Raw genomic sequence first — 55,571 nt, 5'->3', positions numbered from 1 at the left:
TCATCCACGGCCGCTCCGACGCGACGCTCAACCCCGGGGGCGTGCGCATCGGCACCGCCGAAATCTACCGCCAGGTCGAGAAGCTGCCCGAGATCCTCGAATCGATCGTGATCGGCCAGGACTGGCCGGCGCAAGATCCCACCGACGTTCGCGTGATCCTCTTTGTGCGCCTCCGGGAAGGACTCACGCTCGACGACGCACTCGCCGCCCGCATCAAGCAGGCGATCCGCGACAACGCAACGCCGCGCCACGTGCCCGCGAGGATCGTTCAGGTCACGGACGTTCCGCGCACGAAGAGCGGCAAGCTCGTCGAGCTCGCGGTGCGCAACGTTGTGCACGGCAAACCGGTGAAGAACATCGAGGCGCTGGCGAATCCCGAGGCCCTCGCGCTGTTCGCGAACCGCAGCGAGCTCGCTTCCTGACGCCGAAGCCGGCCTCCGGCCGGCCTTCTACGCCGGCCGCGATCAGGCCGGCGCCGCGTCGATGTTCATCGCAGAACGTCTGTGGAATGCGTAGCCGTGCTCATGGCCGGCGCCAAGCCGGCTCGCCCATTACCCAGGTTTCGGCGACGGCCCGATCGTCGCCCAGCATCATCAGCACGAAGAGGCGCTCGGCGAGCGTGTGGCAGGCAGCCGTCCGCCGTGCGAGCAGCGGCGTCGCGGCGGCATCGAGGACAACGAAGTCCGCCTCGCGTCCCGGCGCAAAGCTGCCGATGCTGTTCTCCAGGTACAGGCTGCGTGCCCCGCCCAGCGTCGCCAGATAGAAGGCGCGCTCCGCCGACAGCGACTGCCCGTTCAACTGCAACACCTTGTACGCCTCGTTGAGCGTCTGTAGCATCGAAAAGCTCGTTCCCGCGCCGACATCGCTCCCGATCCCGACCCGAACCCCCGCTGCGTGCGCGCGATCCAGATCGAAGAGCCCCGAGCCGAGGAAGAGATTCGACGTAGGGCAGAAACTCATCGCGGCGCCGGCAGCGGCCATCCGCGCGCGATCGGCATCGTCGAGCCACACGCAGTGCGCGAATACGCTCCGAGGCCCCAGGTGGCCGAAGCGGTCATAAACGTCGAGATAACTCCGTGCTTCCGGGTAAAGCTCGGCCACCCACGCCACCTCGCGCCGGTTCTCGGCCACATGTGACTGCAGATAGACCCCGGAGTGCTCCGCGAAGAGCCGCCCGGCAAGTGCCATCTGCTCTGGCGTCGAAGTCGCCGCGAAGCGTGGCGTCACCGCATACAGCAGGCGATCGCGGCCATGCCACTTCTCGATCAGCGCGTGCGACTCGGCGTAGCCCCGCGCGGCCGTGTCGCGCAGGAAGTCCGGGCAATTGCGATCCATCAGCACCTTGCCCGTGATGAGTCGCATCCGCCGTTCCGCCGCCGCCGCGAACAGCGCATCAACCGAGGCCGCATGCACGGTTGGGAAGGCCATCGCCGTCGTCGTGCCATTGCGCAGCAATTCACCACAGAAGAATTCCGCGACGCTTCTAGCGTGGCCGGCGTCAGCGAAGCGGCTCTCTGCCGGGTAGGTGTACTTGCCGAGCCACTCGAGCAACTGCTCACCGTGGCTCGCGATAATGTCCGCCTGCGCGAAATGGATGTGCGTGTCGATGAAGCCCGGCAGGATCAGCTTGTCCCGCCTCTCCTCGATCGGAGTTCCAGCCGGCAGTTTCGCCAGTATTGCCTCCGCCGGCCCCGCTTCCGCGACATGTCCATCGCGAACGATCAGCAGACCGTCCGGAAAATGCTCCAACGCCTCGACGCCGCGGTCGGCCGGATCATCGAGGAAATGCAGGATTTCGCCGCGGATTGCTCGCACGATGGATCAGGGGAGGTGGGGTTCGGCGATCGGTGGGACGCTGCCCGTGTGGAATCCGAAACTACCCTTGCGCCGATCCTCAAAGTAATGGCGCAGCGTCATCGAGATCGTGCGGAAAGCGATGTCGTCCCAGGGAATGTCCTTCTCCTCGAACAAGGCCACCTCCAGCGACTCCTCGCCGGGCCCGAAATCGAGATCGAGCAGGCGCGCGCGATAGACGATATGCACCTGGTTGATGTGAGGCACGTTGATTAGTGTGAACAAGTCGCCCACCTCGACGCGGGCGCAGGCTTCCTCCAACGTCTCGCGCGCGGCCCCCTCTGCCGTGGTCTCGGCGTTTTCCATGAAGCCCGCGGGCAGCGTCCAGAAACCGTGGCGCGGCTCGATGGCGCGACGGCACAGCAGGATGCGCTCCTCCCACTCGGGCACGGCGCCGACCACGATCTTCGGGTTCTGATAATGGATACTGCCGCAATTCGTGCACACATGGCGGGGCAGCGAATCGCCAGGCGGGATGCGCAGCGTGACCGGGGCACCGCAGTTTGAGCAGAACTTCATTTTCGGGACCGAATTCGTCGTGATGTGCTGATTTTAACCTCTGTCGGTGCCATTCACGCGTCAGACCGGGGCCGCTCCGTGACATCCGTCGCCGCGACGCGGTACAGTGCGCAGACTTGAATTTGCGCTGTCCGTGATGCTGCACCGCAGGGAGCGCAGACGTCCGGCAAAGGTATCGCCGTCATGCCTCCTCCGATCGACATGAACCGTTTCGAGCAGATCCGCGCCTCGGGCGATCTGCCTTCGCCGAAGGGCGTCGCGCTCGCCGTGATCCGACTCACGCAGCAGCAGGACGTCTCGATCGCCGAACTCGCCCGCGTCATCAGCGGCGATCCCGCCTTTGTCGGCCGCATCATCAAGGCCGCCAACGGCCTCCTCGCGAGTAGCCGCCGTCCCGTCGCCTCCGTTCACGATGCCCTGATGATCCTCGGCTTGCCGGCCGTTCGGACCATGGTGCTCGGCTTCTCGCTACTATCGAACCACCGGCACGGCAACTGCCGCGGCTTCGACTACAACGCCTTCTGGAATTCCTCGCTCGCGATCGGCCTGGCGATGCAGGTGTTCGCCGAGCGCACCCGCTGCGGCGCGCCCGACGAATTGTTCAGCCTCGGGCTCTTGAGCCGGGTCGGCGAGCTGTCGCTCGCAACCCTCTACCCCTTCGACTACGCCCGCGTCCTCGACACGGCGCGTCAGGCCGACGCACTCCCGCTCGTCGTACTGGAGCAGGAGGAGTTCGCCTTGAGCCACGTCGAGCTCAGCGGCGCGATGCTCGCGGATTGGGGGCTGCCGACCGTCTTCGTCGATGCCGTCGGCTATGCCGAGATTCGCGAAGGCGCCGAGTATCCGGAGGAGGCCCGACTGCGCGTACTCGTCGAATGCATCGCGGCCGCGCGCTGCATTGCTGCGATCTGTCTCGCCGACGAAGCCGCGCGCAGTGCCATGATGCCGCGGCTCCTCGCTGCCGGCGCACGGCTGCGCTTCAATCGCGAGAATCTTCTCTTCGATTGCGACCGCATCATCCGGCTGTGGGTCGAATGGGGGACGCTGCTCCAACTCGAGCAGAAGAGGGCGCCGAGCTTTTCGGAGCTCGCCCACGGCGATCCGGGGGAGCTGCCCGGCGGGGCTGGAGCGAGCGGCCCGGCCCCCGCTGCCCAAGCCCCGGCTGAGGACCCCGAGCCGGTGCGACACATCGACCCGGCTCACCCGCGGATCCTGATTGTTGACGACGAGCCGCGCACGCGCACGGGTCTGCGGGGCGTGCTTGAGCAAGGCGGCTTCGAAGTCTTCGAGGCCGCTGACGGCCGGCACGGCATGGAGCGCGCGCTCGAACTGCAGCCGCAGATGATGATCCTCGACTGGGACATGCCGGGGATGAGCGGCCCCGAACTCACGCGCGCATTACGCCAGACGCGCGTGGGGCAGGCGATCTACATCGTGTTGCTGACGCATCAGGGGGATGACGAGCGCCTCATTGAAGCCTTCGATGCCGGCGCCGACGATTTCGTCACCAAGCCCGTCAGGCCACGCGTACTGTCGGCGCGTCTCCGCGCCGGGCTGCGCGTGGTGCGCCTGCAGCAGGAGCTTGAGCGCGAACGCGAGGAAATCCGCCATTTTGCGGCCCAGCTCGCGGTGACCAACCGCCGCCTGCAGGAGGCGGCGCTGACCGACGCGCTGACGGGATTCCCGAACCGGCGCTACGCGCTCGACCGCGTGCAGCAGGAATGGACGGCCGCGAACCGCTGGGGGCGACCGCTCTCGTGCATGATCATCGACATCGACCGCTTCAAGCAGATCAACGACACCTACGGCCACGACGTCGGCGACGAGGTGTTGCGCCGCGTCGCCGAAGCGTTGCGCGGAGCGCTGCGCGGGCAGGACGTGATCTGCCGTACAGGCGGCGATGAATTTCTCACCATTTGCCCCGAAACCGACCTCGCCCGCGCGCTCAGCTGTGCCGAGCGGCTTCGCGCCGCGCTGGATAGTCTCGCGCTCAAGGCGGGTGAAGATCGGCTGCCGATCAGCGGCAGCATCGGCGTCGCGATGCGCGTGCGAGGCATGGCCGACGTCGATGCGCTGATCAAGGAAGCCGACCGCGGCGCGTACCTCGCGAAGCAGCGCGGACGCAACTGCGTCGCCTCTGTCCAGTCGCTCGAAAAGATGCAGGAACTCGCTCCACGCGATGCCTGAACGCGCGAGACGGCTGAAATCAGCATAAATGACAAATAAATATGTTAGTCCGGTTTACCCGTTTGGCAACAAAACCTTGTCGACCATAAGGAATAGCTCGTTGTGCCGACGCAACAATAGTTTACGGCGCTTTACTTGCATTTCCTAACAAATAACTTTAACTTTGCCACGCTTGTCCCTGAATGGGAGCATTAATGAAACGGCCCGATTTTCAGGCGGAAATCCAGGAACTGAACCTCGCCTATCTCATGTTGGCGCAGCAGATGCTGCGCAGCGACCGCGAAACCGCGATGTTCCGGCTTGGCATCGGCAGCGAGATTGCCGACCTGATCGAAGGGCTGACGTCGGCAAAGCTGGTCAAGATGGCCAACAGCCAGATGTTACTGCCCGCCTTCAGGTTTGATGACACCCTGCTTACCAGCCTTCTGGCCGGCAAGGGCAGGGATGCCACCAGCTCCAGCCTGCATGCAGCAATCATCGCAGCGGGCAAACCCGTGAAGGGGCTGGCCGGATAGCCCGCGCTGCGGGCGCGCCGTGCGTCGCACTGGCGTCAAGGAGATGAAGATGAAGAACAAGAGCATCATCGAAGAAGCGGAAGACATTCAGCGCGCAGCCGAGATGGTGCGTCTGGGTGCGCGCATGCAGATGCTTGAGGCCGAGACCAAACTCAGCCGCGAACGCCTGCTCAAGATCTACAAGGAAATCCGTGGCGTGTCGCCCCCGAAGGGGATGCTGCCGTTTTCCACCGACTGGTTCATGACCTGGCAACCGAACGTCCATGCGTCGCTGTTCATGGCGTTCTTCTCGTTCTTCCAGACGCACACCGCGCTCAAGGGGCTCGAGTCCATCCTCAAGGCCTATCATCTCTACCTCGATCACATCGAGGCTGAGGATACCGAACCCGCGCTGAGCCTGACGCGCGCCTGGACGCTGGTGCGCTTCTTCGACGCCGACCTGCTGCAGCTTGCCCCGTGCAAGACCTGCGGCGGCAAATTCGTCGCGCATGCGTACGACCCGACGCACGAATTCGTCTGCGGCCTGTGCAACATGCCCTCGCGTGCGGGCAAGACGAAGCGCGCGGCAAAGGCTGCGCTCGCAACGGCCGGCTGATATTCCACCGTTTCCGGTTTCAGGGGGCCGCCTGCGGAAGCAGGCGGCCTTTGTTCTTTCTGGCATTCAATTTTGGTGCTCAAGTTTCCCGAGCCGGTGACGTTACAATCTCGGAACTTTGCTCTGCACGTCGTACCGTGCATCGATGAATCGACAGGGGTTACCTGGTGTTTTTGATCATTGGCTATCTGGTCATCCTTGCGGCTTCGGTCGGTACCTATGCCGTCCACGGCAGCCTCGGCGCCCTGTGGGTGCCGATGGAATACCTCGCCATCGTCGGCCTGATGATCGGTGGTTTCGTCGCGGGAAACGGACCCAAGGCGATCAAGGCGACCATGGGCGCCTTGCCCTCGGTGTTCAAGGGTTCTCCCTACACCAAGGCGATGTACATGGATCTGCTCGGCCTGCTCTACGAGATCCTCGCGAAGGTCCGCAAGGAAGGCCTGATGTCGATCGAGAACGATGTCGACAATCCCGACTCCAGTCCGATCTTCTCCAAGTATCCGACCGTGACGGCGAACCACCACGCGGTCGAGTTCCTCACCGACTACTTGCGCATGATGGTCGGCGGCAACCTCAACGCCTTCGAGATCGAAGGCCTGATGGACAAGGAAATCGACACGCATCACCAGGAAGCCCACATCGCGCCTCACGTCATGGCCAAGACCGGCGATGCGCTGCCGGCCTTCGGTATCGTCGTCGCGGTCATGGGCGTCGTGAACGTGATGGGCTCGGTCGGCCAGCCGCCGGCGGTGCTCGGCAAGATGATCGGCGGCGCGCTGGTGGGCACCTTCCTCGGTATCTTGCTTTCGTACGGCTTCGTGCAGCCGATCGCAGGCCAGCTCGAACAACGGGTCGAGGAAAGCGGCAAGGTGTTCGAATGCATCAAGCTCGTGCTGCTCGCGAGCATGAACGGCTATGCGCCGCAGGTCGCCGTCGAATTCGGGCGCAAGGTCCTGTATTCGACCGAACGTCCGACCTTCTCGGAGCTCGAGCAGGACATCAAGAGCCGTAAGGGCTGATGACCCGGCCGAGCCACGTGATGTTCATGTCTGAAATGGAACCTCTGCGGCAATGAGCGACGATACCCAGCAGCCAATCGTCGTCAAACGCGTCAACAAGGTCGCCGCGGCGGCCCACGGGGGCGCTTGGAAGATCGCCTACGCCGACTTCGTCACGGCGATGATGGCGTTTTTCCTGCTGATGTGGCTGCTCGGTTCGACCGCACAGGGCGATCTTGAGGGCATTGCGGACCATTTCCAGAACCCCTTGAAAGTGTCGTTTCAGGGCGGGACCGGCTCGGGCGACAGTTCGAGCATCATCCAGGGTGGCGGCGAGGACCTGACGCGCTCGCTCGGGCAGCGCAAGCGGGGCGACGTCGAAGGCAAGCGGTCGATCAACCTGGATGCCGCCAAGGGACGCGAAATCTTCCGCGATGTCGGCGACAAGGAAGGCATGGACGCGAAACGGGAGCGCGCGCGGCTGGAAGACCTGAAGGGGCGCATTGAGGCGATCGTCGAGGCCGACCCGAAACTGCGCTCCTTCCGCAACCAGATCCTGATCGACATCACCTCCGAAGGTCTGCGCATCCAGATCGTCGACGAAAAGAATCGCCCGATGTTCAACTCCGCGAGCGACGAACTGCTGCCCTACACGCGCGATCTGCTGAGAGCGATCGGGCGCGCGCTCAACGACGTGCCGAACCGCCTCAGCCTGTCCGGACACACCGATGCCGCACGTTACGCGGGAGGCGAGCGCGGTTTCTCGAACTGGGAGCTCTCTGCGAACCGCGCCAACGCATCGCGGCGGGAGCTGATCGCAGGCGGACTCGATCCTGCCCGCGTGGCGCGCGTCGTCGGGCTCGCCGAAACCGTGCCGTTCAAGAAGGAGGATCTTTACGACGCGTCGAACCGGCGCATCAGCATCGTCGTGATGAACCGCAAGACTGAAGAGGCGCTGCGTGCCCAAGGCGGCCTGATCGACGTCGGCGCGAACGCGCCCCTCGACGAAGAGGCCTTGCGCGGCAAGATCGAGAGCCAGACGGCGGCACCCCCGCCTGCAGGCGCGAGGCCGCAGATTCGCCCCCTTCCGGGGGCTGCCGCTCCCGGTCGCACGGGCGACGCGGCCCCTCGGTGAATGAGCGTTCGACATGGTCCTGGATCTGACTGAATTCCGCGAGGTGTTCTTCGACGAAGTCGCCGAACACCTCGCCATCATCCAGCGTTGCTTGCGCGAGATCGCCCGCGGCAATGTCGGGGCGCATGTCATCGCCGAGGCCTATCGTTGTGCACACTCGATCAAGGGCGGTAGCGCGACTTTCGGTTTCGACGAGATGCGCGATCGCGCCGGCTCCTTGGCGGGCGTGCTGGATCTCGCGCGGGAGGGCCGGCTCGTGCTGGATGCCGCAGCACTCGATACGTGCTGCGACGCTCAAGCGACACTGGCCGCACAGCTTGCTGCGCGACGTTGCGGCACGCAGGTCTGCGGCGTGGCGGTGCAAACTCCCGCGCTGGGGGCGTGCGTGGAGCATGATGGCGGCGAGCCGGAAGCGAGCGCAGGGGGGGCGGCAGGGCGCATCGAGACGGCGGTCGTCAATCTGCAGCAGACCGCCGCGCATATGCAGCAGATGATGACGCGACTGGAACAAATGTCGCGCGAGCATGCGGAACTCGCGGATTGCGCGGCGTCGATGGCGTTGCAGTTCGAGCGGCAGATGGCGGAGTTGCTCAAGGATCCGGCGCTCGCCGATCGATCGAGCGTGCCGGCGATGGGGCTGGGACGCGCAGGACATGCGAGACGGGGTGAAGGCGCCCCGTTGCCGAAGGTGAAGGCGGCGGGAACAGGACGGCGCAGCCTCGAGCAGGAATGGGAGGAAATCTGAGCATGGCAGTGGGAGATCCCCCTCGCTTCGGAAAGAACGTCGCGCCGGAAACGCCAGCGCGACCCAAGGCGTCGACGCCACAGCGAACGACCACGGAACTGACCTTCGCCGCGATGGCGGCCTCCGCGGCCGCCGCAGCGCTAGGCGGAGATCGCGTGCGCGAATTTGAGCTCACGGGCGCCGATTTCGAGCGCATCCGCAAGTTGATCTACGAACACGCGGGCATCGTCCTTTCGCCGGCGAAGCAGGACATGGTGTATAGCCGGCTGGCGCGCCGTCTGCGTATCTGCGGCGACCGCACCTTTGCCGAATACCTGGCGCGGCTCGAGCGCGACCGGGCGGAGTGGGAAACCTTCGTCAATTCGCTGACGACCAATCTCACGTCCTTCTTCCGCGAGGCCCATCACTTCGACATCCTGTCGGAGCGCATGCGGCGGATCGCCGAGAAGCGCACGATCCGCATCTGGTGCAGCGCGGCCTCGACCGGCGAGGAGCCGTACTCGCTGGCGATCACCGCCTGCGAGGCGTTCGACACGCTCACGCCCCCGGTGCAGATCCTGGCGAGCGACATCGATACCAGCGTGTTGTCGCAAGGCGAACGCGGCATCTACCGCGATGACCGGATCCTGCGCCTGTCGCCCGAGCGCGTGCGGCGCTACTTCGTACGGGGCGCCGGCGTTCCGGACGGCGAGGTCCGCGTGCGTCCCGAATTGCAGCGGCTGATCAGCTTCCGGCGCATCAATCTGCTCGACGCGAACTGGCCGGTACAAGGGCCGCTGGATGCGATCTTCTGTCGCAATGTGATGATCTACTTCGACAAGGCGACGCAGTACGCGATTCTCAAGCGTTTCGTGCCGCTCTTGCGCAAGGAAGGGGCTCTCTTCGCGGGGCATTCCGAGAGCTTCATGCATGCTTCCGACCTGTTCCGCTCGATGGGCCGGACCGTCTATCAACGCAGCGATGCCGCCGCCGTATAAGAGCCCCGCGCCGGGCGGTGCATCGGGAAGTCGCGTGATCTTCATCGGTGCCTCGACCGGCGGCACCGAGGCGATCAAGCAAGTGCTCACCGAACTGCCCGTGAGCATTCCGCCGGTACTGATCGTGCAGCACATGCCCGAAATGTTTACGGGCGCCTTCGCGCGCCGCCTGGACGGCCTGTGCGCCGTGAAGGTCAAGGAGGCCGAGGACGGTGAGCCGATCCAGGGTGGCACAGTCTATATCGCCCCGGGCCACTCCCATCTCTCGATCGTCCGCACGTCCTCCGGATTGCAGTGTTCCCTATCGCGCGCCGAGCCTGTGAATCGCCATCGCCCTTCGGTGGACGTGTTGTTTTCGTCGGCGGCGCGGACGGTGGGCGCGGCAGGGGTGGGCGTGCTGCTCACCGGGATGGGCAAGGATGGCGCCCGGGGGCTGCTGGAGATGCGCGAGGCGGGGGCCTGGACGATCGCCCAGGACCACGATTCCTGCGTCGTGTACGGCATGCCGCGCGAAGCGGCGCTGCTTGGCGCGGCATGCGAAGTCGTTACGCTCAAGGACGTAGCGCAGCAGATTCTGCGGCACCTCGGCCACGGGGCTACGCGCAATGGCTAGCACCGCGTGAAAACCGTATGCGCGACAGCGCCATAATGCGAAAATGGTCATAAGACGGTATTTAGCGTATCGCGCCTCAAGTATTTCCGGGCGCAGACGTTATCAGGATTGACACCGCGGCGCGCCTGCGCCGCTCGGAACAACATGCAGCCGCGCGCAGCGGAGAGTGAAATGTCGGAACTGCTGAAGAACATCGATGCCCGCACACGCCTCGCCGGCACCAACAAGCTGGAGATCCTGCTGTTCACGCTCGGCACGGATCAGCGCACCGGGCGACGGGAAACCTTCGGGATCAACGTCTTCAAGGTCCGTGAGGTCATGCGCACGCCTGCGATCACCGCGGCGCCCGAGATGCCGTCATCGGTCGAAGGGATGGTGAGCCTGCGTGGCGTGCTGGTTCCGGTTGTCGATCTGGGCCGCTATGTCGGGGTTGGTGCCGACGCCAAGCGCGACATCATGATCGTGACCGAGTACAACGGACACACCCAGGGCTTCCTGGTCGAGGCCGTCGATACCATCCTGCGCCTCGACTGGTCGCAGATGCGTGTGCCGCCCGAAATGCTCACGGCGAACATGGGCGGGCTGGTGACGGCGGTGACCGAACTCGCCGGCAACAAGCTCGTGATGATGCTCGACGTCGAGAAGGTCCTCGCCGAAACGACGCCTCAGGAAGACCAGCATCTCTATCGCAGCATCGTGCCCATCGAAGGCGAGGTGCCGGCGGTCTATTACGCCGACGATTCGTCGATCGCGCGCAAGCAGATCGAGCGTACGCTCGAAGCGCTGGGCGTCCATGGCGTGGCGTCGATCAACGGGCGCGCCGCGTGGGACGAGCTGCAGCGGGTGGCGCTCCACGCGCAGTCGACCGGACGGCAGGTCAGCGATCTCGTCAGCCTCGTGCTGACCGACGTCGAGATGCCCGAGATGGACGGCTACATCCTGACCAAGTCGATCAAGTCCGACCCGCGCTTCGCCGGGATCCCGGTGATCATGCATTCCTCGCTGTCCGGCATGTCCAACCAGCAACTGGGCAAGTCGGTCGGCGTCGACGAATACGTTCCCAAGTTCGAACCTCAGCGCCTGGCCGAGACGCTGCGCCGCCTGATCAAGCGCGACGCGCAGTAATCCGCGAGTCCATAGGAAGCTCTCATGTCGATCTACGATACCGACGAATCCGCCCTGCTCAACGTCGTCGACGGCCGTACCAGCCTTGCCGGGTCGAACCGGATGGAGATCCTGCTGTTCAATCTCGGCACCACGGAAATCTTCGGCATCAACGTCTTCAAGGTGAAGGAGGTCAGCACGACGCCTTTCATCACCCGTGCGCCGAACATGCCGGCGGGCGTCGAAGGCCTCATTTCCCTGCGCGGCAACGTGATCCCCGTCCTGTCGCTGTCGAAGATCCTCGGGCTGGCCCAGCCGGGCGATCCGCTCGGTGCATCGATGATGGTGACCGAGTACAGCAAGCGCACGCTGGGCTTCCTCGTGCAGGGCGTGGATCGCATCATCCGGGTCGATTGGGACAAAGTGCGCGCCCCCGACAACGTGTCAGGCAATGTGCACAACTACATCACCGCCATCACTGAACTGCCGGACGGCAAGCTGGTCTCGATCGTAGACGTCGAGACCGTGCTCGCTTCGACCTTCGGCGACGCCGTGGTCGGCAACATCTCGCCGATCGCCGGTGGGCAGGACTACGAAGTGTTCTTCGTGGACGATTCGGGCGTGGCGCGGCGCAAGATCGCCGAGGTGCTCGACAAGCTCGGCGTCAAGCACAAGCACGCCGTCAACGGTCTCGAAGCCTGGACGCGGCTGCAAGGCATGGCGAGCCATGCGCAGCAACGCGGCCTCCACGTGCGGGACGAACTCGACCTGATCCTGGTCGATGCCGAGATGCCCGAGATGGACGGCTACGTGCTCACCCGCAACATCAAGGCCGATGCCCGTTTCGACGGCATCCCGGTGGTGATGCACTCCTCGCTCTCGTCCGAAGCCAACCGGGCGATGGGAAAGCGGGTCGGAGTTGACGCATACGTGGCAAAATTCGACGCCGACGCGCTGGCGGACACCCTTCGTCCCCTGCTCACACGGGGCCACTGACCCGGGCCAGCCTCGCCGAGAGAATTACGGAGAAATACAACATGGCCGATCCCAAGACAAGATTTCTGGTCGTTGACGACTTTTCGACGATGCGGCGCATCGTGCGCAACCTGCTCAAGGAGCTGGGTTACACCAACGTCGACGAGGCCGAGGACGGTGCGGTGGCGCTGCAGAAGCTCAATAGCGGCCCGTTCGACTTCGTCGTCACCGACTGGAACATGCCGAACATGGATGGTCTGACGCTGCTGCAGACGATCCGCCAGACGCCGCATCTGAAGCACCTGCCGGTGCTGATGGTGACGGCCGAGGCCAAGAAGGAAAACATCATCGCTGCGGCGCAGGCCGGGGCGAACGGCTATATCGTCAAGCCGTTTACGGCCGCCACGATGGCCGAGAAGCTTGAAAAAATCTTTGAAAAGCTGGGCAAGACAGCGGCCGCCTGAGCAGTCGGTGCGGAATGACATTAGGGAGGCCGATGATGGCGAAAAAGCTCAAGCTCGATGAGGTAGGGGATTCGGACGAACTCCAGGCCCTGTTCGACAGCATCGCGAGTGGCACGGCACCGCAGGTGGCCGCGCCCAAGGCGGAACCGAAACCCAAGCAGGATTCCACCGGCGACAACGACGACCTGCAGGCACTGTTCGACTCCGTGGCGGCGCAGTTCGATGCCGCTTCTGTCCAAGAGGTTGCTCCGGCCGTCGCGCCGCAGCCAGCCGATGCTGCTCAGTCCGAGCATAGCTGCGAGGCGGTGTTCACCCGGATCGGACAGATGACGCGACAAGTTCATAACACTCTGTGCTCGCTCAGCTCCGACGACGGTCTGCAGGAGGCGGTGCAAGCGATTCCGGATGCGCGGCAGCGCCTGACCTATATCGCGCAGATGACGGAGCAGGCGGCGAGTCGCGTGCTTAACGCGACCGACATCGCGCAGCCGATCCAGAACAAGCTGGGGGCCGACGCGAAGGGGCTGCAGGCAAAGTGGGACAAGCTCTTCGCGAACCAGTTGTCGATCGACGAATTCAAGGCGCTGTCGCAGGAAACGCACGGTTTTCTGGGCCAGGTCGAGCAGGGCAGTCGGGCGACCAACGAGCAGCTGCTGGAAATCATGATGGCTCAGGATTTCCAGGATCTCACCGGCCAGGTCATCAAGAAGGTCGTCGAACTCGCCCAGAAGCTCGAAACCGAGCTGCTCCAGGTTCTGCTGGAAGTCGCGCCTCCGGGCATGCGCAGCGAAGTGCAGGGTGGTCTGATGAACGGTCCGGTCATCAACTCGCAAGGCCGTGACGACGTCGTTACGACGCAGGAACAGGTCGACGACCTGCTGGGAAGCCTCGGATTCTGACTGCAGCAAGAAGGCAGACGCGGGTCTGCCGGGAACAATAAAGCGAGAACGTGATGAGTGATTTCGCCGGAATGGAAGAGCTCCTTCAGGATTTCCTGATGGAAGCGGGTGACCTGCTGTCGGGAGTCGACAACAAGCTGGTGGATCTCGAGCGCGCGCCGGACGACCGTGGACTGTTGAACGAGATTTTCCGCGGCTTCCATACCATCAAGGGAGGCGCGGGCTTCCTGAACGCGACCGAACTGGTCACCTTGTGCCATTTGACCGAAAACCTCTTCGACAATCTGCGCAACGGCCAACTCGACGTGGCGCCCGAGGTGATGGACGTCATCCTCGAAGCGACGGCATCGGTACGCGAGATGTTCGGTAGCCTTGAGCAGGCGATGCAACCCGTCGCGGCGGACCCCGCTCTGATTGCACGTCTGCGTCAGGCGATCGCCGGCGAACTCGTGGGCGGTCGCGCCCAGCCCGCGGCGCCCCAGGCGCAGCCGGCGGCGTCGCCCGCGGCTTCGGGCGGACCGAACTGGGAACTGCTGCACAGTGCCGTGACCGGCGTGCCGATGAAGACTATCAACGAAGTCAGGACGGCCCCGCCGGTCTCGGCTTCGGCGCCCGCACCGGTCGCATCGGGGCCTGCGGTCTCGCCCGACGAGATCATCAAGGCGGCGACGGGCCGGCGCGCGAGTGACAAGCCGGGCGCCGTGGCCCCGGTCGGCCGCCGCGAGGGCGAAAAGCAGCGCGACAATTCGATCCGCGTCGATACCTCGCGGCTCGATCAGGTGCTCAACCTGTCGGGCGAAATCGGTCTGACGAAGAACCGCCTGAACGCGCTGCGCAGCGACATCCTCAGCGGTCGCAACGACACCGAAACCCTGCACTCGCTCGACCTGGCGGTGAGCCAGCTCGACCTGCTCGTCTCCGACCTGCAGAACGCGGTCATGAAGACCCGGATGCAGCCGATCGGCCGCCTGTTCCAGAAGTATCCGCGGATCGCGCGGGACCTCGCGCGTAGCATGGGCAAGGATGTCGAACTCGTGCTCGCGGGCGAGGAAACCGAGATCGACAAGACGATGATCGAGGATCTCGCCGATCCGATCATCCACCTGATCCGCAACGCGGTCGACCACGGCGTCGAGGACTCGCAGGAGCGGATCGCTGTCGGCAAGCCCGAGAAATCAATCGTCCGCCTGGAAGCGCGCCAGGAAGGCGACCACATCGTGATCCTGGTCGCCGACGACGGGCACGGCATGAACGCCGAACGCCTGCGCGCGAAAGCGGTCGAGAAGGGGCTGCTCAGCGAGGAAGAGGCGAGCGCGCTCGACGAGCGCCAGAGCTACAACCTGATCTTCCTGCCCGGCTTCTCGATGGCGGCGAAGGTGTCGGACGTCTCAGGCCGCGGCGTCGGTATGGACGTCGTGCGCACGAACATCCAGAAGCTCAACGGCAGCATCGAGATCCAGTCGCAGCTGGGCAAGGGCACGACCTTCGTCATCAGCCTGCCGCTGACGCTGGCGATCCTGCCGGTGCTGCTGGTGCGCCTGGGCGATCAGCCGTTTGCGGTGCCGTTGTCGATGGTGCGCGAGATCCTGCCGATCGAGGCGGGCGAAGTGCAGGAAGTGGGCGGCCGCGCGACGATGGTGGTGCGCGGCGAAGTGCTGCCGATCCTGCCGCTGGCGAGCCTTCTCGGCTGGCCGCTGGAGCATTCGCCGTGCTATGGCGTGCTGATGCAGACGGCGGAAATGTCCTTCATCCTCGGCATCGACAGCTTTGCCGGCCGCGAAGATGCGGTGATCAAATCGCTCGACGACTTCCGTCCGAAGGGCGTGGCCGGTGTTACGACGCTGTCCAACGGCCAGATCGTGCTGATCATCGACATGAAGGAACTGCTCGGCAGCGCCGGCGACCAGCGTTGGGTGAGCCGCTTCTCGCTGATGTCCCGGAAGACCGCCCAGGTCGCCTGATTTCAGCAGCTCCGGCGAGATCGAATATACGGTCCGCCGGAGGCTCCGCTTGCCTCGACCTTGTTCCGCTCCTACCATGAAATGAAGGGCGTATGAGGCACGCTCGGCGGGGGTGTGGTCATGGGCGAGTTCGATTTCGACCGCTGGTGCGCGTTGGCGAAAGCCGATCCCGAGGCATTCTTCGCCGCGCGCGATCGCGAAATCTGCGCGCTGATCGAGAGTCATCCCCCGGCCGTCCGCGAGCGTCTGCGTGCCTTGCAGTGTTGCATCGATTGCGAACGCGCGCGCGCGGGAACGCCCGAACGAGCGATGAAGTGCCTCGCGGCGATGATGCACGAGCGGCTGGTCGAGCTTGAGCGCCAGAATCGGGAGTTGCGCGAGCTATCGCGCAAGCTGCTCGTGGCGGCCGGCATCCATTGAAGGAGCCGGCCTGCGATCAGGGCGTCAGGCGGTCAGCTGCAGCAGTTGCGCGAAGGCGTCCTCGAACTGCGCCAGCCCTTCGCGTTGAAGCCTTTCCCCGGTTGCATCGAGATCGATGCCGAGCGCGGCCAGCGCGGCGAACTGCTCGCGCGCGGCAGGGACGTCCTGCGTGAGGGCGTCGCCGACGACCTTGCCGTGATCCCGCAGCGCGGCGAGCGTGGCATCCGGTAGCGTGTTGACGGTCTCCTTGCCCACCAGCGGTTCGACGTAGAGCAGGTCGTTATAGGCCGGATTCTTGGTGCCGGTGCTTGCCCATAGCATGAACTGCGAGCGGGCGCCGGCGCTGCGCAGCGCGCTAAAAGCGGGACCATGGAAGCGTTCGAGGTAGCGCTGGTAGGCGAGTTTCGCCATCGCGACCGCGCTGCGGCCGCGCAATGCGAGGGCGTCGCCGCCCAACTCGTCGAGCTGCTTGTCGATGAGGGTGTCGACGCGGCTCAGGAAGAGGCTCGCCACCGACATCACGCTGCTGACCTTGCCGCCCGACGCCTGCAGGCGCTCGACGCCGCGGACGTAGGCGTCGGCGACACCATCCACGTGGGCGAGCGAGAACATCAGCGTGACGTTGACGCTGACGCCGTTCGCGATCAGTTCCTCGATGGCTTTCAGGCCCTCGGCCGTGGCGGGCACCTTGATCAACAGGTTGTCGCGGGCGACCGCCTGCTTCAGACGCAGGCCGGCGGCGATGGTGCCGGCTGCGTCGTGCGCGAGCGCGGGAGAGACTTCGAGGCTGACGTAGCCGGCGTTGCCGCCGCTGCGCTCGAAAGTCGGGCGCAGCAGGTCGCAGGCGCGCTGCACGTCGGGGATCACGAGCTGTTCGTAGCGCGCTTCGGCGCTCAGGGGCTGCTGCTTCAGTGCGGCGAGATCGTCCTCGTAATAGCGCCCGCCGGCGATTGCCTTGTGGAAGATGGCCGGGTTGGTGGTCACGCCATCGACGCCGTCTTCGGCAATGAAGCGGGCGAGGTGGCCGTCGTTGAGCAGCGTGCGGGAGAGGTTATCGAGCCAGACTTGCTGGCCTTGGTCGCGGACCTGGAGCAGCGGATTCATTTGTGGCGGCTTGGCTGTTGTGTGAACGATCTATTGTGCAATGAATCCGCCGACGCCGATAGCGTGTCGGGGCCGCCGCGGGCCAATGTCATGCGCATCGGCCCCGGGCCGGCAAGCAAATTCCGACCGGAGAGCTATGGGCTGCGCTGCTAATCGTCGAATGGAAGGTTGGTCGGCGCGTGGGACCAGCCGAGCGCGGCGAGGACGCGCATGAAATCCTCAGCAGGTGGGGTGGCGAACGTCAATCGCTGGCCCGAATGCGGGTGCTTGAGCCGCATCGAGGTGCAGGCGAGCAGCAGCCGCGAGACGCCGAAGAGTTCCGTGAAGAGCCGGTTGTGACGACCCTTTCCGAAGGTCGCGTCGCCGATGATGGGGTGCGAGATGTGCTTGAGGTGGCGGCGGATCTGGTGACGGCGGCCGGTCTCGGGAGCGAGTTCGACGAGCGCGTAGCGACTCGTCGGATAGCGGTCTACTTGATAAGGCAGTTCGGTTGTCGCGAGGCGGCGGAAGCGCGTGACCGCGTCTTGGGGGGGCGTGTCGGGCGTTGTCGTGCGGCGTTCGGCGTCGTCGAAGCGGCGTGTGAGCGGGTGGTCGATGACGCCTTCTTCGGGCGGGTGGCCACGGACGATCGCGAGATAACGCTTTTGCACTGCCTGGCGTTCGAAGGCGCCGGAGACGAGCGCGGCGGTTTCGCGGTCGAGGGCGAAGAGCAGCACGCCCGAGGTGCCCTTATCGAGGCGATGGACCGGGTGCACGTGCTGCCCGATCTGGTCGCGCAGGATCTGGACGGCGAAGCGCTCCTCATGCACGTCGAGCACCGAGCGGTGGACGAGCAGGCCTGAGGGCTTGTCGACGGCGATCAGCCAGTCGTCGCGGTAGAGGATGGGGAGGGTTTCGGGCGCGGAGGCCGAAGCCTCCGCGTCTTCTGCTGCAGCGTGACTCAGAGTGCGGCTCCGCTCGCGTCGAAGAGGCCTTCGAAGAGGATAGAGCTCAGGTAGCGTTCGCCGGAGTCGGGCAGGATGACGACGATGGTCTTACCGGCATTTTCCGGACGCTGCGCGACGCGGACCGCAGCGGCGGCTGCGGCGCCGGAGGAGATGCCCGACAGGATGCCCTCCTCGCGGGCGAGCCGGCGCGCATACAGGATCGCATCCTCGTTCGTCACCGTCTCGACCGCGTCGATCAGCGACAGGTCGAGCACTTGTGGCACGAAGCCTGCGCCGATGCCCTGGATCTTGTGCGGCGCGGGCTTGAGCGGTTCGCCGGCGCGCGTCTGCGTCAGCACGGGACTCGCGGTCGGCTCGACAGCGATCGAGGTGATGGCCTTCCCTTGCTTCTGCTTGATGTAGCGGGTGACGCCCGTAATCGTGCCGCCGGTGCCGACGCCGGAGACGAAGATGTCGATCTTGCCGTCGGTGTCGTTCCAGATCTCGGGGCCGGTCGTTGCTTCGTGGATCGCGGGGTTTGCCGGGTTGGTGAACTGCTGCAGCAGCACGTACTTGTTCGGGTCCGACGCGGCGATTTCCTCGGCCTTGGCGATCGCGCCGTTCATGCCCTTTGCGCCTTCGGTCAGCACGAGCTTCGCGCCGTAGGCGACGAGGAGCTTGCGGCGCTCGACGCTCATCGTGTCGGGCATCGTCAGCGTGATCGGGATGCCGCGCGCGGCGGCGACGAAGGCCAGCGCGATGCCGGTGTTGCCGCTGGTCGGCTCGACGATTTCCTTGCCCGGTCCGAGCACGCCGCGCTTTTCGGCATCCCAGATCATCGCGGCGCCGATCCGGCACTTCACGGAGTAAGCCGGGTTGCGGCCCTCGATCTTGGCGTAGACGGTCGCGCCGGCGCCTTCGGTGATACGGTTCAGTTTGACCAGCGGCGTCTTGCCGATCGATTCTGCGTTATCGGAATACCAGTTCGACATGTAAGAGGCTCCTTGGACCGGGATTAGGAGAATATCAGGCGGCGCGACAATTGGCTTCGCAGCGTGGGGTTATTCGTCTCCTTGGCCATTGGTCGTAGGCGCCACGCTGCTGCGCACGGCCGCTTCGGTGAGTGTGGGTGAGCACATCTCGATGAAGCGATAGGCGAAACCGCGCAGGTAATGGCCGCGACGGACGGCGATGCTCGTCGTGTTGACGGGGAAGAGGTGGCGGCTGTCGAGCAGGCGCAGTTCGCCTTCACGCTCGGGCTGAAAGGCCATCGAAGCGACAATGCCGACGCCGAGCCCCAGTTCGACGTAGGTCTTGATGACGTCGGCGTCCATGGCGGACATCGCGACTTCAGGTGAGAGGCCGGCCGCCGCAAAGCTCTTGTCGATGTTGGAACGGCCGGTAAAGCCTTCGTGATACGTAATGAGCGGGTATTCGGCGACCGCCTCGAGGGTCAGTGGCCGGACATTCTCCAAGGGATGACCGGCCGGAACGATGATCGAGTGGTGCCACTTGTAGTACGGGAAGGATGCGAGCTCTGCGACCGCAGCGACGGCCTCGGTGGCGATACCGATGTCGGCCTGCCCGTCGAGCAGCATCGACACGATCTCTTCCGGACTGCCCTGATGCAGCTTGAGGTAGACCTTCGGGAAAGCCTTCTTGAACGCGGTGACGACCTTGGGCAGCGCGTAGCGGGCCTGCGTGTGCGTCGTGACGACAGTGAGCCGGCCTTCGTCGCGGTTGCTGTACTGCTCGGCGAGCCGCTTGATGTTGCCGGCGTCGAGCAGCATGCGCTCGACCATCACGACGAGCTCCTTGCCCGGGTCGGTGAGGCCCAGCAGGCGCTTGCCCTTGCGGACGAAGAGTTCGACGCCGAGTTCGTCCTCGAGGTCCTTGATGTGCTTGGAGACGCCCGACTGCGACGTGAAGAGGGCGTTGGCGACTTCGGTCAAATTGAAGTTGCGCTTGACCGTTTCGCGGATGATGCGCAGCTGTTGGAAGTTCATGCCGGTGCTCCAGTGGTGCCGTTGCGCTCGAAGACCTTGAGGTGGGAGGGTATCAGGCGCACGGCCTGTCCTTCGGTGAGTTTGAGGTCCGCGACCCGCTGCTGGGCGAGTTCGACTTCGAAATGTTCGCCGGAGGCGCCGTTCTGTCCTTCGAGTTCGATACGCGCGGTGACGCCGAAGGCGAGGATGCGCGTGATGCGGGCGGCGATGCCGGCGCCGGCGTGTTCCTCGGGCACGACGTCGAGTTCGTGCGGACGGGCGAAGGCGAGGACTTCGGCGCCGTGGCCGACGTCGGCGACCGCGTGGGGCAGCACGTCGTCGCCGACGAGGACGGAGCTGCCGTCGACGCGGCCGTGGAAGAGGTTCACCGATCCGAGGAAGCCATAGACGAAGGGGGTCGCCGGCTGGCGGTAGACTTCTCCGGGTGTGCCGACCTGCTCGATGTGGCCGCGATCCATCAGCACCACGCGGTCGGCAACTTCGAGCGCTTCTTCCTGGTCGTGCGTGACGAAGATCGAGGTGATGTGCAGTTCATCGTGGAGCTTACGCAGCCAGCGGCGCAGTTCCTTGCGCACCTTGGCGTCGAGCGCACCGAAGGGCTCGTCGAGCAGCAGGACGCGCGGTTCGACGGCGAGCGCGCGGGCAAGCGCGATGCGTTGGCGCTGGCCGCCCGAGAGCTGTGCCGGGAAGCGGTCGGCGAGCCAGTCGAGCTGCACGAGCTGGAGCAGCTCATGCACCTTGGCGGCGATCTGCTTCTCGGACGGGCGCTGGCCGCGCGGCTTCATGCGCATGCCGAAGGCGACGTTGTCGAAGACCGTCATGTGGCGGAAGAGTGCGTAATGCTGGAAGACGAAGCCGACCTGGCGCTCGCGCACGTGGGTGGTCGAGGCGTCTTTGCCGTCGAGCAGCACCTGGCCCGCGTCGGCCGTCTCCAGCCCGGCGATGATGCGCAGCAGGGTCGTCTTACCGCAGCCCGAGGGGCCGAGCAGGGCGACGAGCTCACCGGTGGGGAAGTCGAGCGACACGTTGTCGAGCGCGACGAAATTGCCGAATTGCTTGCGGATGTCCCTGACCTGGATGCTCATGATGCGTTATCCCGTGGAGCTTCGATTGCGATGCCGTCCGATCCGGCGTGTGACGCCCGATGTTCGACCCAAGTCTTGATCGCGAGGGTCGCGAGCGCAAGCAGGGCCAGCAGCGAGGCCACGGCGAAGGCGGCGGCGAACTGGTATTCGTTGTAGAGAATCTCGACGTGCAGCGGCAGCGTGTTGGTCTGGCCGCGGATGTGGCCGGACACGACCGACACTGCGCCGAACTCGCCCATCGCGCGGGCGTTGCATAGGATGACGCCGTAGAGCAGACCCCATTTGATGTTCGGTAGCGTGACGTGCCGGAAGGTCTGCCAGCCGTTGGCGCCGAGGACTATTGCGGCTTCTTCTTCCTCGCGCCCCTGCGCCTGCATCAGCGGGATCAGTTCGCGGGCGACGAAGGGGAAGGTCACGAACACGGTCGCGAGCACGATGCCCGGCACAGCGAAGAGGATCTTGAGATCGTGCTCCGCGAGCCACGGCCCGAACCAGCCCTGCGCGCCGAAGAGCAGCACGTAGATCAGGCCCGCGATGACCGGCGACACGGAGAAAGGCAGGTCGATCAGCGTGATCAGGAAGTGCTTGCCGCGGAACTCGAACTTCGCGATGGCCCAGGCGGCGCAGACGCCGAAGACGAGATTGAGCGGCACGGAGACGATGGCTGCGATCAAGGTCAGCTTCATCGCGGAGAGGGCGTCCTGGTGCGCGAGTGCCGACAGGTAGGTGCCCCAGCCCTTGCGCAGGGCCTCGACGAACACCGCGACCAGTGGCAACAGCAGGAAGATCGCGAAAAAGGTCAGCGAGAGGCCGAGGATCGCCCATTTGACGAGGGGCGCCTCGCGCGTCGCGGCTTTCGATTCGAAGCGGGCAGCGGCGTCGACGGGCCCGCCCCAGCTCAGGGTGGTTGCGCCGGCCATCAGCGGGTCCTCCCGGTTCGGTTGGCCGTCCACGCTTGCAGGCTGTTGATGGCGAGCAGCAGCGAGAACGAGAGCAGCAGCATCACGACGGCGATCGCCGTGGCGCCGGTGTAGTCGTATTGTTCGAGCTTGGTGATGATCATCAGCGGCGTGATCTCGGACACCATCGGGATGTTGCCGGCGATGAAGATCACAGAGCCGTATTCGCCGACGGCGCGGGCGAAGGCGAGCGCGAAGCCGGTCATCAGCGCCGGCAGGATCACGGGCAGGATCACGTGACGGAAGGTCTGCCAGCGCTCGGCGCCGAGACTCGCGGCGGCTTCCTCGATCTCGGTGTCGAGGTCTTCGAGGATGGGCTGCACGGTGCGCACGACGAAGGGCAGGCCGATGAAGACCAGCGCGACGAGCACCCCAAGCGGCTTGAAGGCGACCTTGATCCCGAGCGGCTCGAGGTATTGCCCGAGCCAGCCGTTCTTGGCGTAGAGCGCGGTGAGGGCGATGCCCGCGACGGCCGTGGGCAGTGCGAAGGGCAAATCGACCAGCGCGTCGATGAGCCGTTTGCCCGGAAAGCTGTAGCGTACGAGCGACCAGGCGAGCATCAGGCCGAATACGGCGTTGATCGCGGCGGCAGCGAGCGACATGCCGAAGGACAACTTGTAGCTTGCGACCACGCGGGGCGCACTGATGACCGTCCAGAATTCGGCAAGGCTCAGGCTCGCGGTCTTCAGGAATACGGCGCCGAGCGGCAGGAGCACGATCAGCGAGAGATACGCGACCGTGTAGCCGAGCGTCAGACGGAAGCCCGGCAGTACGCGGAAGGTTTGTGTGGCGCTCATGTCGCGCTCCATATGCTTTTCTTGAATCCAGTCTAAGCGCGCGACCTTGTGCTCCGTAAATAATAAAAAACGGGCTGGTTATTCGAATTCTTGCTAAAGGCGGACGACGACGAATCCCGGCTCAACGGAATGTTCTGCAGGATTTCTTGATTCGTTTCGCGCGCGGCGCGTCCTAGAGTTGCTCACATCCGCGTTGCAGGAGGATCGGCGCCGGCGGCGATCGTTCGACCGTCTGCTCGAGTCTGTAGCGGCTCCCACAGTGGTCGTGAACCGGGTGGAGTCTGCGGGCCTTGGCGTGTGGTCGGCGGGGACGCTGGTGCAGGGCGCCTACGGCTAGCCGTCCGCCCGGCCGCTGAAGGCTTCTTTCGGCCCTATTCCGCGGCGCAGCTGATCGTCCATTTGCTGCACGGCCATCGGGGGGGCGAACAGATAACCTTGGTAGCCCTGGCAGCCGTGAGCAGCGAGAAAGTCGAACTGGGCGGTGCTTTCGACGCCTTCGGCGATGACTTGCAGGCCCAGGCTTTCGGCGAGCGACAGGATTGCGCGGACGATCGCGCGGTCATCGGCATCGTCGGCGATGTCGCGCACGAAGCTCCGGTCGATCTTGATCTGATCCAGCGGTAAGCGCTTGAGGTAGGCGAGCGACGAATACCCGGTCCCGAAGTCGTCGATCGAGAAGCCGACGCCGTCCTGCTTGAGCACCTGCATTGTGCGGGCGACGTGTTCGACGTCTTCGAGGACGAGGCTTTCGATCAGCTCCAGCTGGAGACGGCGCGGATCGGCACCGCTATTGCGCAAAGCGAGCCGGACATCCTGGACGAAATCGGGGTGGCGGAACTGACGTGCGCTGATGTTGATGGCCAGCTGCAGATCGCGGGTCGTCGAGTCTTGCGCCCATGCGGCGAGCTGCCGGCAGGCGGTTTCGAGGACCCACCGTCCGATCGGCACGATCAGGCCGCTGTCCTCGGCAACCGGGATGAAATCGGCCGGCCCCACAATCGCTTGCCCGGGCGCTTGCCAGCGCAGCAGCGCTTCGACGCCCGTGACCCGGCCGCGCACGTCCACTTGCGGCTGGTAGTGAAGCGTGAATTCACCCTCCGCCAAGGCCCGCCGCAGCCCCGCCTCCAACCTGATGCGAGCGTCGACTGCTGCCTGCATCTCCGGATTGTAGAAGCGGACGGCGTTGCGGCCTGCGCCTTTGGCCTGGTAGAGCGCGAGGTCGGCCTGCTTGAGCACGGCCTCGGCGCCCTCCTTGGCATGACGGAAGAGCGTGACGCCAATGCTGGGCGTCACGTGGTGGATTTCCCCTTTCAGGATGACGGGCCGCGAGATCGCGGTACGAAGTTTTCCTGCGACGGTTTCCACGACGTTGGCCGCGATAACTTGTTCCTCGTTGAGTCCTTCGAGGAGGACTACGAATTCGTCGCCGCCGAGGCGTGCGGCCGAGTCGGCTTCCCGGATCGATTCGCGCAGGCGCTGTGCGACGTGGATCAGCAATTCGTCGCCGACATCGTGTCCGCGCGTGTCGTTGAGCGTCTTGAAATGGTCGAGGTCGATCAGCAGCACGGCACCGAACTGGCCGGAGCGCGCACTCGCCGCAAACGCCTTGTGGAGACGGTCGAGCAGCAGGCGCCGGTTCGGCAGGGCTGTGAGCGGGTCGTAGAAGGCGAGCTCGAGGATCTTGCGTGTGGCTTCTCGCGGTTCGCTGATGTCGGCGTAGGTGCCGAGATAATGGGTGATCCTGCCGGCGGTGTCGCGGATGCCGGAGATGATCAGCCATTCCGAGAAAACGCCCCCGTCCTTGCGCCGGTTCCAGATCTCGCCCTCCCAGCGGCCTTCGTGGGTGAGCGCTTCCCACATGTTGCGGTAGAAGGCCGCATCCTGGTGACCGGAGTGGAGCAGCGTCGCGCGCTTGCCGATCGCGTCCTCGGCGGTGTAGCCGGTAGCGTCGGTGAAGGCCTGGTTGACCTGCAGGATCGTGCCGCAGGCGTCGGTCACGATCATGCCGTCGCGCGTCTGGAAGACGATCGCCGCGATGCGTATCTGCTCCTCGGCGCGCTTGTGGTCGGTGATGTCTTCGACCATGACGATGACGCCGCCCGTGTCGCCGTCGGACGCCTGCCAGGGGCGCATTTCCCAGCGCATCCAGCGCGCCCTGCCGTCGTGCAGCGTGACGGGTTCTTCCTGGGAGAGCTCGGTTTTTTCGGCGAGGGTGCGCTGCAGCACCTCTTGCCAGCGGTCTAAAGCGGGGAGCGGGACCTCGCGGCAGTGTCTGCCCGTGATGTCATGCAGCGCCAGTTGATGCTGCTGCAGCCAGCGCGGGCTCGCGAAGACGTAGCGCAGTTCGCGATCGAGCATCACGATGCCGACCGGGGCGTGGGCGGTGAAGAGGCGCAGCTTGTTGTTGGCTTCGGTCAATTCCTGCGCATTGAGTTCGAGCGCGTTCTCGAGCAGCCCGCGTTCACGATCGGCGTCGTAGTAGGCGGCGTTGACGGTTTGCAGGAAGACTCCCCAGTCGCCTCGCGGGCTGATCTCGCTGCCGAAGATGCGGCGCAGTTGATGCCGGAGCAGGCGGTGAGGGGGCTGGTCTGACGGCAAAGGCCCATGCTGCATCCGGCTACTCGCTCAGGCTTGGGCGGAGTACCAGCCGGCGGCCGACGCGGCTCACGACGAGGCACAAGCCCGGTGTCGCGGGAGGAACTTCCCCGCCGTCGTTCGAGATCCGGCCGAACTGATGGATTTCCATGATGCGAGCTCCGGGTGATATGTTCCTGGTATCCGCTGTGCGAGCCGGGCGCGTGCGATTGGCACGCTCGCTGTTGAGAATATCGATCCCGACTAGCGCCGGGAAATACCGAGAGCCGTGTAATTGAGCCTACCGTCTGGACGCTCGCGGTCCGGGCTTGCCGGAGCGAGACGCGCCCGTTCGAGGGCTTCCGCGAGATGGGGCGTCGGCGCGAACATGGAGGCGTCCGCACCAGTTGCGGCGTGAGCGCCGCCCCAGCCCAGGAACATCACCAGCGCGAACAGGATCAGTCCGATCAGCGCCCACCACAGTTGGCGCGTCAGATAGCGCTCCTTTTCCTCGTCGTCACGTCGGTCGGATGCCGGGGGCACGATGGAATCCTCGAGAAGACGATCGGTGCGCGGAAAGGCCTTCATCGGGTGTCCCTCAGCGCAGCCAGAACAGCGCACGTCGGCGTAGCCGGTCGAGCACGCTCATCGCCGCCCAGGTCACCGCCCCGTATAAAGGATGCCGTCCACCGTGCGGGGGTAATCGCCGAAGTCCGCATAGTATTGGACGAAGCGAGCGGGCCCTGCGTTCGCACGGAAGAGCTCGGTCGCCTACGGTGCCAGCACCGGCGCCTCCCAGTCGACGCCTCCAATGCGCCGCACGTCCGGCAGTTGTCCCTCCGGCCCGCTGCCATGAAAGCCCGGCACGATCAATGTGGTGTGGCGCATCGCATTCTCCCGACGTGGCGCAACAGGCCTTACTTCGCGAAGATCTGGTCGAACACGCCGCCGTCGTCGAAGTGCGCCTTCTGCGTCTTCGCCCAACCCCCGAACAGGCTGTCGATCGTGAAGGTCTTTACCTTGGGGAAACGCGCCACGTCCCTCGGATCCGCCAGTTCCGGCTTGGCCGGACGGTAGTAGTGCTGCGCCGCGATCTTCTGGCCGGCGGGCGAATACAGATATTCGACATAGGCCTTCGCGATCTCCGCCGTCCCGCGTTTCGCCGCGACGCCATCGACCACCGTTACCGGCGGCTCGGCCAGAATCGACACCGACGGCACCACGATCTCGAAGTTCTCCGGCCCGAGCTCGTTCACCGACAGGATCGCCTCGTTCTCCCACGCGAGGAGCACGTCGCCGATGCCGCGCTGCACGAAAGTATTCGTTGCGCCGCGCGCCCCCGAGTCGAGCACCGGCACGTGCTTGAAGAGCTCCGCCACGAATTCCTTGGCCTTCGCTTCGTTGCCGCCCGGCTTCAGCAGCGCGTAGCCCCACGCCGCCAGGTAATTCCAGCGCGCGCCGCCCGACGTCTTCGGGTTCGGCGTGATCACCTCGACGCCAGGCTTCACTAGGTCGCCCCAGTCCTTGATGCCTTTCGGATTGCCCTTGCGCACCAGGAAGACGATCGTCGACGTGTAGGGCGCGCTGTTGTTCGACAGCCGCTTCTGCCAGTTTGCGGGGACCTTGCCGGTCTTCTCGGCAATGACGTCGATGTCGTAGGCCAGCGCGAGCGTCACGACGTCGGCCTCCAGGCCGTCAATCACCGCACGCGCCTGCTTGCCCGAGCCGCCGTGCGATTGCTTGATCGTCACGTCCTGGCCGGTCTTGGCCTTCCAGTACTTCGCGAATTCGGGGTTGTAGGCCTGGTAGAGCTCGCGCGTCGGATCATACGAGACGTTGAGCAAGGTCTTTTCGGCGTGAGCGACGCCGGCAAGGCCTGCGGTCAGGGCCACCGCGAGCAGGGCGCGGCGAAGGGGACTCAATTTCATTTCGATTTTCTCCGTTCAAACCATGTCGATGGAGAAAATCTACCGCTGCTCGCTTATAACCTGAACGAAGAAAAACAGAAAAGCATATTCAGAAAATACAAAACCTCCGGCCTTTCGACGCGGAGGCTCTTGCTGCCGGATTTATCCGGTCCGGCATGACGTCACATGCGACTCAGCCGGCGAAATTCTTCGCGGCGAAATCCCAGTTCGCGAGGCTGTTCAGGAAGGTCGCGACGAAGTCCGGACGGCGATTGCGATAGTCGATGTAGTAGGCGTGTTCCCAGACATCGATACAGAGCAGCGCCTTGTCGCCGGTCGTCAGGGGGGTGCCTGCGGCGCCCATGTTGACGATATCGACGCTACCGTCGGCCTTCTTCACCAGCCAGGTCCAGCCCGAGCCGAAGTTGCCGACCGCGGAAGCCGTGAAGGCCTTCTTGAAGTCCTCGAACGAACCCCACTTTGCCTTGATCGCATCGCCCAGCGCACCCGTCGGCTCGCCGCCGCCGTTCGGCTTCATGCTGTTCCAGAAGAAGGTGTGGTTCCAGACCTGGGCCGAGTTGTTATACACACCGCCGGCCGGCGCCTTCTTGACGATCGCTTCGAGGTCGAGGTTTTCGTACTCGGTCCCCTTGATCAGGTTGTTCAGGTTCGTGACGTAAGCCTGGTGGTGCTTGCCGTAGTGGAACTCCATCGTCTCGGCCGAGATGTGCGGCGCGAGCGCGTCCTTGGAATAGGGCAGGGGGGGCAGCGTGTGTTCCATTTTTTATCTCTCCTTCCGTTTGAGGTAGGTTTGTTGGGGGTCAAAGCTTGACCATTCTAGTCGGGCTTTAACTCCCGGTGCAATCTCGAAACGAAACCGAAGCGACTGGACCGTCGCGATGCCGCCCCCGCCGAACCGGGCGGCAGCCAGCGCGATCATGCTTCCGTGCTATTCACAATAGCATGTAGCCGGCCGGACGCGAGCTCGACCGAAACCTGTGCGCCAGCCACGGTATCGTCTGCTGAACGCAGAATTCGTCCCTCGGCGTCGCGCGTGATGCTGTAACCCCGCGTCAGCACCGCCTGCGGGGCGAGATGCTGCAGATGGGCGGCGAGCGTAGCGAGTCGATCCGTCCGCAACCGAAGATGCATTTCGCGTGCCTGAGCCAAGCGCGACGCCACCCGCGCGCACCGTTCCATGTCACGCCGAAGGTCGGGTCGCCGGGCCGTCAGCCGCAGGCGCAGGATCTCCTGGCGTGCGCGCAGTCGCTCGAGCCGGCGATGCATCGCCGCACTCAGTCGTGCAGCCAGCCGTTCATGCCGTTCGCGCGCCTGCTGCAGCCGTTCGCGCGGATGGAGCAGGCGCAGTGCGGCGCGGTCCAGACGCTGCGCATGGGAGTGGAGCTGGCGCTGCATCGCCCCGGCAAGGATGCGCTCCAGTTCCGCGAGCCGGGCTTCGGCCGCATGAAACCCCGCACTGGCAAGCTCCGCCGCGCCCGTCGGCGTGGCCGCCCGCACGTCGGCGACGAAGTCCGCAATCGTGAAATCCGTTTCGTGTCCCACGCCGCTGATCACCGGCACCGCACAAGCGCGAATGGCGCGCGCCAGACCTTCGTCGTTGAAGGCACACAGGTCCTCGATGCTTCCGCCGCCACGCACGAGCAGTATGAGGTCGATGCCGTCGCAAGCGGCCCGTCTGGATGCCGCGATGAGCGCGTCCGCAAGTCGGGCTCCGGCGCCATCACCCTGAACGGGAGCTGGGTACAGCACGATCTCGAGCTGGGGTGCACGTCGGTAAAGCGCCGCAAGGACGTCGCGCCAGGCCGCGGCCGCAGGCGAGGTCACGACGCCGATACGGCGGGGATAGCGGGGCACTTCCCGCTTAACCGCGACATCGAACAGCCCCTCTGTCGCAAGCTTTTCCTTCAGACGCAGGAATGCCTCGAACAGGTTTCCCTGGCCCGCCTGCCGCAGGCCCTCGACGCTGAGCTGGAAGTCCCCGCGCACCTCGTATAGGGACACCAGTACGCGTGCCTCGACACGCATGCCGTTTTCCGGACGGAAGGGCAGCAACTGGGCGCGGTTACGCCACATCGTGCAGCGAACCTGCGCGTTTTCGTCCTTCAAGGTGAAGTAAAGATGGCCAGACGGAGCGCGTGTGAGGTTGGAAATTTCACCGCTCACCCATAACAGCGGAAAACGCCGCTCGAGAGTTTCTCGGGCGAGGCGGTTCAATGCGGAAACGCTGAGCGGGCGCTGAAATTCGCGCTCTTCGAAATCCCCGCCGCTAGTGATCGAAGCGTCGTTTTGCATGGTCGCAATTGTAACGGAATCCACAAGCAAGTCGGCTTGTCAATCGGCTCTGATGAAAACCGCTTGTTCACAATGGTATTTCGTAAGCCACTGTTTTTATACAACTAATTTGTTGCCTAATTTTTCATCGAAGCGTCTGAATGCCCGTGGCGCCAGAGAGTTAGGCATTTTTTGACGCGCAATCCACAAACTTATCCACAGCTTTTGTGGATTCTTGCTGCAGGTGATGACATTTGCGTGCCCTATTGCCCTGCCGGGCACGGGGCGCTAAAGTTCCGCTTTTCCCTCTGCGGAGTCTTGTCGCGTGTTTGCGCTCATCCAGGCTGTTGGCTGGCCGATCTGGCCGCTGCTGCTGGCGTCTGTCATCGCCGTTGCCCTCATCATCGAACGTTCGGTGACTCTGCGCAGGTCCAAGATAGTTCCCACTGGCCTGCTCGACAAGGTACTCACGGATCTGCGCCAAAAGGGCGTCACGCCTGACATGGCTGGCCGCGTCGAGGCACATTCCCCGCTCGGCCGCGTTCTCGCCGCCGGTCTCCGCAACGTCAGCAGCTCCCGTGAAGTCATGAAGGAGGCGATCGAAGAGACCGGTCGCGCCGTTGTTCATGAACTGGAGCGCTTCCTCACCACGCTCGGCACGATCGCGTCGATCAGCCCGCTGATGGGGCTGTTCGGCACCATCGTCGGCATGATCGACATCTTCGCCGCACAGGGCGCGACGGCCGGCTCCAGCCCGCAGCTCCTGGCCCAGGGTATTTCGACGGCGCTCAACAGCACCGGTCTCGGACTGATCATCGCGATCCCGTCGACGATCTTCTGGCGACACTTCCGCGCCCTGATCGACAGCTTCGTCATCGATATGGAACAGCAGGCGATCAAGCTGGTGGAAGTCGTCCACGGCGAACGCCGCAGCTGATCGGGGGCAACGTGAATTTCCAGCGCGACCGGCGCAACGAGGCGCCCGAGATCAACCTGATCCCGCTGATCGACGTCATGCTGGTCCTCATCATCTTCCTGGTGCTGACGACCTCGTATTCCAAGGTTGCCGGGCTTGAAATCAACCTTCCGACGGCCGAATCGGCGGGCGCGCAAGAGGCGCCGAACGAAGTGATCGTTGCGGTCAGCGCCGCAGGCGACGTCATCGTCAATCGTGTTCCGGTCGGGTCGCGCGACATCAACCTGATCGCCACCGCACTCGGCAAGGCCACATCGCCCGGTGCCAAGGATCCCGTCGTCGTCATCAATGCGGACGCCAAGTCGCCGCACCAGAGCGTGATCGACGTGATGCAAGCCGCCCAGCGGGCCGGACTGCCGCATATCACCTTCGCCACCCAGGCGCCGCAGTGAGCGCCGCGTCGCGCACGCGGCGGCGCTAGTTCTCCGGCATGTCCCGCAGGGCCCCCGCGTTCTGGCAGTCGCGCAGTTTCACCTCGGCCGCACTGCTGCCGCTTGCCTCGCTTTTCGGACTGATCGCGGCCGCGCGCCGCACCTTGTTCCGACTGCGCGCCCTGGCTTCGGTGCGCCTGCCGGTTCCCGTCATCGTAGTCGGCAACATCGCAGTCGGCGGTAGCGGCAAGACGCCGGTCGTAGACTGGCTCGTGCGGCGCCTCCGCGAATCCGGCTATACGCCTGGTATCGTCAGTCGCGGTTACGGCGGGCGGGTGGAGGGCGTCGCCCTTGTTCCTCCCGATGGCGACCCTGCCCTCTATGGCGACGAACCGGTTCTCCTCGCCCGCATCACCGGCTGTCCGCTTGCCGTGGGTCGGGATCGTCCCGCCGCGGCGCAAGCATTGCTGCGCGCGCATCCTGGCTGTAACGTGATCGTTGCCGACGATGGCTTGCAGCATTACCGCCTGGCTCGCGACATCGAGATTGCCGTGGTCGACGAAGCGACGCTCGGCAATTGCCGGCTGCTGCCTGCCGGACCCTTGCGGGAGCCCGTATCGCGCCTGCGCTCGGTCGACCTCGTGATCGCCCACGGGCCGCTTTCCCCGTCGCTCGCGACCGAGATCGGAGAGCGCCCGATATTCCAGATGCGTCTCGAAGGACGCGAGCTCCTCGTGTTGGGGAGGCCTGGGGAACGGCGTGACTCGCGCGAATTCGCCGGCAAGCGCGTCCACGCGATCGCCGGAATCGGACGTCCCGAGCGCTTCTTTTCGCAGCTCGCTGGAATGGGCCTCGACGTCGTGCCGCACCCCTTTCCGGATCATCACGTCTTCGTTCCGTCCGATCTCGATTTCGCGCCGGACGAGGCAAAGATCCTGACGAGCAAGGATGCGGTAAAATGCGCCTCCTTTGCGCCCGCCGACACTTGGGAGTTCCCCGTAACGGCGACCATCGCCGCGGGCGCTGCCGAAATCATCCTGGAGAAACTGTCGCATGGACGCCAGACTGCTTGAAATCCTCGTGTGCCCGCTCTGCAAGGGGCCTCTCGATTTCGTCAAGGACAAGCAAGAACTGGTCTGCAAGGCCGATCGCCTCGGATTCGCGATTCGCGACGGCATCCCCGTGATGCTGGCGGAAGAAGCGCGCCAGCTCTCCGCCGAGGAAGTGGACGCGCTGCGTCGCTGATCATGACGGATTTCAACGTCGTCATCCCCGCGCGCTACGCCTCGACGCGTTTGCCGGGCAAGCCCCTCGCCGACATCGGCGGCAAGCCGATGGTCGTGCGAGTGCTCGATCAGGCGCGCAAGGCCGGCGCGGCCTCTGTGTGGGTGGCGAGCGATGACGGGCGGGTGCTCGACGCCGTGCGTGCGGCGGGTGCCGATGCGCTGATGACCCGTGCAGACCATCCGAGCGGCACCGACCGTCTCGCGGAAGTCGTCGAGGCGCTTGAGTGGTCTGACGATGCCATCGTCGTAAACGTGCAGGGCGACGAGCCGCAGATCGATCCGGACTTGATCCGGGCGGTTGCCGAGGCGCTGGCGGCGGACCCCGATGCCGCGATCGCCACCGCCGCCCATCCGATTGCCGATGCCGGCGAGTTCTTCAACGCGAACGTCGTGAAGGTCGTATGCGACGCGCGCGCTCATGCGCTGTATTTTTCGCGGGCACCCATCCCCTGGCCGAGAGACGCATTTGCAGCGGATCGCAGCGCGGTGCCGGAAGGCTTGCCCGTGCAGCGGCATATCGGAATCTACGCTTACCGGGTTGCGTTCCTGCGTCGCTACGCCGAACTGGCGCCCTCGCCGCTGGAGGGCTGGGAGGCGCTCGAACAATTGCGGGCGCTGTGGCACGGCTATCGCATCCGCGTGTTGTCGGTGGCCGAAGCGCCCGCCGCGGGTATTGACACGCCGGAAGACCTCGCGCGCGTCAGGGCCGTGTTTGACCGTCAGGAACGAGTCGAGTAAGTTTTAGCCTTTGATTTCACATAACGATGCGGCTTAGCGGCCGCATAACGGGAGGGTGCAAAATGAGACTGATTCTGTTGGGGCCGCCGGGCGCCGGTAAGGGCACGCAAGCCAACTTCATCAAGGAAAAATTCGGCATTCCGCAGATTTCGACCGGTGACATGCTGCGCGCAGCCGTCAAGGCCGGCACGCCGCTGGGGATCGAAGCCAAGAAGGTCATGGATGCCGGCGGCCTTGTGTCCGACGACATCATCATCGGCTTGGTGAAGGATCGCCTGCAGCAGGATGACTGCAAGTCCGGCTATATGTTCGACGGATTCCCGCGCACGATCCCGCAGGCCGACGCGATGAAGGAAGCCGGCGTGCCGATCGATTTCGTGCTCGAAATCGACGTGCCCGACAGCGAGATCGTCGAACGCATGAGTGGCCGACGTGTTCACGTCGCATCGGGTCGCACCTATCACGTCAAATACAACCCGCCGAAGGTTGCGGGCAAGGACGACGTGACGGGCGAAGAGCTGATCCAGCGCGATGACGACCGCGAAGAAACCGTGAAGAAGCGCCTCGAGGTTTACCACGCGCAGACCAAGCCGCTGGTCGAGTACTACTCGAAGTGGGCCGCCTCCGGTGCCGCTGCGGCTCCGAGGGTCCGCAAGATTGCGGGGCTGGGCAAGGTCGACGAAATCACCGCCCGCGCCTTCGACGCGCTGAAGTAAGCACGCGTCGTCGCGATCACGCGGCGAGCGACGGGACGCCCCGTTTGCTCGCCGCGTTTGTTTTTTGCCAGGAAGAACCCAATGAGCAAGGCGAACCTGCTCTACGCGCAATCGGGCGGAGTGACCGCGGTGATCAACGCGAGTGCCGTGGCCGTGATTGAAGCCGCCCGCGCGCGTCCGGATGTCATCGGAACCGTCCTTGCCGCTCGCCACGGCATTCTCGGGGTGCTGGCCGAGGATCTGGTCGACGCGGCCGGTCTCGCCCCCGATGCCCTACAGGCGCTTTCCCGCACGCCCGGCGGCGCCTTCGGCTCCTGCCGCTTCGATCTCGATCCGCCCCAGGACAACCCGGCGCAATACGACCGGCTCTTCGCGGTCCTCGCCGCCCACGACATCCGCTACTTTCTCTACAACGGCGGTAACGGTTCGATGGATACCGTCGCCAAGATTTCCCGGGCGGCGCAGGCGCGAGGCTATCCGCTCGTCTGCGTCGGCATTCCGAAGACCGTCGACAATGATCTCGAAGGCAGCGACTGCTCACCGGGCTTCGGCTCGGCCGCGAAGTATGCGGCCACCGCGATGCTCGAGGCTGGGCTCGACCTGGCTGCAATGTCCAGCCGGGTAGGGCGCGCTTTCGTGCTCGAGGTCATGGGACGCAACGCGGGATGGATTGCCGCAGCGACGGCGCTCGCTGCCCGCAACCCGGACGAGCCGCCGCACATCATCCTGATGCCGGAAGTGCCCTTCGACGAAACCGTCTTCCTCGACGCAGTGAGGGTGACGGTCGAGCGTCTGGGCTACTGTGCGATCACGGTGTCGGAAGGTGTTCGGCGTAGCGACGGTTCGCTATTGATGGAGCAGGACCACGACAGCAAGGGTCACATCCAACTCGGCGGGGCAGGTCAGTGCGTCGCCCGGCTCATCCAGGCACGCCTCGGCTACAAGCATCACTGGGCGATCCCCGACTACCTGCAGCGTGCGGCCGGACATCTCGTATCCGCGACCGACCACGCTCACGCCATGGCAGTGGGTGCCGCAGCGGTCGATTTCGCGCTGCAAGGCCAGGACTGCGCAATGCCCGCGATACGGCGCCTGAGCGACGCGCCCTACGCGTGGGACGTCGTGCCCGTCCAGGTCGGCGCGATCGCGAACTTGGAGCGATGCGTGCCGCCGGCATTCATTCGCGCTGACGGCCTGCACGTCACCGATGCGGCCCTGACGTATCTGAGGCCGCTGATCGAGGGCGAAATATCTCCGGTCTTTCGTGCCGGGCTGCCGGACTACGCGCGCTTCGAGCTGCCCGGTGTGAAGCGCGCGCTGCCCCCGTATCGCCCTTGAGTCTGCATCAGTCGGCGAGGGCCGGATTCAGCGAGTAGACCCCGGTGAGATGCGCCTCGGCCAGTACGTGCCCGGCAATCGCATTTCGCACCTGAGTACCAGTGAATGGCGCCTCCAGTGCGCAGTGCTCGATATCCAGCGCGTACAGCGTGAAGACGTAATGATGGAGTAGTTCGTCGTTCCAGGGCGGGCAGGGACCGTCGTAGCCGTAATAGTTGCCGCGCATTGACTCGTCGCCGGCGAACCAACCCGTGTAATCGTTAATCCCCTGGCGACTGCGGAGCGGGCCGTCTGGGCCGGGTTTGCCTCCTGGCACGACTTCCTGAGAAAAACTGCCTGCGCCGATTTCCCGCAGGTCCGCAGGCAGATTGACGGCTACCCAATGGAAGAAGTCCACGCGCGGCAGGCTCGCCGGCACGCTGCGGCCTTCCTGGTTGACGTCGTCGCCTTGGCTCGGCACATCTGGATCGTGGCAGATGAGTGCGAAGGAGCGCGTCGCATCCGGTGCGCCGGACCAGGCAAGATGAGGATTGCGATTGCTGCCGAGGCAGGCATGTCCCTCGGATGCCGGAATGCAGAACGCGAATTCGCCAGGAATGCGCGCACCATCGGCGAAGCTTTGACTGGTCAATTTCATGCCGCTCGACTCCTCTAGTGTCCGTCCGTGAAGGTGTTCGAATCGGCTTCAATTGTAGTGCGGCGGCGCCGCTCGCGCCGCCGTTATTCAGGCTGCACGGCGGCGGAAGTCCTTGAGCCGGAACCCTGTTGCATAAAGCGTGGCGAAGTAGGCTCCGATGCCTGCAACGACGATCGCCGACAGTCGCAATACGCGCGCCGCCGACCCCTGTTCGAGCCACGACGCCTCGTTACCCATCCCGAACCAGAGCACGCCCGCGAGCACGGCCAGTGCAGCGAACAGACGCGCGCCGAACGCGCCCCATCCGGCCATCGGATGATATACGCCGCGTCGTCGCAGTCCCCGGAACAGCAGACTTGCATTCAGCATCGACGCCAGGCCGATCGACAGGGCGAGTCCCGCATGCTTCAACGGTCCGACAAACGCGATGTTCATCGTCTGCGTAGCTGCGAGGGTGATGAGGGCGATCTTGACGGGTGTGCGGATGTCTTGCCGAGCGTAAAAGCCCGGCGCGAGGATCTTCACCATGATTAAGCCCGTCAGCCCGACGCTATAGGCGACGAGCGCGAGCCGCGTCTGCAGCACGTCGTCGGCGCCGAAGGCTCCGTGCTGGAACAGGGTGGAGATAAGCGGCACTGCAAGGATTGCCAGTGCCAGTGCAGCCGGCAGTGTCAGCATCAAGGTCAGGCGCATGCCCCAATCGAGCAGCGACGAAAACGCCTCGGGTTGCTCCTCCGCATGGAGCTTCGACAGGCTCGGCAGCAGGATCGTCCCCAGGGCCGCGCCCAGCAGTCCGGATGGGAATTCCATCAGTCGGTCGGCGTAGTACAGCCAGGACACGCTTCCCGTCGGCAGGAAGGATGCAAAGATCGTATTGATGATCAGTGAGATCTGGCTCACCGATACGCCCAGGATGGCCGGCAGCATCAACTTGCCGACGCGGCGTAGGCCTGGATCGTCCAGCTTCAGCTCGAAGCGCGGCATCATGCCGATGCGCGCGAGCGGCCACAGCTGGAGCGAGAGCTGCAGCGCTCCGCCGATGATCACCGCCCAGGCGAGTGCCATTACCGGCGGGTCGAAGTAGGGCACCGCGAACAGCGCCATGCCGATGAACGACAGGTTGAGCAGCACCGGCGTCACAGCCGGGATCGCGAATCGGCTCCAGGTGTTGAGCACGCCCCCGGCGAGTGCGACGAGCGACATGAACAGGATGTACGGGAACATGATGCGCGTGAGTTCGACGGTCAGCGCGAACTTGTTTGGCTCGTCCGCGTAGCCCGGCGCGGTCACCTGGATGATCAGCGGCGTTGCCACGATCCCTGCGACAGACACGAGCGCCACGACCAGCGACAGGGCGGTCGCGACGCGATTGAGGAGATGATGCGTCTCGTCGGGACCTCGACGGTTCTTATATTCCGCAAGGATGGGAACGAAGGCCTGTGAAAAGGCGCCTTCGGCGAACATCCGCCGCAGGAGGTTCGGTAGGCGGAAAGCGACGAAGAATGCGTCAGTGGCCAGTCCTGCCCCGAAGGCGCGGGCAATCACGAAATCGCGCACGAAGCCGAGGATGCGCGACAGCATGGTCATGCCGCTGACGGTTACGAGCGCGCGCAACAGGTTCATCTTGGCGTTCCGGGCAAAGGACGCAATGATAGCCGTTGCTGCCCACTTGCGCATGACGATGCAAAGCGGTACACTCGCGCGCTCTCTAGAACCAATCAACGGAAGAACACATATGGCCAATTCGGCACAAGCCCGCAAGCGCGCCCGTCAGGCGGTCGTGGCTCGCGCTCACAACGGCAGCCTTCGTTCCCGTCTGCGTACCGCGATCAAGGCTGTGCGAAAGGCTATCTCGGGTGGCGACAAGGTCGCAGCTCAGTCCGTTTTTCGTACCTCGATGAGCACCATCGATAGCGTTGCAGACAAGAAGATCATCCACAAGAACAAGGCTGCTCGCCATAAGAGCCGCCTGTCGGCTGCGGTCAAGGCGATGGCTGCCTGATCTGCCGGCTTCCGGTGGTAAGTTAAAACGGCGACCTAGGTCGCCGTTTTGTTTTTTCGATGTCGGAAAACTTATTGTCCGGTGATTGCGGCCCGTGGTAGGGCCGCCAGTCGCGACGATCAGACGTCGTCGATCGGCTCCATCTTCAGGTTGTTGTCGTTCGCGAAATTGATCAGGAATTTGTATGCGAGCGGTTCGATGTCGTAGAGGCGCGCATCGACGACAACCGTCTTCTCCCCCTTCAATGTGCAGCCCGGGCGCACATACGGCGAATACATCATCCGGTGATCCGAGCCGAATGCGGACATGATGCCGCACAGTCTGTCGGCCCAGTCGCTGGGACGAAAGGTCTTTCCTTCTCGCGTGACCCCGATGATGACGAAGCTTTCGATCAATTGGCTCATATGTCGCGAACTGCAAGCTGCGGGGGATGTTTCCGGGGTACGGCGCCTTTCGGTGGGTGTGTCTTAATTCTTCTTATGAGGGCGTCGCACAAAGCGGGCTGAATTCTAGCAGAAAAGCCCTACCGGATTTCAGCATGCGGTCGACTATTCCGGAATGCGGGTGTGCGTGGGGTCGAGCGTTTGTTGCGGGCGCCGATTGCGTGATGCCGTTTGCCGTCTCCCGGAGGGCCCTGCCTGTTTCATGCAAGTGGGGCTGCAGCCTATACAATCCGGGCGCTTTCGCTTAACATCGTTCCCTCAATCCTCCACGGCGGCGCCTGCCGCCGTGTGCATTTTGGCTTCATCCTGATCGGGGTCTCCCATGTCGCATCTCATGAATACCTACGCCAGACTGCCGGTGGCCTTCACGCACGGCGAGGGCGTCTGGCTCTTCGATGAGACGGGCAAGCGCTATCTCGATGCCCTTTCGGGCATTGCCGTGTCGACGCTCGGGCACAATCATCCGCGCCTGGTGCGCGCGATCGCCCAGCAGGCCGCCAGCGTGCTCCATACATCGAATCTCTATCGCATCCCTCTGCAGGAAGAGCTCTCCGACCGCATTGCCGCCTTGTCGGGGATGGATGAAGTGTTCTTCTGCAACTCGGGTTGCGAAGCGAATGAGGCTGCGATCAAGCTTGCGCGCTTTTACGGCCACAAGATCGGCGTCGAACAGCCTGCCGTCATCGTGATGGAAAACGCCTTCCACGGACGCACGCTCGCGACCCTGTCGGCGACCGGTAACCGCAAGACGCAGGCCGGCTTCGAGCCCCTCGTCTCCGGTTTCCTGCGCGTGCCATACAAGGACATCGGCGCCATCCGCGCCATCGGGGAGCACAACCACAACGTCGTCGCGGTGATGCTCGAAATGGTTCAGGGCGAAGGCGGCATCAACATTGCCGACGACCAGTTCCAGCGCGAACTTCGTGCGACCTGCGACGAGCGCGGCTGGCTGATGATCTGCGACGAGGTGCAGTGCGGTATCGGTCGCACCGGGCAATGGTTCGGCTTCCAGCAGGCCGGCGTCAAACCCGACATCATGACGCTTGCCAAGGGACTGGGTTCCGGCGTGCCGATCGGCGCTTGCGTGACTACCGGCCGTGCCGCCGGCCTCTTCGGTCCGGGTAATCACGGCTCGACCTTCGGCGGCAATCCGCTTGCGTGTGCTGCGGGCCTCGCAACCCTCTCGGCGATTGAAGAGGAAGGCCTGATGGCCAACGCCGTCCGCATCGGCGATGCGATTTGCAATGGCATGCGCGAAGCACTCGCAGGCGTTTCCGGCGTGGTCGATATCCGCGGCCGGGGCCTGATGATCGGCATCGAGCTCGACCGTCCCTGCGGCGAACTCGTGCGTCAGGCGCTCGACGCCGGCCTGCTGATCAACGTCACTGCGGAGCGTGTGATCCGGCTGCTGCCCGCACTGACCTTCGGCGAGCAGGACGCGGCTGCGCTCGTCTCGCTGCTGGCTCCGCTGGTGCGCAAGCACCTGGGCCAATAAGGAGCGCCCGATGAATGCCCCCAGGCATTACCTGCAATTCAAGGATTTCACGCGCGACGAATACCAGCACATCTTCGAGCGCACGCGCTGGATCAAGGATAAGTACAAGCGCTACGAGCCCTACCATCCGCTGTTCGACCGCACGCTGGTGATGATCTTCGAGAAAGCCAGCACCCGGACGCGCCTGTCTTTCGAGGCGGGGATCCAGCAGCTCGGCGGCTCGGCGATCTACCTCAATACGCGGGATTCCCAACTCGGCCGTGGCGAGCCTGTCGAGGACGCTGCCCAAGTAATCTCGCGCATGAGCGACGTCGTGATGATCCGCACCTTCGAGCAGGACATCATCGAGCGCTTCGCGGCGCACTCGCGTGTGCCGGTGATCAACGGCCTTACCAACGAATATCACCCCTGCCAGATCCTGGCCGACATCTACACCTTCATCGAGCACCGCGGCTCGATTCAGGGCAAGACCGTCGCTTGGGTCGGCGACTCCAACAACATGTGCAACACCTGGCTGCAGGCGGCCGAGTTGCTCGACTTCAACGTGCACGTCTCCACGCCTCCGGGCTACGAGATCGAGCCGGAAGTTGCGGGCCTGTATGGCACCGATCACTTCCAGCAGTTCGCCGATCCGATCGAGGCTTGTCGGGATGCCGATCTCGTGACCACCGACGTGTGGACGTCGATGGGCTTCGAGGCGGAAAACGAAGCGCGGATGAAGGCTTTCGCGGACTGGTGCGTCGATGCCGAAATGATGGCCGCGGCACGTCCCGAAGCCCTCTTCATGCATTGCCTACCCGCGCACCGCGGCGAGGAGGTTACCGCCGAAGTCATCGACGGACCGCAGTCGGTCGTCTGGGACGAAGCGGAGAACCGGCTGCACGCGCAGAAGGCTTTGATGGAATACCTGGTGCTCGGCAAGGTCGAAGACTGATCGAGCCAGCATTGCGAACCCGGCCGCGCATTCCCGGTGGCCACAAGCTGAAATCGGAAGAACGGAAATCCAAATGAGCGATGTCAATAAAGTAGTGCTCGCCTACTCCGGCGGCCTCGATACCTCGGTCATCCTGAAGTGGCTGCAGGACACTTACCAGTGCGAAGTGGTCACCTTCACGGCCGACCTCGGCCAGGGCGAAGAGCTCGAACCGGCCCGCCAAAAGGCGCTGAAGTTCGGCATCAAGCCTGAAAACATCTTCATCGACGACCTGCGCGAAGAGTTCGTCCGCGATTTCGTCTTCCCGATGTTCCGCTGCAATACCGTCTACGAAGGCGAGTACCTGCTCGGCACCTCGATCGCCCGTCCGCTGATCGCCAAGCGCCAGATCGAGATCGCGCGCGCCACCGGCGCCGATGCCGTGTCTCACGGTGCGACCGGCAAGGGCAACGATCAGGTTCGCTTCGAACTCGGCTACTACGCACTGATGCCGGGTGTGAAGGTCATCGCCCCGTGGCGCGAGTGGGACCTGCTGTCGCGCGAGAAGCTCCTCGCCTACGCCGAGAAACACGGCATTCCCATCGAAATGAAGCACAAGCAGGGCGGCTCGCCGTACTCGATGGACGCCAACCTGCTGCACATCTCCTTCGAAGGCCGTCACCTCGAAAACCCGGCTGCGGAGGCCGAAGAGTCGATGTGGCGCTGGACGGTGTCCCCCGAAGCTGCGCCTGACGCGGCCGAATACGTCGACCTCGAGTTCGAGAAGGGCGATCTCGTCGCCATCAACGGCAAGCGCATGAAGGCGCACGAGTTGCTCGGCGAGCTGAACAAGCTCGGCGGCAAGCACGGTATCGGCCGTCTCGACCTTGTCGAGAACCGCTATGTCGGCATGAAGAGCCGTGGCTGCTACGAAACGCCGGGAGGCACGATCCTGCTGCGCGCCCACCGCGCGATCGAATCGATCACCCTCGACCGCGAAGTCGCCCACCTCAAGGACGACCTCCTCGCCCGCTACGCGAGCCTGATCTACAACGGTTACTGGTGGAGCCCCGAGCGCCAGGCGATGCAGGCCCTGATCGACCACACGCAGCAGACCGTCAATGGCTGGGTGCGCCTCAAGCTCTACAAGGGCAACGTCATCGTCACCGGCCGCGATTCGAAGACCGATTCGCTGTTCGACCCGACGATCGCGACCTTCGAAGACGACCAGGGCGCGTACAACCAGAAGGACGCCCACGGCTTCATCCGTCTCAACGCGTTGCGCATGCGCATCGCAGCGAATGCACGTAACAAGCGCAGCTAAGAGGTTGCTGGATGGAAGGTGACCCGATCATTTTCGGGCTGACAGTAGCGGAATTCGAGGATTGGTCGCTCAAGATCCTCATTTCCGCACTGATCGTGTACATGCTGTTCATCATCGGCAACTTGGCGAAACAGTCCAAGGCGGGGCGCTACGGCACGATCTGGCTGTTCGTCGCGCTCGGGCTCGGATTCGTGGGCTTCATCGCCAAGAGCTTCATCCAGAAATTCATGGGTATCGAATAAGGAAGAGCCTTCTCATGAGCGTTACTGAACAGTTCGACGGCGTGGCCGTCGCCACCAAGGCCAATGTCTACTTCGACGGCAAGTGCGTCAGTCACACCATCACCTTGGCGGACGGCACCCGCAAGTCCGTCGGCGTGATCCTGCCGGCGTCACTGACCTTCAACACCGGCGCGCCCGAAATCATGGAAGGCGTCGCCGGCTCGTGCCGTATCCGGTTGAAGGGCGAGACCGAATGGAAGACCTGGGGGGCAGGCCAGTCCTTCAACGTTCCTGGTAATTCCAGCTTCGACATCGAAGTCACCGGCGAGCCCTATCACTACGTCTGCCACTTCGGCTGACCGGAGCCAGCGATGCCATCGTTCGACATAATGTCCGAAGTCGACCTGCCGTCGCTGCGCAACGCCGTTGACGTCGCCAACCGCAAGATCACGGGCCGTTACGACTTCAAAGGGAGCGATGCGCGGGTTGAGCAGACTGAAAAGCTGCTCACCTTGCACGGCGACAGCGAGTTCCAGTTGGAGCAGGTGACTGCGATCCTGCTGCCCGAGATGACCGCGAAGAAGATCGACGTCCGTTGTCTCGAATACGGCGATGTTCAAAAGGTCGGCGGCAACAAGGTCAAGCAGGAACTGAAGGTACGTGTAGGCGTCGAACAGGAACTCGCCAAGAAGATCGTTCGCATCCTCAAGGACAGCAAACTCAAGGTCCAGGCCGCGATCCAGGGCGATGCCGTCCGCGTCTCCGGCGCCAAGCGTGATGTGCTGCAAGACGCCATCGCGCTGGTCAAGAAGAGTATCGACGACTTCCCGCTCCAATACGGCAACTTCCGCGACTAGCGGGATTAAGGAGGCAGCATGGACATCACCGCTATCGCATCCGCTGCCTCCGCAAATGCTTCGACACAGCTGCAGAGCCAGGCATCCCTACTGGTCCTGAAGAAGGCCATGGAGATGCAGCAAACCCAGGCTGCATTGCTGCTGCAGGCGCTCCCGCAGCCTGCAAGACCCACTCCTGGCGCAGTCGTCGGCGGCACGATCGATACATTCGCCTGACGATGGTCTGATTCCAATCGGCCGGTGCGCAAGGCAACTCGCTGTCACCATTGATCCTGTTGCAAGACATCAGCCGACATCGCGGGAACCTCGACGGCGTAATTTCCGTTGCCAGCCGAATGCCGCTCGTCCGCGCTGCGTCGCCTTTCGACTGAAACACGTTCACGACTATTACCGATCCGCGTAGGGTTTGGGCTGTACTCATGATCCGCGCTTGCCTACCAGATAGGGAACGGGTTGCACGATGAGTACGCTTCTGCCACACCGATGAGCGTTTTTGCGCCAAATGATGTTCGAAGCTCCTACGACTACCGGAAGAACCCATGAGTAACCTGCGCGCAAGAGGCGGCTTTACGCTCGTCGAGCTCATTGTGACGATGGCTATTCTGGGAATCATCCTTGCCATGGCAGTGCCGAACCTGCAAACGTTCATCGACAAGAATCGTGTGGTCGGAGCCGCCGAAGCGGTTTATGGCCAACTGCAACTGGCACGTACCGAGGCGATCAAGCAATCGGCGAACATGGTCGCTGTCTTTACGCCGACAGCCCCGTGGTGCTCCGGCTTCAGTCGTGATACCGGTACGGTCTGCGACTGCACTCAGGCAGTGGGCGGTGCGAATGCCTGCACGATTCTCGGCGACGGTCAAACTGCGGTACTTCAGGTGGTAAATGCATCTTCCTTTTCCGGTGTAACGATGCTGACCGGAGGTCCGGCAAGCATCGCCTTCAATGGCGTTCGAGGTACCGCCGGAGTGGGCGGCACCGTCATTCTGCAGTCCGCGTTGGGCAAGCAGATGGGGGTGACGATTAACGTGCTCGGAGGTGTACATGTCTGTTCGCCGACCGGTTCGGGCTCAGTGGGGGGGTATCCGGCATGCTGAACGCCAATCGCCAGGGCGGCTTGTCGCTCGTCGAGTTGATGGTCGGACTGACAGTAGGGCTGATCGTGATCGCTGGAGCAACGGCGATATACGTCACCAATGTTCGCGGCCAGACCAACGCCTTGCGTGCGGCCAAATTGAACCAGGAATTACGCGCGACCATCAATCTGATGGTGGCGGACATACGACGCGCGGGCTATTGGCGAGGTTCGATTACGGGAGCAGGGACCACAGCGGCGCTTCCCCATCCTTATAGCGGAACCCAAACGAGTCTCTCTGTGCTGACGAATGGCACATGCATCATGTATGCGTATGACGCTGATGCGGACGGGGTGAATGGTGTCGAGGCGGGTGAGGTCTTTGCTTATCGTTTGAACGGAAACGCCGTCGAAATGATAGATCCCGGAAATGCCCTTGCGGTGACTTCAGATTGCAGCGGGACCGGGTGGCCAGCGCTGACGAGTTCAACTACGGTAGTCATCGATGCTTTGACTTTTTCGACGACCGGTTCGCAATGTTTCGATGCAACGAAAGACCTTTCATGGAAATTGACTGCGGCAGGTGCGACCGCAAATCCGTGTAGTGCCGCTGCGGCAGATGTAACAATGAATGCAGGTGCATACGTGGCACCCGCAACGGGAGACATTGTTTCTGAAGTCCGCCAGGTCACGATATCGATCCGGGGACATCATCAAAACGATTCCTCGGTCGCCAGTACGATCACTGAAACCGTACACATTCCGAATGACCGCCTGTATGTCGTTCCGTGAGCAAGAGGTGACGTTATGCGTATAGAAAACCGAAGCCTGGAGCGACAAGGCGGCGCAGCCACTCTGCTGGTGACGATGGTGTTGCTGGTCGCGGCGACTCTCATGGTGTTGTACACATCACGTGCTCTTGTTGGCGAGCAGCGAATGTCTGCCAACGAAATGCGTGCCAATCAAGCTTTCGAGGCGGCCCAAGGGGGCCTCGAGCTGAGCATCGAACGAGTCAATGCAAACAAGACCTTCAATGCAGCAAGCGTGAATGGAGTTTGGAGTTCCTCCAATTCGAGTTACACGGTGGCGTATTGCAGTACCGGAACCTTCCCGGCCGCACAGCAATGTGCCGACCGGAGTTCAGGAGGTATTACTCCGGCTTGTACAGCGCCGGGTGCAGGCGACGCGACAGCTTGGGTGGTTGCATGTGGATGGAGTGATGACAATTCCGCACGTAAGCGCATCGTCAGTTTTGTCGCCCAATCGCAGCCGGTACCGGGAACAATCGCCAACCCGCTAACATCGCACGGCGCGGTCACATTCAGCGGTAACTCGACCGTTGTAAATTATTTCAACAATTTGACTGTTTGGACTGGGAATACTCTCGCCAATACAGGCAACACAGGGAAGACGGTGATCCGGCGCCCCACGAGTACGGCTGGTGCGCTAACATCAAACCAGGTTGACACGGAGGTGGGAAACGGCAATCAGGTCTGTAATACCAATCAGGCCCCCGATTTGATCTGTACAACGAGTACTGGCGTCTTTGGGCCGGACGTGATCCAGAGTGACAGCTCTCTGGCTGGATTGACGGCGGATCAATTCTTCGAGAATTTTCTCGGCTTGCCGCCAACGCTCTATAAGGCGACTGAAGCGAAGGAGGTCGTGGCGGGAGCAAATGCAGGCACGATCACTGACGGTGGTAAAGTCTATTGGGTTGACGGCAATGCGACAATCAGCCAAGACATCGGATCTTTGGAGCATCCCGTCGTGATTGTCGTCGATGGGGATCTGACGCTGTCCGGGAACTCCACGATTTTCGGCATCGTTTTCGTCAAAGGTAATCTCGCAACGTCGGGCGGCCCGAAGATTCGTGGGGCTTTGCTTGCGACAGGTGATGTGAACTCGGCTGGTGCACTCAATGTCATTTACGATCCCGAGGCTATTCGCAATACGAAAACACTCGGGACGTATGCCTCCGCACCGGGTGCTTGGCGGGATTTCTGAGCCTCAAAGGCTCGTCTAGCGGGTAAAGCAGCCATGATCGGCACAAGACTTCGAAATCAAATCGGCATGGTGCTAATCGAGGCCATGGTGGCATTGGTGGTGTTGGCCGCCGGGGTTCTCGGTATCGCAAAGCTCAGCGCCTACTTGATGGATATAAATGGCCAGGCAAAGGCCCGAACCCAGGCGGTACAATTGGCCGAAACAAAGTTGGCCGAGTTGCGATCGTTGATGGTGAAGGAGCAGTTTACTGCAATTACTGCGCTTGCCCAGAACAGTGCGGAAACGCTTTATGGTTACTCCGGTAACAACGTCCAGTCCACACAATTCCGTCGGTGGTGGACCGTCGCCAATAGTGGGACGGAAGGCCGCGCGGTCGAAGTCTTTGTGTCTTGGACCGATCGGACCAATGCGGCCCAGCAGGTAGTGGTGCGAAGTGTCGTCAGTTGGGACGATCCCGCTTCAGCCGTTGCCGTCGTGAAGGGAACGTCCGGAGCCGGCAGCTACGTCAGCAGCCCGACAGGACGGGCCAAACTTGGGGGTGATGGGCCAATAACAATTCCACCTGGCTCGACACCTGGCAGCGATGGACTCTACAAGCTGCAAGGTGATGACGGACACTGGCGCCTTGCTGATGCGAGTGGAAACGTCTTGCTGACGGCGACAACGGCCGGTGAAGAATTGAGCCAGATCGAGGGTAATGTATATATCGACCAGGCGAACTTGAGATCATTGGGAAATGCTACGGTATATGTCGTCATTTCAGACGCTTCATTCTGCTCGATGACGCCTGCGAAGAATCAGGCTCTCGCCAATTTTGACTCCGGAACGGTTTACAAATATTTCAGCTACATCTGCTATGTCGGTGCGAACTGGTATGGCAATATCGGCGTGGTTCGAACCGATAACGCGAATACGAATGACCGCGTCTGTGTCGGGGATCCGACAGTTACTGCCATCTCTTATAGTACCAAGACGGACAACCGCCATCCCGCGTTGAGCACGATCAGGATGTACCGCGGGTATTCCGGAACGTCGCCGACTTATCAATCCACGGGCATCGGTGTTCAAGCGGGGGCTTATACGGGGGCACGATATAACGGCCACGACTTCTTGCTGACTCGTATCTCTGGTCAGCCTGCCGATGCTGATTGCAGCGCAAAGCTGCAACTTTATGACAACGCCGCGCCGTATCAGCCTTTTGGAACATGTGCCACAGGAGGTGGATGTCCAAATGAATCATACGATGCGACCGTTCATACGCCGGCGACGGAGACGGCATATTTGTATGGCGGAAACACCGTAGTCCTGGGAAATCCTGGCAAGTTCTTCTGCTTTACCGCAAGCTGCCCTGAAAGTGTGAGCCTTGAGCCTCCGACCCCGATCACCATCAATATTACGGGTACGGTTGCCCAGAGGCCGACAAACGGTCAGACTCCGACCATACTATCGATGGTGACGAACAGCGGTACTTGCACTCCGCCGACATTTTCGGGTAATGGGGCAACGAGCAATAATTACAGCTGTGCGTTTACTGGAGTTGGTTTCACCGGTGGAACCTGGACCGGTTCGATTACCGTTACCGTTGACTCCGGGCAGTATATTTGCAGTACCGATGTGACCGGCACGGCGAGCCCGCTTCCCGCCGCTCCGACGAGTCCGGTCCAGAATAGCTATACATTCGAATTTACAAATCAGTCGGTTAATGCCGGAAATAGCACGCTGAATTTCAAGATCGGCAAGACTGCTGCCGATTGTTCTACCTAGGATGCGTGTTGGTCTACTGGGGTATTCATGAAGAACTTTTACACGCGAGCTGGGCTCGGGCCACGTAATTCGTCAAGACGATCTGGTTTTACACTGATTGAATTGATCATCGTTGTGGTAATAGTCGCAATTCTTGCCGCAATCGCCGTGCCGGCGTACCAGCAATACGTACGGAAGGCCAGGCGTTCAGATGCGAAGGAGGCGTTGTTGCGGGTCCAGATCGAGCAGGAAAAGTGGCGGACCAATCACACCCTCTATACCCAGAATCTCACTGACCTGGGTCTGACCACTGCAACATCACAAGGGTATTACACGATAGGTATCACCGCAGGGTCTGCAACTGCGACGGCATTTACGGCGACGGCGACCGGAACAGGGACGCAAGCAAGCGATACGGGCTGTACGACAATGACGTTGCTGGTTTCAGGCGGAGCTGAGACCAAGAGCCCCACAAGCTGTTGGTGAAATGGGTTGACGATTGGTCGAAGCGGTTCCGTACGTTCGCGTGATTCGGCTGCTTGCGGAGATGCCTGATGAGTCACGAAGGTGATCAGGCGATTGCTTCGATCCCAGATTTCCGTAATCTCGGCGTCGTTTTTCGTGCTGTAGTAATTTCCGAACTGGCGAGTCTGAGCGCTTTGGCAGCTTATTCGCCCGAAGGACTGTTGGCGTCACTGCAAATGCCCCCATCGGGGCCGTTGTTTGAAATCTCGCTGCTGCTGGTATTGATGACTCTGTTCGTGTCGGCGCCGGCGATTTCGAGACTTAGGTATCGTCCGGCTACGTTGCTGGTTTTGCTTATTGCGGCGACGGTTTCAGGAGCGGTGGAGGTCGTTCTGGGTTGGTGGCTGGAAGACCGGTCACTCGCCCGGGTAATCAGGAGCGCACTTCTCGCGGCGCTTCTTACCGGGATGATTCTGGTTTATTTCGACTGGCGCCAGAGAATTCTTTCTCCGGCGCTGGCAGAGGCCCGGTTGTTGGCATTGCAGGCCAGGATCAGACCTCATTTTCTTTTCAATAGTATCAATACCGCTGCGTCGTTAATTCGCGAAGATCCTCGCTTGGCTGAACGAGTGCTACTGGATCTATGCGATCTGTTTCGTGCGGCGCTTTCTGAAAGACGCCTACTTGTTCCTTTCAGGGACGAGATCTCGCTCGCCCGTGCCTACATAGAAGTCGAACAACTTCGTCTGGGTGAACGGCTGCAGGTGCGATGGGACTGCGAGGATGTTTCCGAAGACGCGTTCGTCCCCTTTCTGCTCTTGCAGCCGCTGTTGGAAAATGCCATCCACCATGGAATTGAGCGTTGCTCCGAGCAAGGAGTCGTGACAGTGAGGGTTCATGAACGGGCTGGCTTCCTTATCATGGAGATACGGAACACTCTTCCTCCATTGGACGCGGGGGTTCCACGCGGTAATCGGATTGCCGTCGACAACATTCGAGAACGTCTCGCGTTGCTTTTCGATGCCGAAGCGCAATTTCTGACGGAGGCCGAGCAGGGGGTGTTTGTGGTCAGGATCGGATTTCCGACGGCGCGCTCACGAAATGCGTACGCTGCATCTGTGTAGTTCGGTCAGCAGACAGGAAAACCAGGAATATGGGCTGAGCCGGTAGGGGAGCACGAGCGTACTCGCCCAATCGGCGCGACAATTACGTGTATCTCCTTCCCCGAGGAACCGGCGATGTTGACGGTGACGTTGCTGCCGTGGGCTGTAGCGCGTAAGGGTTCGAATTTGGTGAATGCACGGTCCGCATGGGCCGTGACTCCCGGATATTCCAGATGGTCGATGATCTTTCGGATGCGCACGTCGCCGATCGGAAGGGAGCATGACTCAGACGCGTCCAGGTCCGCGACGTTGGGATCGCATGAGCTTGAGTCGCGCAGTCCAACTGCCCAGTTCACGGAGCCGTTCATAGAATAGCTCACCACCATTGGCCGCATCTGCGACACGCTTTCGGAGCGTGCCGTCTGCAGAATCGTCTCAATAGCCTCCGCCGCGCCAGTCACCCGTCTGGCGTCCATCAGATTTTGCATTGTCGGTTGTGCCACGGCGATCAGTACGCCGAGGATCGACACGACGATGAGAGTCTCTGTCAGAGTGAAGCCTTTCGACTGGCGGAGAGTCATGTCTTTCGCTGGCGATATTTTGATTATGAAAATGACATTCTATGGTTGTGTTAGAGAAATGACAAAGAAATCATTGCCCCTCTGTGTGGACGGTGTGCCCGTGTGACGGTAATCTGTGGGGGCCTTAGGGTTGGGGGGCTTGCCGGGAAGCATGACGATGCATAGCTGTAAAGAGAGGATCGGGGACTCGTTGCGGTCTTGGCACAGTTTCCTTCTGTGGCTAATCCTCACTCTGCCGGCCGCGGGCCTGCATGCGGCCGAGGTTGAACTCGCCGGGGTGCTGGGAAACAGGGCGGTGTTAGTGGTAGACGGGGGAACACCACAGACCCTTTCCGTTGGTGAGCGGACTCGGGACGGGGTGCGGTTGATTGACGTTTCAGGAACCTACGCTGTCATCGAGGTCGATGGAAAGCGTCAAAAGGTGACCCTGGGCGGAGCGCCGCTTCGTGCTGGAGGGGAGTCGTCGTCCGGTGACGGCACAGCGAGCCTCTATGCCGACATTAAGGGCCATCATTTCGCTCGGGGCAGCATCAACGGCGCTCCTGTAAGGTTCTTGGTTGATACCGGAGCCAGCATGGTGTCGATCGGCATGGCCGACGCGAGACGGGCCGGTATCGACTACGGGCGCGGTGAAGCCGTAGTCACGGAGACGGCCAGCGGGCCAGCAAAGGTCTGGCGGGTAAAGCTCGACACCGTTCGTCTGGGTGGCATCACGCTGCATGGAGTGGATGGACTTGTTCATCAAAACGATCTTCCGTTCGTGCTCTTAGGCATGAGTTTTCTCAGTCGCATGGACATGCAGCGCGAAGGCGAACGCCTTGTGCTCCGTAAACGGTTTTGAGGAGGTCGCGTGGCTGAGCGGGCCGATGGTGCAAGACGAGATGCGAGTTGGCTTCGGCGGCGTTTTCTAGATGACCCGGAAATCGATCCGGTGCAGGAGGATGGCGTCGAGCAGACAGGGCTGCGCGCCGCTGCTGTTCTCGTGCCGCTTGTGGCACGATCCGACGACGTCATGGTTCTTCTGACTCGTCGCACCGACCATCTTCGTCACCATCCCGGTCAGATCAGTTTCCCCGGCGGGCGCGTCGAAAAGACGGACGTCTCCGCGGTGATGACCGCGCTGCGCGAAACCGAAGAGGAAATCGGACTCTCTCAGGACAAGGTCGAATTGCTCGGTGAGTTGCCGGAGTACGTCACGGGCACTGGTTTCCGCATCACGCCCGTGGTCGGTCTTGTCCACCCACCGTTTGAACTGAGGCTGGATGCGTTCGAGGTGGCCGAGGCGTTCGAAGTCCCGCTTTCGTACTTCCTGGATCCGGCAAACCATCAACGACATAGCCGGGAGTATCAGGGGCGGATGCGGCAGTACTACGCCATGCCTTATGCCGGCCATTTCATTTGGGGGGCGACGGCCGGCATGTTGGTGTCGCTTTACCGTTATCTCAATCACACGTAAACGAGGAAGGCGCGAGGCATGAGTGGATTGGGTTGCCGCGCGAAGCCGCCGACCGGGTTGCCGCGCGAAGCCGCCGACCGGTAGTTGACGTTGACGTAAACTGCCGCTAATTTCCGTCCCGTACGGCCGCACATGGACGGTATCGACGGAGAGTTCTGAATGAAGATCGAAAACAGCGTATTTGTGGTGACGGGTGGCGGATCCGGGCTGGGTGCTGCAACGGCGCGAATGCTCGTGAGCGGTGGCGCGAAGGTCGTTTTGGCGGACGTCAACCGGGAGGCGGGCGAAGCGCTTGCCGCGGAACTCGGCTCGGCGGCGGCGTTCGCTGCCACCGACGTTACGAACGAAGAAAGCGCAAAGGCGGCAATTGACCGCGCGGTGTCTGGTTTCGGGGGGCTGAACGGCCTCGTCAACTGCGCCGGGATTGCTCCCGCCGAGAAGGTGGTTGGCCGCGAAGCTCCCCATCGACTCGAGTCGTTTGCGCGGACCGTAGGCGTTAACCTGATCGGCAGCTTCAACATGCTGCGCCTCGCGGCCGACGTAATGACGAAGGCGGCGCCGAACGAGGAGGGTGAGCGCGGCGTGATCGTCAATACGGCGTCGGTCGCTGCTTACGATGGGCAGATCGGCCAGGCGGCCTACGCGGCGTCGAAGGCTGGTATCGTCGGCCTGACCTTGCCTGTTGCGCGAGAGATGGCGCGCTTCGGCGTTCGTGTGATGACGATCGCGCCGGGAATCATGGAGACCCCGATGCTGATGGGCATGCCCCAAGAGGTTCAGGATTCGCTCGGGAAGACCGTGCCTTTCCCGTCCCGTATGGGCCGTCCGGCCGAATACGCCGCGTTGGTGCGCCATATCGTCGAAAATGCCTATCTCAACGGCGAGACGATCCGACTGGATGGCGCTATCCGCATGACTGCAAAGTAGGCTGAAGGCTTCTTCATTTGTGCCTTTCGGACGGGGTGCGATCGCGAGGGTCGTGCCCCGTTTCCGTTTCGTCCTGACCATGCTGCGCCGCAGTAGGCGGGGTCGGGGAAGTGTGTTAAAAGTGCGCTTTCGCCGGTGCTGCTGCCTGAATGACTTCTTCTCCCGCCGTCACCAATCCCGCTCCCGATTCCGGTGAGGAGTGTTATCACTGTGGCCTGCCGGTTCCCCCACAGTCGGATCATCACGTTTCGATCGACGGCGCCGAGCGCCGCATGTGCTGTGCGGGGTGCGAAGGTGTTGCCCGCGCGATTGTCGGAAATGGTCTCGTCGACTATTACCGTCATCGGGATGCGATGGCCGAGCCCCAGAAGGAAGCTCTGCCGGAGGCTCTGCAGGAACTCGGTCTGTTCGATCATCCGGATTTCCAGAAGGGCTTCGTCCAGCCGATCGGCGAGAACGAGCGCGAGGCGTCCCTGATCCTCGAAGGGATCACGTGCGCCGCGTGCGTCTGGCTCAACGAGCAGCATGTGGCTCGCCAGCCGGGGGTGTCGCTGGTCGAAATCAACTATGCGACACGTCGTGCTCGTGTCCGCTGGGACGAGCGGCAGATCAAGCTGTCGGGCATTCTTGCGGCCATCCAGGCGATCGGATATCGGGCCTATCCGTACGACGCCGAGCGGTCAGAGCAAATCGCGCACCGGGAGCGTCGTTCGATGCTGTGGCGGCTATTTGTCGCCGGTTTCGGGATGATGCAGGTGATGATGTACGCGGTGCCCGCCTATCTTGCTCGCGAGGGCGAGATGACTCCCGGCATCGAAGCGTTGATGCGTTGGTCGAGCCTGCTGCTGACCTTGCCTGTCGTGCTGTATTCCGCTGCGCCGTTCTTCCAACGGGCCTTGCGCGACATCCGTCTGCGTCATCTCGGGATGGACGTGCCGGTTGCCTTGGGGGTCGGGAGTGCTTTTGGCGCAAGCGCCTGGGCGACATTGACCGGCTCGGGCGAAGTGTATTTCGATTCGGTCACCATGTTCGTGTTCTTCCTGCTGTGCGGCCGATATCTGGAAATGGTCGCGAGGCAGAAGGCCGTGCGCGGCGTCGAGGAATTGGGGAAGGTACTGCCCGCTTTCGTCGAACGCCTGCATGCATGGCCGCAGTTGGAAAGCGAGCGTGTTCCGGCGTCGCAGGTGGTACCTGGGGACGTGCTCAGGGTACGGCCCGGGGAGGTCGTGCCGGCAGATGGCGTTGTGATCGATGGGCGCAGTGAGGCGAACGAGGCGCTGCTGACCGGCGAAAGCCTTCCTGTCGCAAAGGTGCCCGGAAGTCCCGTCACGGGCGGGAGCATCAACGTGTCGAGCCCGCTGGCGATTCGCGTCGAGCAGGTCGGGGATTCGACGCGGCTTGCCGCGATTCGACGCCTGATGGAGCGCGCGGCCGGTGAAAAGCCGCGGATGGCGCAGCAGTCCGACCGCTTTGCGGGGACCTTCATCGTTGTTCTGCTCGTGCTCGCTGGCGCCACAGGGATCGCCTGGCACTTCATCGATCCGGGGCGTGCTCTCTGGGTCTTCGTTTCGGTACTGGTCGTGGCCTGTCCATGCGCGCTTTCACTTGCGACGCCGACGGCCTTGACCGTCGCTACGGATGTGATGGCTCGCAGAGGGGTATTGGTTACGCGGGGGCACGCCATCGAAACACTGGCGCGTGCCAACCACTTCGTCTTCGACAAGACCGGCACGCTCACCCAGGGGAAGATGCTCCTGCAAGAGATTCGGCCGCTTGCCGGAACGCCGAACGACGAATTGCTGGCGCTTGCTGCTGCGCTCGAGCAAGGTTCCGAGCATCCGGTAGCCGCGGGTCTGATGCGGGCCGCGCAGGGACTGCCTCTGCCCGAGGTGGAATCGATTGTCGCTGAGACCGGTTTCGGCATCGAGGGGCGTCTAAACGGGAAGCGACGTTGGATCGGGCGGCCGGATCTCGTCGCCGAAAAACTCGGGCAGACCGTTCCGTCCGAGTTGGCGGAGCTTGAGCAGCGCGGCGGCTCAATCGTTTCGCTTGCGAACGAGGATGGGTGGCTCGCGCTTTTCCGCCTCGACGATCAGCCCCGTGACGAGGCAGCCAGTCTTATCGCCAAGCTCGCCGAGGACAAGATTCCGGCAACGCTGCTCAGCGGGGACACGCCGTCGGTAGCGGCCACGGTAGCGCGGCAACTCGGCCTTGCCGACGCAGTCGGCGGCATGAGTCCTCAGGACAAGCGCGATCATATCGCCGCCCTGCAACAGCGCCCCGAGTTGGTGGTTGCGATGGTCGGCGACGGCGTTAACGATGCGCCGGTATTGGCCCAGGCGCACGTTTCAATTGCGATGGGAGGCGGGACGGAGTTGGCGCGCAACCAGGGTGACATCGTGCTCCTCAACGAGAGTCTGGCTGCGCTCGGCGACGGTATCGGTCTCGCGCGCCGTACCCTGCGCATCATTCACCAGAATTTGTGGTGGTCCTTTGCCTACAACTTCACGTCGGTCCCATTGGCGATGGCTGGTCTGATCACCCCGTGGATGGCGGGGATCGGAATGGCGGGCAGCTCGCTGCTCGTGGTTCTCAACGCGTTGCGGCTGCAGCGCGTGCCTTCCCGGAGCTGATTACGCCATGGAAAGCCTGTACATACTCGTTCCCCTGTCGGTGCTGCTGGTGTTCGTGATCGGGGTGATCTTCTGGTGGGCTCTGCGTTCGGGACAATATGACGATCTGGAGGGGCCTGCGTACAGGGTCTTGATGGATGATCGCGACATGCCCGAGCCTCCGCATGAAAAGGAAGATGGGTCAAAAGAGTGTCCAGAACGCAAACAACTGTGACGTGTCACTGATCGGGAGTCTTCATTCTCTGCTCAAGCAACTCCTTTGATTTTCGTCAAAGTGCCCGATATCGGGGAGCGGCATACTTCGAACAAGTTTTCACGGTTGGCGTCCGAAGGTTGTCGGACGATGACCTTCGAGTAGGAATTTTTGTCTCTCTGTTGGGGTTGGGGGTGCGCTAGATGCGCACCCTTTTTTTTTATATGTGCTTTTCGAGTATGATCCAGTAATTATTTATCCATATTTTTTGAGTGGGTATTTTCACCCACTGTCGCAGTGCAATACAATAGCGGTCGATGTCACGAGGTGTGACCGGCAGGCTGGCGGACACGTAGCTGCGCCTCGTGCAAGAGTTTCTTCATCTCAAGGGGAGTTTCATGCAATCGCAGGCGACTTATAACTACAAAGTCGTGCGCCAGTTCTCCATCATGACTGT

60 protein-coding genes (1 of these 60 running past the window's edge) are annotated in these 55,571 nt (G+C 62.9%); 41 read left to right on the top strand and 19 right to left on the bottom strand.

The features are described from left to right. Positions 1-422, top strand: the final stretch of a protein-coding gene (locus VJ673_RS08540) for an acetoacetate--CoA ligase (protein WP_324125648.1). It extends 1,567 nt beyond the left edge of the window; only the last 422 of its 1,989 coding nucleotides appear in the window; the start codon falls outside the window, past its left edge; its stop codon occupies positions 420-422. A gap of 100 nt (positions 423-522) precedes the next feature. Here VJ673_RS08540 and guaD read toward each other — a convergent pair whose 3' ends face one another. Further along, complete coding sequence (gene guaD / locus VJ673_RS08535) at positions 523-1,815, bottom strand: guanine deaminase (RefSeq protein WP_324125647.1); 1,293 nt, start codon at positions 1,813-1,815, stop codon at positions 523-525. 6 nt (positions 1,816-1,821) lie between these two features. Beyond that, positions 1,822-2,373 carry an NUDIX hydrolase gene (locus VJ673_RS08530; protein ID WP_324125646.1) on the bottom strand — a complete coding sequence of 184 codons (552 nt, stop codon included), beginning with the start codon at positions 2,371-2,373 and terminating at the stop codon, positions 1,822-1,824. 183 nt (positions 2,374-2,556) lie between these two features. Here VJ673_RS08530 and VJ673_RS08525 point away from each other — a divergent pair, with 183 nt between their 5' ends. From VJ673_RS08525 to VJ673_RS08460, 14 genes are all read left to right on the top strand, one after another. Further along, positions 2,557-4,560, top strand: a complete 2,004-nt coding sequence (locus VJ673_RS08525; protein WP_324125645.1) for a sensor domain-containing diguanylate cyclase — start codon at positions 2,557-2,559, stop codon at positions 4,558-4,560. Between the two features lie 194 nt (positions 4,561-4,754). After that, complete coding sequence (gene flhD, locus VJ673_RS08520) at positions 4,755-5,075, top strand: flagellar transcriptional regulator FlhD (protein WP_324125644.1); 321 nt, start codon at positions 4,755-4,757, stop codon at positions 5,073-5,075. A gap of 49 nt (positions 5,076-5,124) precedes the next feature. Beyond that, a complete protein-coding gene (flhC, locus tag VJ673_RS08515) occupies positions 5,125-5,670 on the top strand; it encodes a flagellar transcriptional regulator FlhC (RefSeq protein ID WP_324125643.1) in 546 nt (181 codons plus the stop codon). Between the two features lie 167 nt (positions 5,671-5,837). After that, complete coding sequence (gene motA / locus VJ673_RS08510; protein ID WP_324125642.1) at positions 5,838-6,692, top strand: flagellar motor stator protein MotA; 855 nt, start codon at positions 5,838-5,840, stop codon at positions 6,690-6,692. 52 nt (positions 6,693-6,744) lie between these two features. Next, complete coding sequence (gene motB, locus VJ673_RS08505) at positions 6,745-7,806, top strand: flagellar motor protein MotB (protein ID WP_324125641.1); 1,062 nt, start codon at positions 6,745-6,747, stop codon at positions 7,804-7,806. Between the two features lie 13 nt (positions 7,807-7,819). Then, on the top strand, positions 7,820-8,551 hold the full coding sequence (locus VJ673_RS08500; protein WP_324125640.1) for an Hpt domain-containing protein: 732 nt from the start codon (positions 7,820-7,822) through the stop codon (positions 8,549-8,551). A gap of 2 nt (positions 8,552-8,553) precedes the next feature. Continuing rightward, positions 8,554-9,528, top strand: a complete 975-nt coding sequence (locus tag VJ673_RS08495) for a CheR family methyltransferase (protein WP_414635640.1) — start codon at positions 8,554-8,556, stop codon at positions 9,526-9,528. Positions 9,529-9,562: 34 nt separating this feature from the next. Then, positions 9,563-10,141, top strand: a complete 579-nt coding sequence (locus tag VJ673_RS08490; protein ID WP_324125639.1) for a CheB methylesterase domain-containing protein — start codon at positions 9,563-9,565, stop codon at positions 10,139-10,141. A 171-nt stretch (positions 10,142-10,312) separates the two neighbouring features. After that, entirely contained in the window at positions 10,313-11,266 is a 954-nt protein-coding gene (locus tag VJ673_RS08485) for a chemotaxis protein (protein WP_324125638.1), read from the top strand. A 24-nt stretch (positions 11,267-11,290) separates the two neighbouring features. Then, positions 11,291-12,241, top strand: a complete 951-nt coding sequence (locus VJ673_RS08480) for a chemotaxis protein (protein WP_324125637.1) — start codon at positions 11,291-11,293, stop codon at positions 12,239-12,241. Positions 12,242-12,282: 41 nt separating this feature from the next. Continuing rightward, positions 12,283-12,684 carry a chemotaxis response regulator CheY gene (gene cheY, locus VJ673_RS08475; protein ID WP_324125636.1) on the top strand — a complete coding sequence of 134 codons (402 nt, stop codon included), beginning with the start codon at positions 12,283-12,285 and terminating at the stop codon, positions 12,682-12,684. Positions 12,685-12,719: 35 nt separating this feature from the next. Further along, complete coding sequence (cheZ, locus tag VJ673_RS08470; protein ID WP_324125652.1) at positions 12,720-13,583, top strand: protein phosphatase CheZ; 864 nt, start codon at positions 12,720-12,722, stop codon at positions 13,581-13,583. Positions 13,584-13,636: 53 nt separating this feature from the next. Continuing rightward, positions 13,637-15,544 carry a chemotaxis protein CheA gene (locus VJ673_RS08465; protein ID WP_324125635.1) on the top strand — a complete coding sequence of 636 codons (1,908 nt, stop codon included), beginning with the start codon at positions 13,637-13,639 and terminating at the stop codon, positions 15,542-15,544. 120 nt (positions 15,545-15,664) lie between these two features. After that, on the top strand, positions 15,665-15,964 hold the full coding sequence (locus VJ673_RS08460; protein ID WP_324125634.1) for a DUF3135 domain-containing protein: 300 nt from the start codon (positions 15,665-15,667) through the stop codon (positions 15,962-15,964). 24 nt (positions 15,965-15,988) lie between these two features. On the opposite strand, the gene tal is transcribed toward VJ673_RS08460, so the two are convergent. The 13 genes from tal to xseA form a co-directional block, all read right to left on the bottom strand. Next, positions 15,989-17,068, bottom strand: a complete 1,080-nt coding sequence (tal, locus tag VJ673_RS08455; protein ID WP_324125633.1) for a transaldolase — start codon at positions 17,066-17,068, stop codon at positions 15,989-15,991. 149 nt (positions 17,069-17,217) lie between these two features. Further along, positions 17,218-17,931: a pseudouridine synthase gene (locus tag VJ673_RS08450; protein WP_324125651.1), complete on the bottom strand. Its 714-nt coding sequence runs from the start codon at positions 17,929-17,931 to the stop codon at positions 17,218-17,220. 77 nt (positions 17,932-18,008) lie between these two features. Continuing rightward, positions 18,009-18,986, bottom strand: a complete 978-nt coding sequence (gene cysK, locus VJ673_RS08445; RefSeq protein ID WP_324125632.1) for a cysteine synthase A — start codon at positions 18,984-18,986, stop codon at positions 18,009-18,011. A 69-nt stretch (positions 18,987-19,055) separates the two neighbouring features. Next, positions 19,056-20,000 carry a CysB family HTH-type transcriptional regulator gene (locus VJ673_RS08440; protein WP_324125630.1) on the bottom strand — a complete coding sequence of 315 codons (945 nt, stop codon included), beginning with the start codon at positions 19,998-20,000 and terminating at the stop codon, positions 19,056-19,058. After that, positions 19,997-21,085, bottom strand: coding sequence for a sulfate/molybdate ABC transporter ATP-binding protein (locus tag VJ673_RS08435; RefSeq protein ID WP_324125629.1), 1,089 nt, complete (start codon positions 21,083-21,085; stop codon positions 19,997-19,999). Before VJ673_RS08435 ends, VJ673_RS08440 begins: the two co-directional genes overlap by 4 nt. Continuing rightward, complete coding sequence (gene cysW, locus VJ673_RS08430) at positions 21,082-22,005, bottom strand: sulfate ABC transporter permease subunit CysW (protein ID WP_324125628.1); 924 nt, start codon at positions 22,003-22,005, stop codon at positions 21,082-21,084. The genes VJ673_RS08435 and cysW overlap by 4 nt, the downstream gene beginning before the upstream one ends. Then, the gene (cysT, locus tag VJ673_RS08425; protein WP_324125627.1) at positions 22,005-22,841 is read right to left on the bottom strand and encodes a sulfate ABC transporter permease subunit CysT; all 837 of its coding nucleotides are present in this window, start codon (positions 22,839-22,841) and stop codon (positions 22,005-22,007) included. Before cysT ends, cysW begins: the two co-directional genes overlap by 1 nt. A gap of 333 nt (positions 22,842-23,174) precedes the next feature. Continuing rightward, complete coding sequence (locus VJ673_RS08420) at positions 23,175-25,454, bottom strand: putative bifunctional diguanylate cyclase/phosphodiesterase (RefSeq protein WP_324125626.1); 2,280 nt, start codon at positions 25,452-25,454, stop codon at positions 23,175-23,177. 4 nt (positions 25,455-25,458) lie between these two features. After that, complete coding sequence (locus tag VJ673_RS08415) at positions 25,459-25,587, bottom strand: hypothetical protein (RefSeq protein ID WP_324125625.1); 129 nt, start codon at positions 25,585-25,587, stop codon at positions 25,459-25,461. A gap of 92 nt (positions 25,588-25,679) precedes the next feature. Continuing rightward, the gene (locus tag VJ673_RS08410) at positions 25,680-26,003 is read right to left on the bottom strand and encodes a hypothetical protein (RefSeq protein WP_324125624.1); all 324 of its coding nucleotides are present in this window, start codon (positions 26,001-26,003) and stop codon (positions 25,680-25,682) included. A 329-nt stretch (positions 26,004-26,332) separates the two neighbouring features. Next, complete coding sequence (locus tag VJ673_RS08405; protein WP_324125623.1) at positions 26,333-27,343, bottom strand: sulfate ABC transporter substrate-binding protein; 1,011 nt, start codon at positions 27,341-27,343, stop codon at positions 26,333-26,335. A gap of 172 nt (positions 27,344-27,515) precedes the next feature. Continuing rightward, positions 27,516-28,103, bottom strand: a complete 588-nt coding sequence (locus VJ673_RS08400) for a superoxide dismutase (RefSeq protein WP_324125622.1) — start codon at positions 28,101-28,103, stop codon at positions 27,516-27,518. A gap of 155 nt (positions 28,104-28,258) precedes the next feature. Beyond that, complete coding sequence (xseA, locus tag VJ673_RS08395; RefSeq protein WP_324125620.1) at positions 28,259-29,635, bottom strand: exodeoxyribonuclease VII large subunit; 1,377 nt, start codon at positions 29,633-29,635, stop codon at positions 28,259-28,261. Positions 29,636-29,939: 304 nt separating this feature from the next. Here xseA and VJ673_RS08390 point away from each other — a divergent pair, with 304 nt between their 5' ends. The 7 genes from VJ673_RS08390 to VJ673_RS08360 all read left to right on the top strand — a co-directional run bounded on the left by VJ673_RS08390 (position 29,940) and on the right by VJ673_RS08360 (position 35,039). After that, the gene (locus VJ673_RS08390) at positions 29,940-30,551 is read left to right on the top strand and encodes a MotA/TolQ/ExbB proton channel family protein (protein WP_324125619.1); all 612 of its coding nucleotides are present in this window, start codon (positions 29,940-29,942) and stop codon (positions 30,549-30,551) included. A gap of 11 nt (positions 30,552-30,562) precedes the next feature. Beyond that, positions 30,563-30,982: an ExbD/TolR family protein gene (locus VJ673_RS08385; protein WP_324125618.1), complete on the top strand. Its 420-nt coding sequence runs from the start codon at positions 30,563-30,565 to the stop codon at positions 30,980-30,982. Positions 30,983-31,020: 38 nt separating this feature from the next. Further along, positions 31,021-32,034, top strand: coding sequence for a tetraacyldisaccharide 4'-kinase (gene lpxK / locus VJ673_RS08380; RefSeq protein ID WP_324125616.1), 1,014 nt, complete (start codon positions 31,021-31,023; stop codon positions 32,032-32,034). Continuing rightward, a complete protein-coding gene (locus VJ673_RS08375) occupies positions 32,015-32,206 on the top strand; it encodes a Trm112 family protein (RefSeq protein ID WP_015436839.1) in 192 nt (63 codons plus the stop codon). Before lpxK ends, VJ673_RS08375 begins: the two co-directional genes overlap by 20 nt. 2 nt (positions 32,207-32,208) lie before the next feature. Next, entirely contained in the window at positions 32,209-32,985 is a 777-nt protein-coding gene (gene kdsB, locus VJ673_RS08370; RefSeq protein WP_324125615.1) for a 3-deoxy-manno-octulosonate cytidylyltransferase, read from the top strand. Positions 32,986-33,047: 62 nt separating this feature from the next. Further along, on the top strand, positions 33,048-33,701 hold the full coding sequence (gene adk, locus VJ673_RS08365) for an adenylate kinase (protein ID WP_324125614.1): 654 nt from the start codon (positions 33,048-33,050) through the stop codon (positions 33,699-33,701). An 81-nt stretch (positions 33,702-33,782) separates the two neighbouring features. After that, entirely contained in the window at positions 33,783-35,039 is a 1,257-nt protein-coding gene (locus tag VJ673_RS08360; RefSeq protein ID WP_324125613.1) for a 6-phosphofructokinase, read from the top strand. A gap of 7 nt (positions 35,040-35,046) precedes the next feature. Here the strand turns inward: VJ673_RS08360 and VJ673_RS08355 are convergent, their stop codons facing one another. Both VJ673_RS08355 and murJ read right to left on the bottom strand, forming a co-directional pair. After that, positions 35,047-35,676, bottom strand: a complete 630-nt coding sequence (locus VJ673_RS08355) for a YbhB/YbcL family Raf kinase inhibitor-like protein (protein ID WP_324125612.1) — start codon at positions 35,674-35,676, stop codon at positions 35,047-35,049. Positions 35,677-35,763: 87 nt separating this feature from the next. Next, positions 35,764-37,299 carry a murein biosynthesis integral membrane protein MurJ gene (gene murJ / locus VJ673_RS08350; protein WP_324125611.1) on the bottom strand — a complete coding sequence of 512 codons (1,536 nt, stop codon included), beginning with the start codon at positions 37,297-37,299 and terminating at the stop codon, positions 35,764-35,766. A gap of 112 nt (positions 37,300-37,411) precedes the next feature. On the opposite strand from murJ, the gene rpsT reads away from it, so the two are divergent. After that, entirely contained in the window at positions 37,412-37,678 is a 267-nt protein-coding gene (rpsT, locus tag VJ673_RS08345) for a 30S ribosomal protein S20 (RefSeq protein ID WP_324125610.1), read from the top strand. Positions 37,679-37,797: 119 nt separating this feature from the next. Here the strand turns inward: rpsT and VJ673_RS08340 are convergent, their stop codons facing one another. After that, entirely contained in the window at positions 37,798-38,082 is a 285-nt protein-coding gene (locus VJ673_RS08340) for a DUF3579 domain-containing protein (protein ID WP_324125609.1), read from the bottom strand. A 361-nt stretch (positions 38,083-38,443) separates the two neighbouring features. Here VJ673_RS08340 and VJ673_RS08335 point away from each other — a divergent pair, with 361 nt between their 5' ends. The 13 genes from VJ673_RS08335 (at position 38,444) to VJ673_RS08275 (ending at position 49,345) form a co-directional block, all read left to right on the top strand. Continuing rightward, entirely contained in the window at positions 38,444-39,616 is a 1,173-nt protein-coding gene (locus VJ673_RS08335; RefSeq protein WP_324125608.1) for an aspartate aminotransferase family protein, read from the top strand. A gap of 10 nt (positions 39,617-39,626) precedes the next feature. After that, complete coding sequence (gene argF, locus VJ673_RS08330; RefSeq protein ID WP_324125607.1) at positions 39,627-40,550, top strand: ornithine carbamoyltransferase; 924 nt, start codon at positions 39,627-39,629, stop codon at positions 40,548-40,550. A 73-nt stretch (positions 40,551-40,623) separates the two neighbouring features. Then, positions 40,624-41,853 carry an argininosuccinate synthase gene (locus VJ673_RS08325; protein ID WP_324125606.1) on the top strand — a complete coding sequence of 410 codons (1,230 nt, stop codon included), beginning with the start codon at positions 40,624-40,626 and terminating at the stop codon, positions 41,851-41,853. Between the two features lie 11 nt (positions 41,854-41,864). After that, positions 41,865-42,095, top strand: coding sequence for a DUF2788 domain-containing protein (locus VJ673_RS08320; protein ID WP_324125605.1), 231 nt, complete (start codon positions 41,865-41,867; stop codon positions 42,093-42,095). 14 nt (positions 42,096-42,109) lie between these two features. After that, positions 42,110-42,433: a pyrimidine/purine nucleoside phosphorylase gene (ppnP, locus tag VJ673_RS08315; protein ID WP_324125604.1), complete on the top strand. Its 324-nt coding sequence runs from the start codon at positions 42,110-42,112 to the stop codon at positions 42,431-42,433. A 12-nt stretch (positions 42,434-42,445) separates the two neighbouring features. Then, a complete protein-coding gene (locus tag VJ673_RS08310; protein ID WP_324125603.1) occupies positions 42,446-42,931 on the top strand; it encodes a YajQ family cyclic di-GMP-binding protein in 486 nt (161 codons plus the stop codon). An 18-nt stretch (positions 42,932-42,949) separates the two neighbouring features. Further along, positions 42,950-43,147: a YjfB family protein gene (locus VJ673_RS08305; RefSeq protein WP_324125602.1), complete on the top strand. Its 198-nt coding sequence runs from the start codon at positions 42,950-42,952 to the stop codon at positions 43,145-43,147. A gap of 323 nt (positions 43,148-43,470) precedes the next feature. After that, on the top strand, positions 43,471-44,028 hold the full coding sequence (locus VJ673_RS08300) for a GspH/FimT family pseudopilin (protein WP_324125601.1): 558 nt from the start codon (positions 43,471-43,473) through the stop codon (positions 44,026-44,028). Further along, on the top strand, positions 44,022-44,798 hold the full coding sequence (locus VJ673_RS08295; RefSeq protein WP_324125600.1) for a prepilin-type N-terminal cleavage/methylation domain-containing protein: 777 nt from the start codon (positions 44,022-44,024) through the stop codon (positions 44,796-44,798). Before VJ673_RS08300 ends, VJ673_RS08295 begins: the two co-directional genes overlap by 7 nt. Positions 44,799-44,813: 15 nt before the next feature. Beyond that, positions 44,814-46,013, top strand: a complete 1,200-nt coding sequence (locus tag VJ673_RS08290; protein ID WP_324125599.1) for a PilX N-terminal domain-containing pilus assembly protein — start codon at positions 44,814-44,816, stop codon at positions 46,011-46,013. Positions 46,014-46,046: 33 nt separating this feature from the next. Continuing rightward, a complete protein-coding gene (locus VJ673_RS08285; protein ID WP_324125598.1) occupies positions 46,047-47,777 on the top strand; it encodes a type IV pilus modification PilV family protein in 1,731 nt (576 codons plus the stop codon). A 27-nt stretch (positions 47,778-47,804) separates the two neighbouring features. Then, positions 47,805-48,242, top strand: coding sequence for a type IV pilin protein (locus tag VJ673_RS08280; protein WP_324125597.1), 438 nt, complete (start codon positions 47,805-47,807; stop codon positions 48,240-48,242). Positions 48,243-48,310: 68 nt separating this feature from the next. Next, positions 48,311-49,345 carry a sensor histidine kinase gene (locus VJ673_RS08275; protein ID WP_324125596.1) on the top strand — a complete coding sequence of 345 codons (1,035 nt, stop codon included), beginning with the start codon at positions 48,311-48,313 and terminating at the stop codon, positions 49,343-49,345. Between the two features lie 5 nt (positions 49,346-49,350). On the opposite strand, the gene VJ673_RS08270 is transcribed toward VJ673_RS08275, so the two are convergent. Beyond that, on the bottom strand, positions 49,351-49,905 hold the full coding sequence (locus VJ673_RS08270) for a GspH/FimT family pseudopilin (RefSeq protein ID WP_324125595.1): 555 nt from the start codon (positions 49,903-49,905) through the stop codon (positions 49,351-49,353). A gap of 151 nt (positions 49,906-50,056) precedes the next feature. Between VJ673_RS08270 and VJ673_RS08265 the strand changes: the two genes are divergently transcribed. From VJ673_RS08265 to ccoS, 5 genes are all read left to right on the top strand, one after another. Next, on the top strand, positions 50,057-50,746 hold the full coding sequence (locus VJ673_RS08265) for a retropepsin-like aspartic protease family protein (RefSeq protein ID WP_324125594.1): 690 nt from the start codon (positions 50,057-50,059) through the stop codon (positions 50,744-50,746). A 9-nt stretch (positions 50,747-50,755) separates the two neighbouring features. Continuing rightward, positions 50,756-51,361, top strand: coding sequence for a CoA pyrophosphatase (locus tag VJ673_RS08260; protein ID WP_324125593.1), 606 nt, complete (start codon positions 50,756-50,758; stop codon positions 51,359-51,361). 159 nt (positions 51,362-51,520) lie between these two features. Beyond that, complete coding sequence (locus VJ673_RS08255; RefSeq protein WP_324125592.1) at positions 51,521-52,288, top strand: 3-hydroxyacyl-CoA dehydrogenase; 768 nt, start codon at positions 51,521-51,523, stop codon at positions 52,286-52,288. A gap of 149 nt (positions 52,289-52,437) precedes the next feature. Next, complete coding sequence (locus VJ673_RS08250; RefSeq protein WP_324125591.1) at positions 52,438-54,921, top strand: heavy metal translocating P-type ATPase; 2,484 nt, start codon at positions 52,438-52,440, stop codon at positions 54,919-54,921. A gap of 7 nt (positions 54,922-54,928) precedes the next feature. Then, positions 54,929-55,135, top strand: coding sequence for a cbb3-type cytochrome oxidase assembly protein CcoS (gene ccoS, locus VJ673_RS08245; RefSeq protein WP_324125590.1), 207 nt, complete (start codon positions 54,929-54,931; stop codon positions 55,133-55,135). Positions 55,136-55,571: the final 436 nt, after the last annotated feature.

The sequence above is a fragment of the Aromatoleum sp. genome (genome assembly GCF_035254505.1).
GTDB lineage: Bacteria > Pseudomonadota > Gammaproteobacteria > Burkholderiales > Rhodocyclaceae > Aromatoleum.
This window is presented reverse-complemented; position numbering and strand designations above follow the sequence as displayed.

What these genes read in the sequence shown, in the direction of transcription:
- VJ673_RS08530 (WP_324125646.1), bottom strand. Translation starts at nt 2,373, where the DNA reads ATGAAGTTCTGCTCAAACTGCGGTGCCCCGGTCACGCTGCGCATCCCG.
- VJ673_RS08525 (WP_324125645.1), top strand. Translation starts at nt 2,557, where the DNA reads ATGCCTCCTCCGATCGACATGAACCGTTTCGAGCAGATCCGCGCCTCG.
- flhD (WP_324125644.1), top strand. Translation starts at nt 4,755, where the DNA reads ATGAAACGGCCCGATTTTCAGGCGGAAATCCAGGAACTGAACCTCGCC.
- flhC (WP_324125643.1), top strand. Translation starts at nt 5,125, where the DNA reads ATGAAGAACAAGAGCATCATCGAAGAAGCGGAAGACATTCAGCGCGCA.
- motB (WP_324125641.1), top strand. Translation starts at nt 6,745, where the DNA reads ATGAGCGACGATACCCAGCAGCCAATCGTCGTCAAACGCGTCAACAAG.
- VJ673_RS08500 (WP_324125640.1), top strand. Translation starts at nt 7,820, where the DNA reads ATGGTCCTGGATCTGACTGAATTCCGCGAGGTGTTCTTCGACGAAGTC.
- VJ673_RS08495 (WP_414635640.1), top strand. Translation starts at nt 8,554, where the DNA reads ATGGCAGTGGGAGATCCCCCTCGCTTCGGAAAGAACGTCGCGCCGGAA.
- VJ673_RS08485 (WP_324125638.1), top strand. Translation starts at nt 10,313, where the DNA reads ATGTCGGAACTGCTGAAGAACATCGATGCCCGCACACGCCTCGCCGGC.
- VJ673_RS08480 (WP_324125637.1), top strand. Translation starts at nt 11,291, where the DNA reads ATGTCGATCTACGATACCGACGAATCCGCCCTGCTCAACGTCGTCGAC.
- cheY (WP_324125636.1), top strand. Translation starts at nt 12,283, where the DNA reads ATGGCCGATCCCAAGACAAGATTTCTGGTCGTTGACGACTTTTCGACG.
- cheZ (WP_324125652.1), top strand. Translation starts at nt 12,720, where the DNA reads ATGGCGAAAAAGCTCAAGCTCGATGAGGTAGGGGATTCGGACGAACTC.
- VJ673_RS08465 (WP_324125635.1), top strand. Translation starts at nt 13,637, where the DNA reads ATGAGTGATTTCGCCGGAATGGAAGAGCTCCTTCAGGATTTCCTGATG.
- VJ673_RS08460 (WP_324125634.1), top strand. Translation starts at nt 15,665, where the DNA reads ATGGGCGAGTTCGATTTCGACCGCTGGTGCGCGTTGGCGAAAGCCGAT.
- tal (WP_324125633.1), bottom strand. Translation starts at nt 17,068, where the DNA reads ATGAATCCGCTGCTCCAGGTCCGCGACCAAGGCCAGCAAGTCTGGCTC.
- cysK (WP_324125632.1), bottom strand. Translation starts at nt 18,986, where the DNA reads ATGTCGAACTGGTATTCCGATAACGCAGAATCGATCGGCAAGACGCCG.
- VJ673_RS08440 (WP_324125630.1), bottom strand. Translation starts at nt 20,000, where the DNA reads ATGAACTTCCAACAGCTGCGCATCATCCGCGAAACGGTCAAGCGCAAC.
- VJ673_RS08435 (WP_324125629.1), bottom strand. Translation starts at nt 21,085, where the DNA reads ATGAGCATCCAGGTCAGGGACATCCGCAAGCAATTCGGCAATTTCGTC.
- cysW (WP_324125628.1), bottom strand. Translation starts at nt 22,005, where the DNA reads ATGGCCGGCGCAACCACCCTGAGCTGGGGCGGGCCCGTCGACGCCGCT.
- cysT (WP_324125627.1), bottom strand. Translation starts at nt 22,841, where the DNA reads ATGAGCGCCACACAAACCTTCCGCGTACTGCCGGGCTTCCGTCTGACG.
- VJ673_RS08420 (WP_324125626.1), bottom strand. Translation starts at nt 25,454, where the DNA reads ATGCAGCATGGGCCTTTGCCGTCAGACCAGCCCCCTCACCGCCTGCTC.
- VJ673_RS08415 (WP_324125625.1), bottom strand. Translation starts at nt 25,587, where the DNA reads ATGGAAATCCATCAGTTCGGCCGGATCTCGAACGACGGCGGGGAAGTT.
- VJ673_RS08410 (WP_324125624.1), bottom strand. Translation starts at nt 26,003, where the DNA reads ATGAAGGCCTTTCCGCGCACCGATCGTCTTCTCGAGGATTCCATCGTG.
- VJ673_RS08405 (WP_324125623.1), bottom strand. Translation starts at nt 27,343, where the DNA reads ATGAAATTGAGTCCCCTTCGCCGCGCCCTGCTCGCGGTGGCCCTGACC.
- VJ673_RS08400 (WP_324125622.1), bottom strand. Translation starts at nt 28,103, where the DNA reads ATGGAACACACGCTGCCCCCCCTGCCCTATTCCAAGGACGCGCTCGCG.
- xseA (WP_324125620.1), bottom strand. Translation starts at nt 29,635, where the DNA reads ATGCAAAACGACGCTTCGATCACTAGCGGCGGGGATTTCGAAGAGCGC.
- lpxK (WP_324125616.1), top strand. Translation starts at nt 31,021, where the DNA reads ATGTCCCGCAGGGCCCCCGCGTTCTGGCAGTCGCGCAGTTTCACCTCG.
- VJ673_RS08375 (WP_015436839.1), top strand. Translation starts at nt 32,015, where the DNA reads ATGGACGCCAGACTGCTTGAAATCCTCGTGTGCCCGCTCTGCAAGGGG.
- kdsB (WP_324125615.1), top strand. Translation starts at nt 32,209, where the DNA reads ATGACGGATTTCAACGTCGTCATCCCCGCGCGCTACGCCTCGACGCGT.
- adk (WP_324125614.1), top strand. Translation starts at nt 33,048, where the DNA reads ATGAGACTGATTCTGTTGGGGCCGCCGGGCGCCGGTAAGGGCACGCAA.
- VJ673_RS08360 (WP_324125613.1), top strand. Translation starts at nt 33,783, where the DNA reads ATGAGCAAGGCGAACCTGCTCTACGCGCAATCGGGCGGAGTGACCGCG.
- VJ673_RS08355 (WP_324125612.1), bottom strand. Translation starts at nt 35,676, where the DNA reads ATGAAATTGACCAGTCAAAGCTTCGCCGATGGTGCGCGCATTCCTGGC.
- murJ (WP_324125611.1), bottom strand. Translation starts at nt 37,299, where the DNA reads ATGAACCTGTTGCGCGCGCTCGTAACCGTCAGCGGCATGACCATGCTG.
- rpsT (WP_324125610.1), top strand. Translation starts at nt 37,412, where the DNA reads ATGGCCAATTCGGCACAAGCCCGCAAGCGCGCCCGTCAGGCGGTCGTG.
- VJ673_RS08340 (WP_324125609.1), bottom strand. Translation starts at nt 38,082, where the DNA reads ATGAGCCAATTGATCGAAAGCTTCGTCATCATCGGGGTCACGCGAGAA.
- VJ673_RS08335 (WP_324125608.1), top strand. Translation starts at nt 38,444, where the DNA reads ATGTCGCATCTCATGAATACCTACGCCAGACTGCCGGTGGCCTTCACG.
- argF (WP_324125607.1), top strand. Translation starts at nt 39,627, where the DNA reads ATGAATGCCCCCAGGCATTACCTGCAATTCAAGGATTTCACGCGCGAC.
- VJ673_RS08325 (WP_324125606.1), top strand. Translation starts at nt 40,624, where the DNA reads ATGAGCGATGTCAATAAAGTAGTGCTCGCCTACTCCGGCGGCCTCGAT.
- VJ673_RS08320 (WP_324125605.1), top strand. Translation starts at nt 41,865, where the DNA reads ATGGAAGGTGACCCGATCATTTTCGGGCTGACAGTAGCGGAATTCGAG.
- ppnP (WP_324125604.1), top strand. Translation starts at nt 42,110, where the DNA reads ATGAGCGTTACTGAACAGTTCGACGGCGTGGCCGTCGCCACCAAGGCC.
- VJ673_RS08310 (WP_324125603.1), top strand. Translation starts at nt 42,446, where the DNA reads ATGCCATCGTTCGACATAATGTCCGAAGTCGACCTGCCGTCGCTGCGC.
- VJ673_RS08305 (WP_324125602.1), top strand. Translation starts at nt 42,950, where the DNA reads ATGGACATCACCGCTATCGCATCCGCTGCCTCCGCAAATGCTTCGACA.
- VJ673_RS08300 (WP_324125601.1), top strand. Translation starts at nt 43,471, where the DNA reads ATGAGTAACCTGCGCGCAAGAGGCGGCTTTACGCTCGTCGAGCTCATT.
- VJ673_RS08295 (WP_324125600.1), top strand. Translation starts at nt 44,022, where the DNA reads ATGCTGAACGCCAATCGCCAGGGCGGCTTGTCGCTCGTCGAGTTGATG.
- VJ673_RS08290 (WP_324125599.1), top strand. Translation starts at nt 44,814, where the DNA reads ATGCGTATAGAAAACCGAAGCCTGGAGCGACAAGGCGGCGCAGCCACT.
- VJ673_RS08285 (WP_324125598.1), top strand. Translation starts at nt 46,047, where the DNA reads ATGATCGGCACAAGACTTCGAAATCAAATCGGCATGGTGCTAATCGAG.
- VJ673_RS08280 (WP_324125597.1), top strand. Translation starts at nt 47,805, where the DNA reads ATGAAGAACTTTTACACGCGAGCTGGGCTCGGGCCACGTAATTCGTCA.
- VJ673_RS08275 (WP_324125596.1), top strand. Translation starts at nt 48,311, where the DNA reads ATGAGTCACGAAGGTGATCAGGCGATTGCTTCGATCCCAGATTTCCGT.
- VJ673_RS08270 (WP_324125595.1), bottom strand. Translation starts at nt 49,905, where the DNA reads ATGACTCTCCGCCAGTCGAAAGGCTTCACTCTGACAGAGACTCTCATC.
- VJ673_RS08265 (WP_324125594.1), top strand. Translation starts at nt 50,057, where the DNA reads ATGACGATGCATAGCTGTAAAGAGAGGATCGGGGACTCGTTGCGGTCT.
- VJ673_RS08255 (WP_324125592.1), top strand. Translation starts at nt 51,521, where the DNA reads ATGAAGATCGAAAACAGCGTATTTGTGGTGACGGGTGGCGGATCCGGG.
- VJ673_RS08250 (WP_324125591.1), top strand. Translation starts at nt 52,438, where the DNA reads ATGACTTCTTCTCCCGCCGTCACCAATCCCGCTCCCGATTCCGGTGAG.
- ccoS (WP_324125590.1), top strand. Translation starts at nt 54,929, where the DNA reads ATGGAAAGCCTGTACATACTCGTTCCCCTGTCGGTGCTGCTGGTGTTC.